Here is a 56,756-nt window from a genome sequence, read left to right on the forward strand (position 1 = left end):
TACCGAGATGGTGTGGATCGAGTCGGGCAAGAACCTCTCGCAGGCGTTGGCGCTGTTCCTGCGGTCCGGCTTCTCCCGGATCCCGGTGATCGGCGAGAGCGTCGACGACGTGCTCGGCGTCCTCTACCTCAAGGATCTGATCCGGCGTACCCAGGGCGGGGCCGCCGAGGACCGCCAGATCCCGGTGGCCGAGCTGATGCGGCCGGCGACGTTCGTGCCCGAGTCCAAGCCCGTCGACGACCTGCTGTCGGAGATGCAGGCCGCCCGCAACCACCTGGTCATCGTGGTGGACGAGTACGGCGGCACCGGCGGCCTGGTTACCATCGAGGACATCCTCGAGGAGATCGTCGGGGAGATCACCGACGAGTACGACGTCGAGCGTCCACCGGTCGAGCAGCTGCCCGACGGTGCGGTGCGGGTGACCGCCCGACTGCCGGTCGAGGATCTCGGTGAACTGTTCGACACCGAGCTGCCGCACGACGAGGTGGAGACGGTGGGCGGTCTGCTCGCGCAGTGCCTGGGGCGGGTGCCGATTCCGGGCGCGCAGGTCGAGCTGGCCGGGCTGCGACTGATCGCCGAGGGCACCACCGGCCGCCGCAACCGGATCGACACGGTGCTGGTGCGCCGGATCGAGCCGACAGACACGCAGGACGACCCGGGAGGCCCGCCGACCGCCTCCCGTTCCGACAACGACCGATCCGAGGAGAGGCAGCCCGCTGATGCCTGAGTCACCCGCCGTACCGGCCGCCCGGTCCACCGGCTCCGATCTGAGCGCCGAGGACAGCAAGCTGGTCATCCTCGCCCGGGGTGCCCGGGGACGGGTGGGCGCCGTGGAAGGTGCCGCGGTCCGGGACCAGGACGGCCGGACCTACGCGGCGGCGAGCGTGTCGTTGCCGTCGCTGACCATCACCGCGTTGCAACTGGCGGTCGCCTCGGCGGCTGCGGCGGGAGCCACCCGGCTGGAGGCCGCGGTGGTGGTGACCGAGGCGTCCACCCTGGACGGTGCCGGGTACGCGGCGGTCCGCGATCTGGCCGCCGACGCGCCGGTGCACGTGGCCGGGCCGGACGGCACCGTGCTCGGCACGGTGACCGAATGAGCGGGCTCGGTGTGCGGTGGCCCCGTGCCGGTGAGCGCGGTGGGATGCCGGCATGAGTGAGCACAGCTACCGGGCGGGTTTCGCGTGTTTCGTCGGGCGTCCGAACGCCGGCAAGTCCACGCTGACCAACGCCATCGTCGGGCAGAAGATCGCGATCACGTCGAACAAGCCGCAGACCACCCGGCATGTGATCCGGGCGGTGCTGCACCGGCCGGAGTCGCAGCTCGTGCTGGTCGACACCCCGGGGCTGCACCGTCCCCGCACCCTGCTGGGTGAGCGGCTCAACGACCTGGTGCGGCAGACCTGGAGCGAGGTCGACGTGATCGGCCTCTGTATCCCGGCCGACGAGCAGATCGGTCGTGGTGACCGGTTCATCACCGGTGAGCTGGCCGAGCTGAAGGCAACCGTGTTGGCGGTGGTCACCAAGACCGACCTGGTCGATCGCAAGCGACTGGCCGAGCAGTTGCTCGCCGTCAGCGAGCTGGGGGATTTCGCCGAGGTCGTCCCGGTCAGCGCGGTCTCCGGGCACCAGGTGGACACCCTGGTCGAGGTGATGACGCGGTATCTCCCCGAGTCGCCGCAGTTGTACCCGGACGACATGCTGACCGACGACCCGGAACAGGTGCTGGTGGCGGAGCTGATCCGCGAGGCCGCGCTGGAGGGCGTCCGGGACGAGTTGCCGCACTCCATCGCCGTGGTGGTGGAGGAGATGATCCCGGAGGGTCGGCTGACCAAGATCTACGCCGACGTGTACGTGGAGCGGCCCAGCCAGAAGGCGATCGTCATCGGGCACCGGGGTTCTCGGCTCAAGGCGGTGGGCACCGCCGCACGGCAGCAGATCGAGGAGTTGCTGGGCACGAAGGTCTACCTGGACCTGCACGTACGGGTGGCCAAGGACTGGCAGCGCGACCCGAAGCAGTTGCGCAAACTCGGGTTCTGAGGGGACCGGCGGTTCGGTCGAATCGGACTACCGCCCTCGGATCGAATGATCGGCACCGGTCAGGCATATGGGAAGTTTCACTGTCGCGGTGGGTGCCTGAGTGTTTCCTCGGCGGGCGTCGGAGGGTAGGAAGGTTAGAGCCTCCGCGCCCCCGACATAGATTCAGGCCGATGCGAAACAGATACCTGGACCTGCTGCGCGCCCTGGCCATCGTGCGGGTCGTCGTCTACCACGTCACCGGTTGGGCTTCGCTGACGCTGCTGTTCCCGGCGATGTCGGTGATGTTCGCGCTCGCCGGATCGCTGATGGCCACGTCCCTGCTGCGGTCCGGGCCGACGGCGGTCGGCCGTCGACTACGGCGGTTGCTGCCGTCGCTGTGGGTGGTCGCGGCGATCTTCGTGCCGGCGATGCTGCTCACCGGGCTGCCGTTCACCCCGGCGGTGCTGCTCTGGCTCTTCCCGGTGGCCGACCCTCCGGCCAACTACTGGGGAGCGCTGGCGCTGAGCCCCATCTGGTACCTGCGGGACTACCTCTGGTTCGTGCTCGCCTCCCCGGTCGCCCTGTGGCTGTTCCGCCGGTTCCCGCTGCCGACCCTGCTGGCTCCGTACTGCCTGCTGCTGGTCATCGAGGTGGGCATCTACGAGGATCCGCCGCTCGTGCTGCGCGAGTTCGCGCTCTACTTCGGTGCGTGGCTGTTGGGGTTCGCCCACCAGAGTGGAATGCTGCGCCGCCTCAATGGCTGGGTGCTGGGATCGACCGCGTTCGCGCTCGCGGCGGTGGGCGGTGCCTGGATCCTGACCCACCAGGGCCCACGTGGCTACGACATCAACGACATCCCGCTCGGCAACGCGCTCTGGTCGGCCGCGTTCATCCTGGTGGTGCTGGGTCGGGCCCCGGCGACCACCGCCTGGGTGGACCGTAGCGCGCTGGTCGAACGGGTGGTCACCGTGCTGAACCGGCGGGCGTTGACGGTCTACCTGTGGCACATGGCGTTCGTGGTGGCGCTCACCCCGCTGGTCGACGTGGTCGGCTGGTCACACCAGGATCTGCTGGGCCTGGCGATCCGGGTGGTCCTGGTCTTCCTGCTGGTGGGCCTGGTCACGGCGATGGTGGGTTGGGTCGAGGACGTGGCGGCGCGGCGTCCACCCGAGCTGGTCCCGGGCGGCCGGTCGAGGTCACGGGCCACCCGCCGGCCGGTGAAGTCCCAGGTCGGCGACGACCACGACCCGCCTGGTGATCCGGTCCCCGGAGCATCGGGCGACGAGGCGGGTCAGCGTACGGCGGAGGACGGCGAGCTGCCGTCCTCCCCGGCGACGCGGGCGGAACCGGTTCCGGAGCAGCGGAGCCGGGGCAGGGGCGTCATCGCGAGGTGACGGTGATGTCGCCGCTGCCGGTGTTCAGGTCCAGCACCGAGGCGGCGGACGGGTCGTGCTTCACGCCCAGGTTGATCTGGCCGGAGCCGGCCTTCGAACGGACCTGGTATGCCCCCTCGGGCACGCTCACCATGACGTCGCCACTGGACGCGTGCGCCCGTGCGGAGGTGGGCTTGCTCAGGTCGAGGGTGATGCTGCCGGACTTCGTCTCCGCGTCCACCTCGCCGCCGAGACGGCTGCCGGTCACGTCACCGGAGGAGGCCCGGATCACGACGGGCCCGGTGAGGTCGTACACCCTTATGTCGCCCGAGCCGGTCTCCACCCGCACCCGGTCGGTCGCCCCGGCGACCCGGACGTCACCGGAACCGACCTTGAGGTCCACCGTGCCGACGCGGCTGAGGTCGACGTCCCCGGAGCCGGTCTCGCCCCGTACGCCCACCCCCTCACCGGCCGTCACCTCGTAGGAGACGCTGCACCGGGAGCCGCAGGAGGTGTCCAGCACCAGCTCCGCGCCCTTGATCTGGTACGTCGTGTCCGGCTGGTCGCCCTGGTAGCGGACGACACGCTTGACGCGTACCCCGTCGACCCCGCCGTCGGCCCGGACCACCACGTCGCCGGAGCCGGGCAGCACCTGGATCGCGGTGATCCGGGCGGACTCGGTGGTGTCGAAGTCCAACTGCCGGTACGACAGGTTGTCACAGGCGGCCAGGACGATGAGGGTGGCGGTCGCGGCGATCGCCACGCCGGTCCGGCGTAGGACTGTCGCTCGCGGCGCGGCGGTGGGCCGATCTGTGACGGTGGTCCGGGTACCGGCGTTGGTCGGGTTCGAAGCCATGCCGAGCACGCTACGACCGGCGTCACCGGATGCGCATCCGGGTTCGTCGGCACGGCGACCCCGAGCGGACCCTGAATTCCGACCCGGGGTCGGACCTGATGTCCGGGCGGAGGGGAGAATGGCGCGATGGCCGGGTACCGCCGACAGCTCTACCGCGACGACGCGGTGGTGCTGCGTGTGCAGAAACTCGGCGAGTCTGATCGCATCATCACCCTGCTCACCCGACGTCACGGCCGACTCCGTGCGGTCGCCCGGGGAGTACGCCGGACCACCTCGAAGTTCGGGGCCAGACTGGAACCGTTCGGCCACGTCGACCTGCAACTGGCCGGCGACCCCAAGGGGGAGTTGGGCAGCTCGCTGCACACCGTGAGCCAGGTCGAGGGGATCGACCTCTACGGCAAACGGTTCCTCGGCGACTACCCCCGCTACACCGCCGCCAGTGCGATCGCCGAGACCGCCGAGCGCCTCACCCCGGTCGAGCGGGAGCCGTCGCTGCGGCTGTTCCAACTGACCCTGGGTGCGCTGCGTGCCCTCGCCGACGGCGAGCACGCCACCACGCTGGTGCTCGACGCGTACCTGCTGCGCGGGATGGCGCTGGCGGGCTGGGCACCGGCGTTGACGGCCTGCGCGGTCTGCGGCACCCCGGGGCGGCACCGGGCCTTCTCGGTCCCGGCCGGCGGCGCGGTCTGCCCGGACTGCCGACCACCGGGGGCCGCACACCCGGCCCCGGCCACCATCGACCTGATGTCGGCGCTGACCGTCGGTGACTGGCGGATCGCCGACGCCACCGAGCACGGGGTACGCCGGGAGTGCAGTGGCCTGGTCGCGGCGCACCTGCAATGGCACCTGGAACGCGCGCTACGCTCGCTGCCGCTGGTCGACCGGGGTGTGCCGTCGGCCTCCGGCGCGGGGCGACCGGCCGGCGACACCGGCACCGTGGCCCCGGCCGGTGCAGCGCTGCCGCCCGACCGGGCGTCACAGGACGTGAGCAGGGAGAGTAACGAGTGATCCGATCGTCGCGGGCTGGCCGGCGCGAGCCGGTGCCGCCGACACCACACCCGTCGGGAGCCCGACCACCGGAGCTGCCGCCGGAGGCGGTACCCCGTCACGTCGCCGTGGTGATGGACGGCAACGGTCGGTGGGCCAAGGAACGCGGGCTGCCCCGCACCAAGGGGCACGAGGCGGGGGAGTTCTCCCTCTTCGACACCGTCGAGGGCGCCATCGAGATGGGCATCCCGTACCTGTCGGCGTACGCCTTCTCGACGGAGAACTGGCGGCGCTCGCCGGACGAGGTGCGGTTCCTGATGGGCTTCAACCGGGACGTCATCCGCCGCCGCCGGGATCAGCTGGTCGATCTCGGGGTGCGGGTGGTCTGGTCGGGGCGGGCCGGGCGGCTGTGGAAGAGCGTCATCAGCGAGTTGCAGACCGCCGAGGAGATGTCCCGTGGCAACTCGACGTTGACCCTGCAGTTCTGCGTGAACTACGGCGGACAGGCGGAGATCGCCGACGCGGCCGCCGCCATCGCCCGGGACGTGGCCGCCGGCCGGCTCGACCCGGGCAAGGTCACCGAGAAGACGGTCGGTCGGTACCTCTACCACCCCGAGGTGCCCGAGGTGGACCTGTTCCTGCGGCCCTCCGGCGAGCAGCGGACGTCGAACTTCCTCCTCTGGCAGAGCGCCTACGCCGAGCTGGTCTTCCTGGACACGCTCTGGCCCGACTTCGACCGTCGCCACCTGTGGTACGCCTGCGAGTTGTACGCCCAGCGTGACCGTCGCTTCGGTGGCGCGCTGCCCAATCCGGTGGCTCCGACCACCTGAGCGCTTAGCCGGTGGCAGCACGGGGTATCACCGCTGACAGCAGCCACTGACGGAGGTGAACCCATATGCTTCGCAAGCGCATCGGGCAGTGGGCGGTGATGGCGATCGCGGTGCCGGTCGCCGCCGCCGGGGCCCGGAAACTGAGCCACACGCTGGAGGCCCGCCGTGGCCCCAACCGGGCCACCCGTCTGCTCAACAAGGGCGCCGACCTGATCCGCCCACGGCAGGCCAAGCGCCGCCGCTTCTTCTGACCCGACTGACGGGTCACCGGGCATCTCGCGGTATCCGATCCACCGGATACCGCGAGATGCCCGGTCGGCGTGAACTCAGGCCTCAACCTCGGCGCGGTCCGGCGTGGCCCACAGGGTGTGGAAGGAACCGTCCCGGTCGACCCGACGGTAGGTGTGCGCGCCGAAGTTGTCCCGCAGACCCTGGATCAGCGCGGCCGGCAGCCGCTCCGCGCGCAGCGCGTCGAAGTACGCCAGTGACGAGGCGAACGCCGGGGCCGGCACACCCGCCCGGGCCGCGTCGGCCACCACCCGTCGCCAGCTCGGCACGCCGTCGCGCACAGTGTCGGCGAACCACGGTGCCACCAGCAGGGAGGGCAGCTCCGGCTGCTCGTCGTACGCCTGCTTGATGCGGTCGAGGAAGCGGGCCCGGATGATGCAGCCGCCGCGCCAGATGGTCGCGGTGCCACCCAGGTCGATGCCCCAGTCGTACTCGGCGCTGCCGGCACGGATCTGGTCGAAGCCCTGGGCGTACGCGACGATCTTCGAGGCGAGCAGCGCCCGGCGTACGTCCTCGATGAAGGACTCGCGGTCACTGACCTGCCACTTCTCGCCGGCCTCCGGGAAGGCCCGCTGGGCGGCCTCGCGCTGACCGACGTGCCCCGACAGCGATCGGGCGAAGGTGGCCTCGGCGATACCGGTGATCGGGATGCCCAGGTCCAGTGCGATCTGGACGGTCCACCGGCCGGTGCCCTTCTGCTCGGCCCGGTCCTGCACCACGTCCACGAAGGGCCGCCCGCTGGCGGCATCGGTGTGCCCCAGCACGTCCGCGGTGATCTCGATCAGGAAGGACTCCAGCTCGCCGGAGTTCCACTCCCGGAAGATCTGCGCGATCTCCGCCGGCTCCGCGCCGAGCCCGGCCCGCAGCAGGTCGTACGCCTCGGCGATGAGCTGCATGTCGGCGTACTCGATGCCGTTGTGGACCATCTTGACGAAGTGCCCGGCACCGTCCGGCCCGACGTGCTGGCAGCAGGGTACGCCGTCGACCTGCGCGGCGATCTTCTCGAAGATCGGCCCGAGCTTGCGGTACGACTCGGGTGAGCCGCCCGGCATGATGCTCGGCCCCCACAACGCGCCCTCCTCGCCACCGGAGACGCCGGTGCCGACGAAGTGCAGGCCGTGGGCGCGCAGCGTCTCCTCCCGACGACGGGTGTCGGCGAAGTGCGCGTTGCCGCAGTCGATGATGATGTCGCCCGCCTCCAGTAGCGGCACCAACTCGTCGATCACCGCGTCGGTGGGACCGCCCGCCTTGACCATGATGATCACCGCGCGGGGGCGCTCCAGCGCGGCGACGAAGTCCGCCAGGGACTCCGTCGGGACGAAGGTGCCCTCGTCGCCGTGCTCCGCCACCAGCGACCGGGTCCGCTCCGGCGAGCGGTTGTGCAACGCCACGGTGAACCCGTTGCGGGCCAGGTTGCGGGCCAGGTTGCGGCCCATCACCGCCAGCCCCGTCACACCGATCTGCGCCGTAGCCCGATCCGCCATCCTCGTCGCCACCTTCCGCCGTCTGCCTGTAGTGCTGCGACGGTATCGCGGCCCCCTCCCGTCGTGCGTCGTCCCCCCACCGCTGGTCATCAGGTGGTCGCGTAGCGATGAGAACCCGGACGAGAACCGCTGCCGTTAATTCGCATGCGCCCGCTGCGAGCGGGCTGGTAGCGTGCGGGCATGCGCTACTGACGCCCCTTTATCCGAGCCGGGTCCGCCGCCGTCGAGCCGCGACCTGTGCGCTCCCGGGCGTCCGCGTGTGTCCACCCGCCATCGGCGGTGGTGGTGTCTTCCGTGGCCGGTCCCGGGCAGCAGTCCGAATCCGTTCGACCACCCAGGGGGTGGTCCGCACGAAACGGTCGACCGGCCACCGGTCGCCGACCGAGCGAGGAGGCACAGATGCCAGCCAAGCGCAGCCTGCGAAAGTCCCGTCCCGACCGCCACTCGGCCGAGCTCGCCGCCGTCACGCCGGCGAACCTGGACGATGTCGCGATCACGCCGAAGCCCACCCTGCCGGTTGTCCGGCCGAACAGGCCGAAGGCCGGGCCGCCGGTCACCGGCGCGGCCGGCGTCGGACGCGGGCAACGGCACGGGCACGTGCGCCAGTACGCCTTCCGGCGTAGCTGACGGTCCATCCGGGGCCGGGTGTGGAATGGGTACGCCCACCGCACCCGGCCTCGTGGCGTTCCTGGGCGTGGCCCGCCCGCGACCGGCGGTCAGCCGATCAGGGGACGGAAGGTGCCGAGCGCCACGCTGACGGCCAGCGCGGCCCCGGCGATCGCCGTCGCGCCGACGATCAGCAGCCAGTCGGCCACACCGAAGTGCTGCCGACGGGCGAAGGTGCGCGGCAGCCCGCTGTCGAAGCCCCGGGCGTCCATCGCCACGGCGAGCCGGGTACCTCGCCGGATCGCGCCGACCAGCAGCGTGAACGCCGTCGAGACGAACAGCCGCATCCGGGCCACCGGACTGCGCCCGGCCTCGACCCCACGGGCCCGGCGCGCCATCGTGATCATCTGCCACTCCTGGCCGAGCAGGGGCACCAACCGGAACGCCGCCAGCGCGCCGATGGCGAACCGGGCAGGGGCCTTGGCGTTCTGCACCAGTGCGTCGGCCAGGTCGGTCGGGTCGGTGGTGGCGAAGACGATCACCCCGGGCAGGGCCACCGCGAACAACCGCAACACCAGGCCGAGCGCGGTGATCAGCACGCCCGAGGTCACCACGACCGGGCCCGCGTCGAACAGCACCCGGCCCGACCGGTCGGCCGCGAAGAGCACCAGCGTGACCAGGATGCCGACGGCGGCGGCCAGCAGCGGCCAGGCCCGGCGGACCAGCAGAGCGGGACGTACTCCGAACAGCGGCAGCACCGCCAACTCCACGGCGATCGCGATAGCCGGTGCGACCGGGTCCAGGGTGGCCATCAGCGGAAACGCGAACAGCATCGCGGCGGCCAGCTTGGCCACCGGGTTACGCCGGGCCAACGGCGCGTCCGACCTGGCGAACGGCTCCACACTGATCATCGCTGCGCCACCGCGGGCGGGGCGAGGGCCAGCGTGCGGTCGGCCAACGCGGCCACGAACTCGGCGTCGTGGGTGACCGCGACCAGGCCGTTGCCGGCGTCGCGGAGGTCGGCGAGCAGGTCGACCAGTTCCCGCCAGGTGCGCCGGTCCTGACCGAAGGTGGGCTCGTCGCAGATCAGCAGGCGGGGCGCGGTGGCCAGGGCGGTCGCCACGCTCAGCCGCCGTGCCTCGCCACCGGAGAGGGTGTACGGGTTGGCGGCGGCGAGCCGGTCCAGTCGCAGCCGGCTCAACAGGTCCGTCACCCGGTCGCGGACCGCCGCCTCGGACGCCCCGGTCCGCCTCGGCCCCAGCGCCAGTTCGTCGAAGACCGTGCCGGTGACGAACTGGTGTTCGGGATTCTGGAACACCGACCCGATCCGGCGGGTCAGCGCCGGTGCCCGCCAGCGGTGCGGCGCGGTGCGGGAGTCGACCCCGGCCAACTCCGGGGAGGCCGTCAACCGTCCGGTGCCCGGCCGGAGCAGCCCGCCGAGCGCCAGCGCCAGGGTGGACTTCCCGGCACCGTTCGGGCCGAGCACGGCGAGCGCCTCACCGGCGCGTACGGTCAGGTCGATGGGGGCCAGCCGGGACGGTTGGCCGAGCTTTTCGGCGGTGAGCAGCACCTCGCCGGCCGGGCCGGTGGCCCGGCGTGGCGGGATCTCCCGACCGGGCACCCAGACCCCCTCGGCGGCGAGGGTGTCGCCGTGTGCGGCGAAGACCGCCTCCGGTGGGCCGTCGGCGCGGACGCCGCCGCCGGGTTCGAGGACCACCACCCGGTCGACCAGGGGCAGCGCCTCGGCGACCCGGTGCTCGACCAGGATCAGCGTGGTGTCGGCGTCCACCGCTCGGGTGAGCGCCGCGCGGATCAGGGCGGCGCCCGCCGGGTCGAGGTTGGCGGTGGGTTCGTCCAGCAGCAGCAGGTCGGGGCGCAGCACCAGCACACCGGCCAGGGCGAGACGCTGCTGCTCACCGCCGGAGAGCGCCGCGGTGGGCCGGTCCCGGTGGTACGGGAAGCCGACGCGGTGCAGCGCCTCGTCCACCCGGGGCCAGATCTGGTCGGCCGCCACACCCCGGTTCTCCAGGCCGAACGCCACGTCGTCGCCGCTGCGGGCCATGACGAGTTGGGACTGCGGGTCCTGGAAGACGATGCCGACCCGCTCCCGCGCCTCGGCGGCGCTACGACCGTCGATCTCGATGGTGCCCTCGTGTTCGCCGGAGTCCTCGGGCAGCAGCCCGGCCAGGGCGGCCAGCAGGGTGCTCTTGCCGGCCCCGGACGGCCCGAGCAGCAGCACCCGCTCGCCGCGCTCCACCCGCAGGTCCACTCCGCGTAGCGCCCAGGCACGTCGTCCGGCGTGCCGCCAGCCGAAACCGCGCAACGTCACCCCGCCGCCCATCCCGCCCGCCCTCCCTCGACGCTCGCTGGTACCCCGACCCCCGGGGTCGGCGGTTGGTGCCCGCCGACCCCGGGGCGTGCTGCGCGTGTGTGAGGAGGGCATGGCCTCCTCACACACGCGCTCAGATGAGGGTGCGTTCGCGACCGGCGGGGAAGCGGTCGAGGACGCCGGTGCGGGCCAGGGCACGGGTGAGCTGGTGACCGCCCGCACCGGCGATCACCGTGGCGCTGACGATGGTGAGCAGGGCGTAGGGGAGCCGGTAGGTGGCGATGTCGCGTCCGGCGTTCCAGTAGACGAAGTCGAAGATCGCCGCGCTCAGACCGGTCAGCGCACCGGCCAGCAGGGCCGTCGGCAACCGGTAGGAGCGGTAGCGGAAGGCGGCGAAGGCCAACTCGGCACCGACACCCTGCATCAGGCCCTGGAGCAGCACGATGCCGCCCCACTGGCTGCCGAGCAGGGCCGAGATGATCGACGCCAACAGTTCGCAGTACAGCGAGGCACCCGGCTTACGGATGATCAGGCCGCCGAGGACGGCCGGCACCAGCCAGACCCCGTAGATGAGGGTCTGTGCCGGCGGGAAGAAGCTGAAGGCGCTGTCGGTGGCGCTCCACACCAGGCCCCAGGCCCAGAAGATGACGCCGAAGGCGACGGCGATGACCGAGGCCACCACGATGTCGATGGTGCGCCAGCGGTTGCTGTCGGTGGTCTGCATGATGATCGCTCCCAGTCCAGATACGAACCAGGCAAGACGCACGCCCCGGACGGCGGCGCCGAACGGTGGCGGGCTGGAGGTGGACCGAACTCCCTGCGCTGGCATTACCCAGATCAGGTACGGAGGGTCTGCGGGCGGACCCGCACTCTCAGCGCTGTGCGCTCCCCTGTCGGAGGTGTTGTCTGTCCCGCCGACGCTAACACCACCGAAGATCCACCGGCAACGTGATCTTCGCAGGTCACCCGGGGTGTTCATCGCCGGGATCCTGGCCTGATCGCGGGGTTCGGGCGTGCCACGCCCGTACGGCTAGGCTGTCGGGTATGCGCATCGATGCCCGAGGTCTGCGGTTCGAGGTCACCAGCGGCGGCCCGGAGCAGGGTGAGCCGGTGCTGTTGTTGCACGGGTTCCCGCAGCACTCGGGCCAGTGGGCGGGCATCCGGCCGGCCCTGCACGCGGCGGGTCTGCGCAGCTACGCGCTCGACCAGCGGGGCTACTCGCCACAGGCCCGGCCCAGCCAGGTCGAGGCGTACCGGCTGGGTGAGCTGGTCGCCGACGCGGTGGCGGTGCTGGACGCTCTCGATGTCCCCGCCGCGCACGTGGTCGGGCACGACTGGGGTGCGGTGGTGGGGTGGGCGTTGGCCGCCGCCCACCCGGACCGGGTGCGCACGCTGACCGCGATCTCCGTGCCGCATCCGGCTGCCATGGCACACGCGCTCAGGCACGACCCGCAGCAGAAGGCACGCTCGGCGTACATGCTGCTGTTCCGGCAGCCGGGGGTGGCGGAGAAGACGCTGCTGGCGTTGGGCGCTGCCGGGCTGCGTCGGCTGCTGCGTGGCGTCGGTGACGGCGACCGGGTGGCCGGGTACGTCGATCCGATGCGTCAGCCGGGTGCGCTGACCGCCGCGTTGAACTGGTACCGGGCGATGTCGAAGGCGGACCTGGCGGCGACCGGACCGGTGACGGTGCCGACCACGTACGTCTGGAGCGACGGTGACGTCGCCATCGGCCGGGTCGCCGCGCAGGCGTGCGCCGCGCACGTGACCGGGGATTTCCGCTTCGTCGAACTGCCCGGGGTCACCCACTGGATTCCGGACGAGGCACCGACTCCGTTGGCCGAGGCGATCCTGGCCCGGGTCCGCCCATCGGCCTGAGCGGGTTCGCCGTCGTCCGCCGAGTGGGTTTCGGGTGGAACCCGTTGGGGCATCAGCGTTGCCGTCGGCAGCAACGGTCGGCGCAGCCCCCGGAGGTTTGCGGTGTCGAAGGAAACCGAGAGGCAACGCTGGCAGCGCAACTTCGCCGACCTGCTCCAGGAACTGCGGGTCGCGCAGACCGGCGTGCAGATTCTCTTCGCCTTCCTGCTGACCCTGCCGTTCAGTGCCGGCTTCGGCGAGACGACTCCGTTCCAGCGGGACGTCTACATCGTCGCGTTGCTCGCCGCGGCCGCTGCCACCGCGATGATCATTTCGCCGGTGGCCTTCCACCGGGCGCTGTTCCGGCAGGGGCGTAAGCCGGAGCTGGTGCGTTTCGCGCACAAGATGGCCAGCGGTGGCCTCGGCTTCATGCTGATCGCGATGATGAGTTCGGTGCTGCTGATCACCGACTTCGTGCTGCCCCGACCGATCTCCTTCCTGCTCACCGGGATCACCGGCCTGTGGTTCCTGACGTTCTGGACGGTCCTGCCGTTCGCCCGGCGCAGCTGGGGAGAGGACGTCGACGACGAGGAGGACCCGAGCGGCCTGGCCGAGGAGTGAGGCGACGCCGCTGCGGATATCCGTGGCTACCTTTGGGTAACGAACCCGGGTAGCCTGCTGAACAGGCGGAACAGTTCGACTGTCCGGATCGAGCCCGGGGGTTTGCCGTGGCCATCGCCGAGAACAACCGTCCGTCAGCCACCGACGACCGCACCGCCGGGTCGGGCCGGCAACCCGAGCCGGACGCACCGGCACAGGTGTCCACAGCGGACACCGTGGGTCAGGTTTCCGAGAAGGAGGCGCGCCAGGTCGCCGAGGCGGCCCGGCAGGCCGACTGGGACCGGCCCAGCTTCGGCAAGGAACTCTTCCTGGGTCGGCTGCGGCTCGACCTGATCGACCCGTGGCCCCGCCCGCAGCCGCAGGAGCAGGCTCGGGCCGAGGAGTTCCTCGGCCGGTTACGCGACTACCTGATTTCCGAAGTGGACGGAGCGGCGATCGAACGCGACGCGCGCATCCCCGACGAGGTGTTCCAGGGGTTGGCTCGGCTGGGCGCCTTCGGCATGAAGATCGGGCCGGAGTACGGCGGGTTGGGCCTGAGCAACCTGCACTACTGTCGGGCGTTGATGCTGGCCGGCTCGGTGAGTCCGGCGATCGGTGCGCTGTTGTCGGCACACCAGTCGATCGGTGTGCCACAGCCCTTGAAGATGTTCGGCAGCGAGGAGCAGAAGCGGCGTTTCCTGCCTCGGCTGGCCGCCGGGGAGGTGTCGGCGTTCCTGCTCACCGAGCCGGACGTGGGTTCCGACCCGGCCCGCCTGGCCACCACCGCGGAGCCGACGCCCGACGGCACCGGCTACCGGATCAACGGCGTCAAGTTGTGGGCCACCAACGGCACCGTGGCGACCCAACTCGTGGTGATGGCGCGGGTCCCGAAGGCCGAGGGGCGTCGTGGCGGCATCACCGCCTTCGTGGTCGACGGCGACGCCGAGGGCATCACCGTCGAACGTCGCAACGCCTTCGTCGGCCTGCGTGGCCTGGAGAACAGCCTCACCCGCTTCCACGATGTCTTCGTACCCAAGGAGAACGTCATCGGTGGCGAGGGCAAGGGGCTGCGGATCGCCCTGAGCACGCTGACCACCGGTCGGTTGTCGCTACCGGCGATGTGCGTCGGTGCGGGCAAGTGGGCGCTGCACGTGGCCCGGGAGTGGTCGGCGGAGCGGGTCCAGTGGGGCCGGCGGGTGGGTGAGCACGAGGCGGTGGCCCAGAAGCTCGCCTTCATCGCCGCGACCACGTACGGCATGGAGACCATGCTCGACCTCTGCTGCCTGCTCGCCGACGACGATCGCAACGACATCCGGATCGAGGCGGCGCTGGTGAAGCTCTACGCCAGCGAGATGGCGTGGCGGATCGCCGACGAGCTGGTGCAGATCCGTGGTGGACGCGGGTACGAGACGGCGGACTCGCTCGCCGCCCGGGGTGAACGACCGGCCGCGGTCGAGCAGATGCTGCGCGACCTGCGGATCAACCGGATCTTCGAGGGCTCCACGGAGATCATGCATCTGCTCATCGCCCGCGAGGCGGTGGACGCGCATCTCTCCGTGGCGGGCGACATCATCGATCCGGAGGCCGGGCTGGCCCGCAAGGCGAGGGCCGGGGCGAAGGCGGGCGCGTTCTACGCGCGGTGGCTGCCGACGCTCGCGGTCGGCAAGGGCCAGCAGCCCACCGGGTACGGCGAGTTCGGCCCGCTCGCCGGGCACCTGCGACAGGTGGAACGCGCCAGCCGGAAGCTGGCCCGGTCGACCTTCTACGCGATGTCGCGCTGGCAGGGCCGGATGGAACGCAAGCAGGCATTCCTCGGCCGGGTGGTGGACATCGGCGCGGAGTTGTTCGCGATGAGCGCGGTCTGCGTACGCGCGCACGCCGAGCGCGACACCCGTCCGGAGAACGTCGAGCTGGCCGACCTGTTCTGCCGGCAGGCCCGGGTCCGGGTCGAGGCGTTGTTCACCGCCCTGTGGGAGAACACCGACTCGATCGACGTGACCGCCGCCAAGCGCCTCCTCGACGGCCGTTACGCCGCGCTGGAGCAGGGCGTCATCACCCCGCCCGCCGAGCTGCCCTGGGTGGCGACCTGGACTCCGGGCCCCTCCACCGTCACCGCCGACGCCCGCCGCCGTGTCCCCCCGCCCACCCCCGACGTGTCCGGTTGACCACCACGTCCGGGCGTGCGCTTCTCGATCAGCTCGGCGGGTTGGGGCTGCGCAGGCCCAGGCGACGCAGTTCGAGGGCGGCGAGGGCATCGACGGTGGCCTCGTCGCCTTGGCGCCACGCCTCGGCGACGTCGGGTGAGATCCGGGTGAGTTCGCGCAGCGGTTGACCGGCCAGGGCACGCAGGGCCAGCAGGTCCCGACCGGCGGGCGCGGTGGCCAGTGCCGCCGCCGACCCCGCCCGCCGTATCCAGCGGATCCGCAGCGGCAGCCAGCCGAACACCACGAGTGCGAGCGGCACGATCAGCAGTCCGACGGCCAGCGCCAGCGCCAACTGGTCGACCAGCTCCTGCTGGTCGCGGCCCGCCTCGGCGAGCGAACGGGCAGCGCTCGCCGCCCGTTCGAAGGGCGCGGTCAACTCGTCGCCGACCAACGGCACCCGGCCGACCTTGCCACCGGCCTCGGCCAGGTTGTCGGCCAGGCCGCCGCCCGCGCCCTCCAGCTTCTGCCCGGGTACGGCGAGCTTCTGCACCAGGTCGTGCAGCCAGAGCGCACCCCGGATCGCCGCGTACACCCAGACGACGACGAGTAGATCGGTGAGTAGCTGACGTAGCGCGGTCGGAAAACGATCAGCGTAGATCTTCACGCCGGACAGCCTGCCACGGACTCCGCCACCCGGCACTCGGGCCGAAGCCCGTCAGATCGCGCCGGTCGGACCATGCTGGCCGAGGTGCTCTCGCCGTCGACAGCCAGGCGAGGCGGGGTCGGTGGCGGTGGCGGTGGCGGTGGCGGGTCAGGGGGCGCAGGTCGGGCAGGTGCCGAAGATCTCCAGGGTGTGGCTGACGTCGGTGTAGCCGTGCTGGGCGGCGACCCGGTCGGCCCAGTTCTCCACCGTGGGACCGGCGACCTCGACCGTACGCCCGCAGCCCCGGCAGACCAGGTGATGGTGATGCCCCTCGCTGCACCGGCGATACAGGTGTTCGCCGCCCGGCGGGCGCATCACGTCGATCTCGCCCGCGTCGGCCAGGCCCTGCAACGTCCGGTAGACCGTGGTCAGGCCGACCCGCTCGCCCCGCTCGCGCAGCATCGCGTGCAGTTCCTGGGCGCTGTGGAAGCCCTCCACCTGGGCGAGCAGCGCACTCACCGCCGTACGCTGACGGGTGTTGCGCAGCGCCGCACCACGCTCGCTCATGACACCTCCCCTGCGTGGCTGACCGCGTCGGCCACGATGTGCGCGACGTGCTCGTCGACCAGGGTGTACGCGATCTCCCGCCCCCGCCGGGAGCCCCGGACCACGCCCGCCCCACGGAGCACCCGCAGATGCTGGGAGACCAGCGGCTGGGCCACGCCGAGCTTGTCCACCAGCTCGTGCACGCAGCGGTCGCCGTCGGCCAGCTCGCTGACGATGGCCAAGCGGATCGGTGCCGAGAGGGCGCGCAGCAACTCGCTGGCACCCTCGTACGCGTCATAGCCGGATCCGCTGGTCACCTTGCAACGGTAACCAATACCGATGCCCCACCCATGGTCAGGACCCGTTCAGGACGACCTCGTGGGGCTCCGGCGTCGGCGCGGGGTGGGGCCGGACCCGGCGGATCCGACGCCAGCCGACGGCCAGCACGGTGACCACCACGAACGAGGCGATCGCGACCACCACCACCGAGGCGCCGGGCGCGGTGTCGGCGAGCGCCGCCATCCAGATACCCGCCCCTCCGGCGAACAGGCCGAGGGCCATCGCCGCCGCCATCGTGCTGCGGAACCCTCGGGTGACCTGTTGCGCGGTGGCCACCGGGACGACCATCAGCGCGCTGATCAGCAGCACGCCCACCGCGCGCATCGCGATCGTCACCGTGATCGCCGTGGTGATCGCGAGCAGCAGGTTGAGCGCGCGTACCGGCAGGCCGGAGACCCGGGCGTACTCCTCGTCGTGGCAGATCGCGAACAGCGCGGGCCGCAGCCCGATCATCGTGAGCAACACGGCCGTGCCGAGCACCACGATGGTGACGACATCCCCCCGGGACGTCGTGCTCAACGCGCCGAACAGGTACGCGTTGAGGTGGGCGCTGGTGCTGTCGGAGAGCCCGACCAGCACCACCCCACCGGCGATGCCGCCGTAGAAGAGCAACGCGAGGGCCAGGTCGCCGGAGGTCCGGCCGCGTTCCCGGATCAACTCGATGAGGATCGCGCCGATGGTGGCCGCGATCACCGCCATGATCACGGGGGAGGTCTGGAAGAGCAGCCCGGCACCGACCCCGGTCAACGCCACGTGCCCGATGCCGTCGCCGATCAGCGCCAGCCGCCGCTGCACCAGGTAGATGCCGAGTGCGGGCGCGGTCAGCCCGATGACCAGCGCGCTGAGCAGCGCGAGCTGCATGTACTCGTACTGGAAGAGGCTCACTGTGCGCTCCACAGCCCGGCGGGCTCCTCGGGACCGTGCGGGTGCACATGGTCGTGGTCCGGCGCGGCGTGGTGTCCGGCCGGCTCCGGCACGGCGCCGTCGTGCACCACGAGTCCCTGGTGCACGACGATCGCTCGGCTGATCAGCGGGCGCAGTGGACCAAGTTCGTGGGCGACGAGCAGGACGGTGCCCCCGCTGTCGGTGAACTCACGCAACGCGTCGGCGAACGCCTCCTGGCTGACCGCGTCCACGCCCGCCGTCGGCTCGTCGAGGATGAGCACCTCGGGTCGCCCGGCCAGGGCTCGGGCGATCAGGGTGCGCTGCTGCTGCCCGCCGGAGAGGGTGGTGACCGGGTCCTTCGCCCGGTCGGCCAGGCCGACGGCGCGCAACGCCTCGGCGACGGCCGCCCGGTCGACGCGACCGGGCGGGCGCAGGATCCCCCGGCGGGACAGCCGCCCGGCGGCGACCACCTCGGCGACGGTCGCCGGTACGCCGCTGCCGGCACCGAGACGCTGCGGGACATACCCGACGCGGTGCCACTGCCGGAACTGGCGTATCGGCCGGCCGAAGAGGGTCACCTGGCCGGCGCTCAGCGGGACCAGGCCGAGAATGGCGCGGATCAGGGTGGACTTGCCGGAGCCGTTGGCACCGAGCACCGCGACCACCTCACCGGTGGTCACGTTCAGCGATACGTCACGGAGCACGGGACGGCCGTCGTAGCCGACCACCCCGTGCGTGACGGTGATGACGTCAGGTGTCACGAGCAGCTCAACGCCGTCCTCAAGGTCCGCAGGTTGGTACGCATCACCGAAAAGTAGTCGCCGTCGCCCTCGGCAGACATGCCTTCGAGGGGATCCAGCACCGCAGTCCGGGCACCGACCTCCCGGGCGATGGTCTCGGCCACCTTCGGGCTGACCAACGTCTCGAAGAAGATGGTGGTGGCCTGGTGCTCCCGGGCCTCCTCGGCGACCGCCGCCAGCCGCCGAGGGGACGGCTCGTCCTCCGGGGTGAGCCCGCTGATACCGATCTGCTCCAGATCGTACTTGCTGGTCAGATAGCCGAACGCGGTGTGGCTGACCACGATCTCCCGACGTTGGCAGGTCTTCAGCCCTTCGGTGAACTCGTTGTCGAGCTGCTCCAGCTCGGTACGCAGGGCGGTGGCCCGCTGGGTGTACTCGGCGGCGCGGTCCGGGTCGATCGTGCCGAGCCGCTCGGCGAGCTTGTCGCCGATGGCGGCCAGCCGGGTCGGGTCGAGCCAGACGTGTGGGTCCTTGGCGCCGTCGGACACCTGCTCGGCCTCGTGGCCGTGGTCGTCGCCGTCGTGGTCGTGACCACCGGCGGTGACGTCCAGCAGGGGTGCCACGGTCGCCACGTCAAAGACGCGGTCACCGGCGCCGCGTTCGACCGCCTCGTCCACGGCGGGCTGGAACCCGCGCAGCACGAGGACCAGCTCCGCCTCGCTGATCTGGCCGACCTGGCGTGGGTTCAGCTCCAGGTCGTGCGGCTCGGCTCCCGGGCGGGCCAGGTTCGTCACCACCACGGCGTCGCCGCCGACCCGCTCGGCGAGGAACTGCAACGGGTAGAAACCGGCCACCACGTCGACCCGCTGGGGGTCGGCGCCGACGCTGCCGTCGTTCGAACAGGCGGTGACGCCGGTCAGGGCGAGCAGGGCTGCCGCAGCGGTGACCAGGGCGCGCGGAGTCGAGCGGAACGTCATGCCCTCGACTGTCCGTGACAACGACAATGATTGTCAAAAACGCATGCTTGCATGTTCAGAGCAGCTTCACCAGGCCCGCGGTGACCAGCAGGGTCAGCACGATCAGCCGGATCGCCCGGTTCTGCGGGGTCTGCACCGCCCAGGTGGTCACCAGCAGGGCCGCCAACGCTCCGGCCAGCAACAGGGTGAACAGGCCGCCGACCACGCCCGGGGTGAAGAACGCGACCAACGCGAGGAGGAGGGTGACCAGGAACACCGTCGTCGGGTTGGTCCGGGCCAGTCGGTCGGCGATGCCAGGCTGCGTACGCTGCATTCCACAGACTCTACGAGGAGGAGGGGCCGGTGCTGGTCACCAACCGGTTCGTGGTCGACGAAGACGTCGCGGAGGCATTCACCGCCCGGGCCCACGCGGCCCTCGCCGCGCTCGCTGCCCGGCCCGGCTACCAGCGCGGCCAGTTGGTCCGGGCGCTGGACGACCCCCGGCACTGGTGCCTGGTCACCGAATGGGAGTCGGTGGGCACCTACCGCCGAGCGCTCGGCGGGTTCGACGTGAAGATCACCGCCGTGCCGTTGCTCGCCGAGAGCCTCGACGAGCCGTCCGCCTACGAGCCGTTGGCGACCGCGGCGCCGGACGGGGACGTGGTCACGGTCGCCAGCGACCGGGCTGCGGGTCCTTACCGCTGAGTCTCCTGGCACTACGCTGGCTCCTATGACCGCCCACGGACCGGCAGCCCCACCACCAGATCCCTCGCTGCCCGGCCAGCAGGCACCGCAGAGCCCCGGCGACAGCGGCGTGCCGCCGGCCGCCTCCGGCCCGCCAGCCAACGCCGGCACCGGACCGCCGCCCGCCTTCGGTGCCCCCGGACCTCCACCCCCCGGACCCCCACCTGTCGGTCCGCCGCCCGCCGGTCCGCCATCGGCCGGTCCGCCATCGGCTGGGTCGCCATCGGCTGGGTCGCCGCCCGCCGGACCCCCACCCGCCGGTCCGCCGCCCGCCGGTCCGACCGCGTCGGCCGGTAGCGACGGGCCGCCGCCCGGGCCCGGGGTCGCGCCGCCGTTCGCGGCACCGCCGACCGAGGGCGGGCGGTCACGGCTCTGGCTCGGTCTCGGGGCGGGGGCGCTGGCCCTGCTGCTCTGCTGCGGCGGTGGCGGCACCGCGGTGGTCGGCCTGCTGGTCAGCGGCGTGCAGGCGATCGAGGAGCAGGGGCGTACGGTCTCCTCCGAGTACTACCGGGCCCTCTCCGACGGCGACTACGGCCGTGCCTACGACCAGCTCTGTGACGACGCCCAGCGGCGCGAATCCCGGCAGGAGTTCGAACGCCGCTCCGCCGCCGAGCCGCAGATCTCCTCGTACCGGGTCGGCGAGGTGGACATCGAGACGTTGACCGTGCCGGTAGAGGTGACCTACCGCGGTGGCGGTCAGGAACATCAGCAAATCGTGCTCGCGCAGGATCCGCAGACCGGCGGCATGGAGGTCTGCGGAGTCAACTGACCGGCCGCGGGTAATGTGCTGGGTTCGGGACCCGACGGGTCGTACCGTGGTCCCGAGTCATCCCCGCCGACCATCACGTCCCCGCCGACCGCCAGTCGGCGTAGGAGGAAAAATGCCAGCCGACCGTATCGACGCCGTCGTCAGCCTCGCCAAGCGCCGGGGCTTCGTCTTCCCCTCCAGCGAGATCTACGGGGGTACCCGGTCGGCGTGGGACTACGGTCCGCTCGGCGTGGAACTGAAGGAGAACGTCCGCCGGCAGTGGTGGAAGACCATGGTCCAGCAGCGCGACGACGTGGTGGGCCTGGACTCCGCGGTGATCCTCTCCCGGGAGGTGTGGGCCGCCTCCGGGCACCTGGAGGCGTTCGTCGACCCGCTGACCGAGTGCCAGTCCTGCCACAAGCGGTTCCGCGCCGACCATCTCGAGGAGGCATACGAGGCCAAGCACGGCCGCCCGCCGACCTCGTTGGCCGAGCTGAACTGCCCCAACTGCGGCAACAAGGGCACCTTCACCGAGCCACGGATGTTCAACGGCCTGATGAAGACCTACCTCGGCCCGGTGGAGAGCGAGGAGGGTCTGCACTACCTGCGGCCGGAGACCGCCCAGGGCATCTTCGTCAACTACCGCAACGTGGAGACGGTCGCCCGCAAGAAGCCGCCGTTCGGCATCGCGCAGACCGGCAAGTCGTTCCGCAACGAGATCACCCCCGGCAACTTCATCTTCCGTACCCGTGAGTTCGAGCAGATGGAGATGGAGTTCTTCGTCGAGCCCGGCACCGACGAGCAGTGGCACGAGTACTGGCTCGCCGAGCGCTGGAACTGGTATCTCGACCTCGGTCTCTCCGAGAACAACCTGCGCTTCTACGAGCACCCCAAGGAGAAGCTCTCCCACTACTCGAAGCGCACCGTCGACATCGAGTACCGGTTCCAGTTCGGCGGCACCGAGTTCGCCGAGTTGGAGGGCATCGCCAACCGCACCGACTTCGACCTGTCCACGCACAGCAAGCACTCCGGCGTCGACCTGTCGTACTTCGACCAGAGCAAGGGCGAGCGGTGGATCCCGTACGTGATCGAGCCGGCCGCCGGTCTCACCCGCGCGGTGCTGGCCTTCCTGCTCGAGGCGTACGACGAGGACGAGGCGCCGAACACCAAGGGCGGGGTCGACAAGCGCACCGTGATGCGCTTCGACCCACGCTTGGCCCCGATCAAGGCGGCGGTGCTGCCGTTGTCGCGTAACGAGGCGCTCTCGCCGAAGGCGAAGCAGCTCGCCGCCGATCTGCGCAAGCGCTGGGTGGTCGAGTTCGACGACTCGCAGGCGATCGGTCGCCGCTACCGCCGGCAGGACGAGATCGGCACCCCGTTCTGCGTCACCGTCGACTTCGACACGCTGGACGACAACGCCGTGACGGTGCGGAACCGGGACACCATGGCCCAGGAGCGGATCGGTCTGGACCAGGTCGAGCGCTACCTGATCGACCACCTCCCCGGCTGCTGAGGTGTAAGGAAGGGCCCCTTCTTAACGCCTGGCGTAGAGAAGGGGCCCCTTCTTAACTCGCACGCACGCCAAGCTGCGGCTGCACCCGGATCCGGCTGGTGGCGCCGTAGCCGCGCCGAGACTCGTACGCATCGGTCACTGTGCGGCGCACTCGGTGCGGATCGCGCCGGATCTGGGCCGGCGTGAAGTGCAACACCAGGATGCCGTGCCGGCTCAGCTCGTTGTGCCGGTCGAGCGTGCGCGCCCAGTCAGCAGGACTGAAGTGGTACTCCTGCGAATCGACCTCCAGCGCCACCGCCGCGTCGGGCAGATAGCCGTCCGGCGACGGCAGGGAACTGCCGTCCGCACCGATCAGGCGCGGATTCCAGTGGATCTCCGCCAGCACCGCACTCTCCGCCAGGCACTCTCTCAGCTCGGCTTCGGGTGCCGACCGCGTGCCCTGCATCACCTCCGAGAACGCCTTTCTGACCAGCGCCGTCCGACTGCGCCGGGCCCGTCGAATCTCCTCGTCGAGGGACGCGAGGTCCGCGTACCCCCGCTGGATGGCCTCGGCGACGAGCGCCCGCACCGGGCGCAGCTGGCGCAGGTCGCGGGCCGCGTCGACCACCGCGCGGGCGGGTGAACACACCGGGTACAGCGGCGTGGCGCGGGCCCGGCTGTCCAGGGCGAGGGCCCGCGAGATCACCGCGTAGCCGGCGGACCTGCGTCGTGCGTGATGTGGCACGACGAGGTGTACGGCGTCGGTACGCGGGCTTTGCCGGAAGCCGTACCAGGCCAGCGCGGCCAGGCCGGTGAGCTGCGCCTCGGCGCCGGCGTAGAGGACTGCTGCGATTCGCCGCTGCTCGTCGGTCAAGGTGCCGGTGACCAGGGCGTACGTCGCGGGTAGCGTCCGCTGCCACAGGCCGCGCCGGGTCTGTCGGTACAGGTACATGTCGTCGAAGCCGGCGGCCAGGAGTTGACCACGGCTGACGATCTGGTGCTGTCGTTCGGCCAGGTCGGAGAAGTCGGGTGGGGGCGTACGCATGAGGCGCAGCATCGGTGACGCGGTGCTGTCGTGTCCGGCCCGGAGCGGCTGCCTGTGGAGGGCCGCGCACGCTGTGGACAACGCTCTGCTCGACGCTCGGATGTGGTATGCGTCGCGTTAGCAGGGGGCCCTTCCTATGCACAAGGCGATAAGAAGGGGCCCTTCCTTACACTTGGGCGGTGCCGATGACGACTGCCGCTGCGGGCCCGCTGAGCATCGGAGCGCACCAGGTGTGGCCGCCGGTGGTGCTCGCCCCGATGGCCGGCATCACCAACGTCGGCTTCCGGCAGCTCTGTCGGGAGCAGGGCGGCGGGATCTACGTCTGCGAGATGATCACGACGGTCGCTCTGGTCGAGCGGAACCCGAAGACGCTCCGGATGATCGCGTTCGGGGCGGACGAGCACCCGCGTAGCCTCCAGCTCTACGGCACCGACCCGGAGACCACCGCCGCCGCCGTCCGGATCGTGGTCGAGCGGGATCTCGCCGATCACATCGACCTCAACTTCGGCTGCCCGGTGCCGAAGGTGACCCGTCGCGGTGGCGGTGCGGCGCTGCCCTGGCGGCGGCGCCTCTTCGCCCGCCTGGTGAGGGCCGCGGTGGAGGCCGCCGCACCCGCCGGGGTGCCGGTCACGGTCAAGATGCGCAAGGGCATCGACGACGACCACCTGACGTACGTCGAGGCGGGGCTCGCCGCCCAGGAGGCCGGGGTCGCCGCGGTCGCCCTGCACGGGCGTACGGCCGCGCAGCGGTATTCGGGCCTGGCGGACTGGGACGCCATCGCCACCCTCAAGCAGGCGCTCGACGTGCCGGTGCTCGGCAACGGCGACATCTGGGAGGCCGACGACGCGCTGCGGATGGTGGCGCACACCGGGGCCGACGGGGTGGTCATCGGCCGGGGCTGTCTGGGGCGGCCCTGGCTCTTCGCCGACCTGGAGGCGGCGTTCGACGGCTCGCCGCAGCGTCGGCTGCCCACCCTCGGCGAGGTGGCGGTGACCATGCGCCGGCACGCCGAGCTGCTGGTCGAGCAGTTCACCGCCGGTGCCCGCAATCCGGCTCGTGGTGAACGCGACGGCTGCACCGACTTCCGTAAGCACGTCGCCTGGTATCTGAAGGGCTTCCCGGTCGGCAGTGAACTGCGCCGCTCGCTGGCGATGATCGACAGTCTGGCCCAGTTGGACGACCTGCTCGGCAAGCTCGACCCGGCGGTGCCGTTCCCGGTGGAGACGTTGGGTCAGCCGCGTGGTCGTACCAACTCACCGGGCAAGGTCTTCCTGCCCGACGGCTGGCTGGCCAGCCGCGACGACGACACCGTTCCCGAGGGCGCCGAGTTGGCCGACTCCGGCGGCTGACCACGGCACCATCCCTCGGGTCGCCGAGGGGAAGACGACGAAGGGCCGGCCCCCGTGGGGGCCGGCCCTTCGCGGTACGGGTGTCAGCTGGTGGCGGTGTAGCCACGGGTGGCGATCCAGTCGGCGAGCGTGTCGATGCTCATCCGGTAGGAGGCCTGGGCGGGGTCGGCGGAGTCGGCGATGGTGACGACGTTGCCGTTGTCGCGGTAGCCCACGACGCTGATGTAGTGGCCGCCCTCGAAGCTGTGCGCGATGCCGTCGGTGTCCGTGGCGGTGCCGGCGATGTTGGCGACCACGGCACGGCCGTCGTCGACGGTGCGGACCACGTCGGCGCGCAGCTTGTCGGTCTGCTTGTCGTCGGCCTTGGCGCCGGAGATCTCGACCGACTTGTAGACGTCCTTACCGGTCTCCTTGTTCAGTACCGGGGTGATGTCGTTGATCGAGTTGGTGCCGGCCTCGGTGGTACGCATCTCCTTGGCCATGGCGTCCACGTCGATGTTCTTGCCCTGCACGCTCAGGGCGTTGCGGGCGGCGGCGGGGCCACAGTAGTAGAAGTTCGGCTGCGCCTCGTAACGCACGTCGAGTTCACGCTCGCCGCCGGGCTTGCGGTCGGCCACCATGGCGGCCTGCACGCCCGGGGTGGCCTGGGCGGCGATGGCGGGGCCGGCGATGCCACCGGCGGTGGCGGCGGCAGCGGCGATGGTCAGAGCGGTCTTGCGCAGGATGGTGTTAGCCATGATGATCCACACCTTTCGTTCGGGGGTGCGCGCGACTGCCCGCGAGAAGGAGAAACGCGGGTGGGTCGTGCGTGAAGGGGGATGTGCTAACGAATCGTCCGGGCGCTCGGTGCCGGGGGAGGCGGCGTCCGGGAGGGTGTAACGCCGGAGGGGTCGCCGGTCATTCCGGGGTGCCTCGCGGGGGAGGCGGATGACCCGTGTCCGGGGGATGTAACGCCCGGCGGTGGGGGGTCATTCCCGCCGGGGGGCGGCGCTCGGAGGCGCTCGTGGTTACGTCATGTACAACGACGGGGCCCGTCCCGTCATTCCGCCGGTGGGGTGGCCCCGGTCACCGGATATCGGACATAACGCCTAAACGATCAAATATCAAATATCCCGGCAAAAAGGATGAAGCGGTCATCCGGGTAGGTTCGCGGGCGGCGCGTGCCCGGTCGACGGGTCGCGCGGCGCGGGGACCGGCCCCGCCGACGTCGGCCAGGGCAGCTCGGGAGCGCGGTGGTACGCGATGCCCGCGGTGGCCCAACGCGGGCCGTGCCCCGCCAACCGTACGCGGAACGCCTCCCAGTCGTGCGTCGACCGGGGTGACCAGCCCAGCTCGGCGATGGCGGGCAGCCGGGGGAACATCATGAACTCGACCTCGGCGAGGGTGGTCACGTACTCGGTCCAGAGCGGCGCCTCGACGCCGAGCACCGCCTCGGCCGGTACGCCGACCAGGTGGTTGGCGGGATCCCAGTCGTACGCCCGGCGTACGTCGATCAAACCGGCCCAGTCGTGCCCGATCGGGGTGTCCGGGGCGTATTTCATGTCGAGGTACGCGTGGTTGGCCGGGGAGAGGACCAGCCGGTCCTCCCGACGCACCGCCTCGGCGGTCACCGGATCGTCGCCGGTGGTGCCCCACCACTGGAGGATCCTCGGGTGGGTATGGGCGGCGGGGGCGATCTGGTGCCAGCCGACCACCTCCCGGCCCAGCCCGGTGACGATGTGCTGCACCCGTTCGACGAAGGTGGCGTACACCTCGGCGGGCACCTTGAACGCCTCGTCGCCGCCGATGTGCAGCCAGCGCCCCGGGGTGAGCGCGGCGATCTCGCCGAGCACGTCGGCGACGAAGTCGTACGTGCGCTGGCTGGTCGGGTCGACGTAGCTGAAGCCGACGTCGGTGCCGGTGTACGGCGGTGGTGCGACGCGGTCGGGGGACAGCTCGCCGTACGCGGTCAGCGCGGCGTGGGTGTGGCCGGGCAGGTCGATCTCGGGGATCACGGTGACGTGCCGGTCGGCGGCGTACGCCACGATCCGCTGGTAGTCGGCCCGGGAGTAGTAGCCGCCGGGGGCGTCGCCGACCGCGCCGGCCCCGCCGACGGTGGCCAGTCGGGGCCACGAGTCGATCGCGATGCGCCAGCCCTGGTCGTCGGTGAGGTGCAGGTGCAGTCGATTGAGCTTGTAACGGGCCAGGTGGTCGATCACGCGCAGCACGTCGGTGACCCCGAAGAAGTGCCGGGCCACGTCGAGCATCGCCCCTCGGTGCGGGTAGCGGGGGCGGTCGAGGATCGACCCGCCCGGCAGCACCCAGCGTTCGTCGACCGCAGTGGTGTTCTCGACGGCGGCCGGTAGTAGCTGGCGCAGCGTCTGCACGCCGTACCAGAGTCCGGCGGCGGTGCCGGCGGTGACGCGTACCCCGTCGGTGGTGATGTCGAGCCGGTAGCCCTCCGCGCCCAGGGCGGCCTCGCCGGTCAGGGCGAGGGCGATGCCGCCCGCCGGGGCGGGTGTGGCGGCATCGGTGACCGGCAGCGGGTAGCCGGTGGCCGGGCGCAGCAGCGCGGCGAGTTCGTCGGCGACCGCCAGGGCGGCCGGATCGGCGCTGGCCCGGATCACCGTGTCGGCGGTGAGCAGGTAGTCGGCCGTGGCGTCCGGTTCGACCCGCTCCGGAGCGGGCACCACATCACCCAGCCGGATCGGTGCCGGCGGTGCGAGCAGCGCCGCCGCCGCTTGCTCCGCCGCCCTGGCCAACTCCCCGGCGGTACGCCCGACGATCAGGGCCGCGTCGTCGGCCGGCGCGGCGGCGGTGGCGCGGGACGGGTCGAGTGGCTCCGGTGTGCTGCTGGGCGGGGCGGACAAGGGGACTCCCGAGGGGTGTATTCGCGGCGGTTGTGGCAATGGTGCGAGGTGGTCACACAACGTGCCGTCAAGCGTACGGGGAGGCTGGCGATTGCGTGAATGTGCGCGTGGAATCGTTCCCAAAAACTGTCATGAACGCGGACAGTCGTGATTGCTGTGCCTATTGTCACCGGATGCTCCCAGGTCACGCGTTGTTCGCTTAGCCTTCGCCCACCGATCGGCACGACTTCCGGATTACCAGGTGATGGGTCCGGGGTACCTGAGAACTGAACCTTCGTTAAGTGTCAATCCGGGCGCGTGGGAGGCTCTGGTGACAGCGCAAGAGACGGTTGAGCACAAGTACGTCTACGACTTCGCCGAGGGCAACAAGGACCTCAAGGACCTGCTCGGCGGCAAGGGAGCGAACCTGGCCGAGATGACCAATCTCGGCCTGCCGGTGCCGCCCGGCTTCACCATCACCACCGAGGCGTGCAAGGCATACCTCGCCACCGGTGCGGAACCGGCCGGACTGGCCGAGCAGATCGCCAACCACCTCGCGTCGCTGGAGCGGGCGATGGGCCGCCGCCTCGGTGACCCGGACGACCCGCTGCTGGTCTCCGTACGCTCCGGGGCGAAGTTCTCGATGCCCGGAATGATGGAGACCGTGCTCAACGTCGGGCTCAACGACCGCTCGGTGGTGGGCCTGGCGGCGCAGGCGGGAGGCAACGAACGGTTCGCCTGGGACTCCTACCGGCGGCTGATCCAGATGTTCGGCAAGACGGTCTGCGACGTGCCGGGTGAGGAGTTCGAGCACGCGCTCGACGAGGCCAAGCACGCCCGGGGCACCACCGACGACCTCGACCTCGACGCGGGTGACCTGCGCGAGCTGGTCGACGCGTACAAGAAGATCTTCAGCAAGCACACCGGGCGGGACTTCCCGCAGGAGCCGCGCGAGCAGCTGGACCTGGCGGTACGCGCGGTGTTCGACTCGTGGAACGCGGAGCGGGCGGTGGTCTACCGCCGTCAGGAGCGCATCCCGGCCGACCTCGGCACCGCGGTGAACGTGGTGGCGATGGTCTTCGGCAATCTCGGGGCCGACTCCGGCACCGGCGTCGCCTTCACCCGCGACCCGGCCAGCGGCGCCCAGGGCATCTACGGCGACTACCTGGCCAACGCGCAGGGCGAGGACGTCGTCGCCGGTATCCGCAACACCGTGCCGTTGCAGGAGCTGGAGCGGATTGACAAGAAGTCCTACGACGAACTGCTCGACTACATGGCCCGGCTGGAACGGCACTACCGGGACCTGTGTGACATCGAGTTCACCATCGAGCGCGGCAAGCTGTGGATGCTCCAGACCCGGGTCGGCAAGCGCACCGCCGCCGCCGCGTTCGTCATCGCCGGTCAGCTGGTCGACGAGGGCCTGATCGACCTCGACGAGGCGCTGCACCGGGTCAACGGCGCCCAACTCGCCCAGCTGATGTTCCCGCGCTTCCAGCTCGACCACGAGTTCCAGCCGGTCGCCACCGGCATCGGTGCCTCGCCGGGCGCGGCCGTCGGCAAGGTGGTGTTCACCTCGGCCCGCGCGGTCGAGCTGGCCGCCGAGGGCGAGGCCGTGATCCTGGTCCGCCGGGAGACCAACCCGGACGACCTCAACGGCATGATCGCCGCCAGGGGCATCCTCACCTCACGAGGCGGCAAGACCAGCCACGCCGCCGTGGTGGCCCGGGGGATGGGCAAGACCTGCGTCTCCGGCGCGGACGAGTTGACCATCGACGTGCCGAAGCGGCGCTTCATGGTGGCCGGGCAGACGGTCGGCGAGGGCGACGTCGTCTCCATCGACGGCACCACCGGCAAGGTGTACCTGGGCGAGGTGCCGGTCAGCCCGTCGGAGGTGGTGCGCTACTTCGAGGGCGAGGTCGACCCGGAGGCCACCGACGACGCCCTGGTCAAGGCGGTGCACCGGATCATGTCGTACGCCGACGCCAGCCGACGCCTGGCGGTGCGCACCAACGCCGACACGGCCGCCGACGCGGCCCGCGCCCGGCGGTTCGGCGCCGAGGGCATCGGCCTGTGCCGCACCGAGCACATGTTCCTCGGTGACCGCCGCGAACTGGTGGAACGGCTGATCCTGGCCCGCGATCCGGCGGAACGCGACGAGGCGCTGGCCGCACTGCTGCCGTTGCAGCGGGCGGACTTCGTGGAGATCTTCCGGGAGATGGACGGGCTGCCGGTCACCGTACGGTTGATCGACCCGCCGCTGCACGAGTTCCTGCCGCCGTTGGAGCAGCTCGCGGTCAACGTGGCGGTCGCCCAGGAACGCGGCGAGGACGTCGCCAAGGAGGAGGCGCTGCTCGCGGCGGTACGCCGGATGCACGAGGAGAACCCGATGCTCGGGCTGCGCGGCGTACGCCTGGGGCTGGTCATCCCCGGTCTCTTCGCGATGCAGGTCCGGGCGATCACCGAGGCCGCCGTGGAGTGCGCCCGCCAGGGGATCCGGTCCTGCCCGGAGATCATGGTCCCGCTGGTCGGCGCGGTCCAGGAGTTGGAGACGGTACGCGCCGAGGCCGAACGGATCATCGCCGAGGTGGTCGGCGGCAGCGAGGTGGACGTGCTGATCGGCACGATGATCGAGGTGCCCCGGGCCGCGCTGACCGCCGGGCAGATCGCCGAGGCCGCCGAGTTCTTCTCCTTCGGCACCAACGACCTGACCCAGATGGGCTGGGGTTTCTCCCGCGACGACGTGGAAGGGGCCTTCTTCTGGCGCTACCTGGAACTGGGCATCTTCGGCATCTCGCCGTTCGAGTCCATCGACGCCGACGGCATCGGCAGGCTGGTACGCATCGCCGCCGAGGAGGGCCGGGCGGCCCGTCCGGGGCTCAAGATCGGTGTGTGCGGCGAGCACGGCGGTGACCCGGACTCGGTGCACTTCTTCCACTCCGTCGGGCTGGACTACGTCTCCTGCTCACCGTTCCGGGTGCCGGTCGCACGGCTGGAGGCCGGCCGGGCCACGGTGGTCACCACCGGCTCCGACAGCCGCTGACCACACGCCCCGCCCCCTGGGGTTCCCCAGGCGGCGAACGTCGGGGATGGTGCTGTGTCGAGCCGCCGTGCGGCAGCACCTCCCCGACGTTGGGTGGTCAGATCGGAGGGCGACGCCACGAGGTGGACGGTTCGCGGCGGGGACGTTGGTTCGGCATCGTGGCCATGGGCGTACGCACCGCCAGCGGGGCGTGCGGATCCGGCTGCTGGGGCAGCAGCGTCGGACGCCGACAGGAGGCGAGGGCCGGGCCGGCGCGGCGGACCACACCACGGGCCTCCTCGCGCAGAGCCGCCAGATCGGCTCCGGGGTTGGCGACCAGGGTCAGCAGCGCGTCCCGCCCGGCCGGATAGGTCACCACGCAACCGGCTGCGGTGTGCACCACGGACTCGTGGAACTCACCCTGCCGTACGGTCGCCGCCATCCGGTGCCCGAGGCCGAAGCTGGCTGCGGCCAGCGCCGCCAGGTGGGTGGCGTCGGTCGCGGGCAGGTCGCTGGAGATGAGCAGGCCGTCGGTGCCGGCGAGGACCATGCCGGCGACCTCGGGACGGCGTCGGCGCAGCCCGCGTAGTTCGGTACCCATCATCGTTTCCGCGTTCACGAGCGTGTCTCTCCCACCGGTCGTGTCTCCGCCGCAACAGTGACGTTCCGCGATGGCGACGCTACCCGTGGATGTCGACAAGTGCGATCCTCTCACCGTCGGCAATCGGGCGACAACTCTCGTCTGATCGGAGGATGTGGACCCGCCGGGCCCACGTCGTCGGCGCGCCGAACCCGCGCTGCGGGCGTAACCTGACTTCGCCCATGGACCGTCTTTCGCGAAGGGGTGGCCGGATGGAATCGCGTGCCGAGTTGTCGAAGGCTGTCGGTGCCACGGCGGTGTCCGCATGACCAGCGTGTGGGAGAGCCTGACCGTCGACGCCCGCGATCCGGGCCGGCTGGCCCGCTGGTGGGCCGAGGCGCTCGGGTACCAGGTGGTCCAGGAACGACCGGACGAGGTGGAGATCCGGCAGAGCGTCGACCGGTTGCCCGGCATCGTCTTCGTGCCGGTGACCGGCGTCAAGGAGGGCAAGAACCGGCTGCACCTCGACCTGCGTCCGACCAACCGGGAGGCCGAGGTGGAACGGCTGGTCGACATGGGTGCCCGGCACGTCGACATCGGCCAGGACGGTGATGACTGGACGGTGCTGGCCGACCCGGAGGGCAACGAGTTCTGCGTCCTACGGCAGCGTGGAGATTGACCGCTGCCTCCGGTGAGCCGGACGCGGCGCGTCGGGTGGCGGAGCCGGTCAAGGACTCGGAGCACGGTCGGTCGCCGTACGAGCGGGACCGGGCGCGGGTGCTGCACTCGGCGGCGTTCCGGCGGCTGGCCGCTAAGACCCAGGTGCACACGGCCGGCACCGACGACTTCCTGCGTACCCGGCTGACCCACTCGCTGGAGGTGGCCCAGATCGCCCGGGAGATGGGTGCCCGGCTGGGCTGCGATCCGGACGTGGTGGACACCGCCGGCCTGGCCCACGACCTCGGTCACCCGCCGTTCGGGCACAACGGGGAGAGTGCGCTCGACGAGTTGGCCGCCGACTGCGGCGGGTTCGAGGGCAACGCGCAGACGCTGCGCGTGCTGACCCGACTGGAGGCCAAGGTGTACGCCCCGGACGGGACGTCCGTCGGGCTGAACCTGACCCGCGCCTCGCTCGACGCGGTCGGCAAGTACCCGTGGACCCGGCAACCCGGTCGGCGCAAGTTCGGGGTGTACGCCGACGACCTGCCCGCCTTCGCCTGGGTCCGGCAGGGTGCCCCGGCCGGGGAGCGGCGGTGCCTGGAGGCGCAGGTCATGGACTGGGCGGACGACGTGGCGTACTCGGTGCACGACGTCGAGGACGGCATCCACGGCGGATACCTGACGCTGGAGCCGCTGCTCGCCGACGCCGACGAGCGGCGGGCGCTCTGCGCCGACGTCGCCGCCGTCTACTCGACCGAGCCGCCCGACTACCTGGGGCAGGCGCTGGCCGAACTGCTCGCCGACCCGCTGCTCGCCCCGCTGGTCGGCTACGACGGCAGCCACCGGGCCCAGGCCGCGCTCAAGGCGACCACCAGCGCGCTGACCGGTCGGTTCGTGGCGACCGCCGTCGCCGCCACCACCGAGCGGTTCGGCCCGGGACCACATCGACGGTACGCGGCCGACCTGGTCGTGCCCCGGCCGTTGCGTGCCCGGTGTGCCCTGCTCAAGGGGATCGCCCTGCGGTACGTGATGCGCCGACCCGGCGCACAGGGCCGTTACCGGCGACAGCGGGAGATCGTCGCCGGGCTGGTGGCGACCCTGGCCGCGCGGGCACCGGAAGCGCTCGACCCGGTGTTCGCCCCGCTGTGGCGGGACGCACCCGACGACGCCGCGCGGCTGCGGGTGGTGATCGACCAGGTGGCCTCGCTGACCGACCCGGCCGCCGTGGCCTGGCACGATCGCCTGATCGGGAACTGACCCGGACGGGGTCGACAGGCGAGGCGCTACTGAGGTTAGCCTAACCGAATGACGGATCGCCCGAAGAAGGTCACCTCCGCCCGCGTCCTGCGCACCTGGCGGCCCACGCCGCACGTGGTCCGGTTGGTGCTCGGCGGTGAGGAGCTGACCGGTCTGCCGATCGGCGAGTTCACCGACCACTACATAAAGATCGTCTTTCCGGTCGCCGGAGTCGACCACCCGCGCCCCCTCGACCTCGCCGCCATCCGCCGGGAGCTGCCCCGCGACCAGTGGCCCCGGCTGCGCGCCTACACGGTGCGTGCCTTCGACGCGGCGGCCGGGGAACTGACCGTCGACGTGGTGCACCACGGTGACGAGGGGCTGGCCGGCCCGTGGGCGGCGGCGCTGCGGCCCGGCGACGAGGTGCTGTTCGTCGGCCCGGGCGGGGCGTACGCGCCGAGCCCGGAGGCCGACTGGCACCTGCTGGCCGGTGACGAGAGCGCGCTGCCGGCGATCGCCGCGTCCCTGGCCCGTCTCCCGGTCGGTGCGCCCGCGTACGTCTTCGTCGAGGTCGACGGCCCGGCCGACGAGCAACCACTGCCCAGCCCCGGCGCGGTGCGACTGACCTGGCTGCACCGGGGCGCCCGCCCGGTGGGCGAGGCGTTGGTGGCCGCGGTGCGCGAGTTGGACTTCCCGTCCGGCACCGTGCACGCCTTCGTGCACGGCGAGGCGTCCTTCGTCCGCCAGTTGCGCCGGCTGCTGCGGGTGGACCGGTCGGTGCCCCGCGAGTGGCTGTCCATCTCCGGCTATTGGCGCAAGGGTTTCGACGACGAGGGCTGGCGGGCCACCAAGCCTGACTGGAATCGCCAGGTCGAGGCCGACGAACAGGCACGCGTCCCCGTGCCGCTCGCGTGACCGTCGCAGCGACAACCACCTCTTCGCCCCGCGCCTTGGATGTTAGGAAGGGCCCCTTCCTATACCGGAGGCGTTAACAAGGGGCCCTTCCTTGCGCTGGGGGCGGGCAGGGCAGGATGTAGGTCGAGGAGGTGGCGGTATGGCGGGGCGGATCCGGGACGAGGACATCGCGCTGGTCCGTGAGCGTACGTCCATCGCCGAGATCATCTCCGAGATGGTGACGCTCCGGTCGGCGGGTGGCGGCAACCTCAAGGGGCTCTGCCCCTTCCACGACGAGAAGAGTCCCTCGTTCAACGTCTCGCCCGCCCGTAACGTCTGGTACTGCTTCGGCTGCGGTGCCGGTGGCGATGCCATCAAGTTCCTGATGGATGCCGAGCACCTCAGCTTCGTCGAGGCGGTGGAGCGGCTCGCCGCCCGCGCCGGTCTGCAACTGCGGTACGTGGCGGACGACCGGTCCACGCCCCGGCCGAACCGCCCGCAGCAGGGGCAGCGGCAGCGGCTGGTCGCCGCGCACACCGCCGCCGTCGAGTTCTACACCGCGCAACTGGCCACCGCCGGTGCGCGTCCGGCCCGGGAGTTCCTGGCCGAGCGCGGTTTCGACCGGGCCGCCGCGCAGCGGTACGGCTGCGGGTTCGCCCCCGACGGGTGGGACCTGCTCACCAAGCACCTGCGGCAGCGCGGCTTCAGCCACGACGAGCTGGTCACCGCGGGGCTGTCCCGTCCGGCCCGCTCGGGCAGCCTGATCGACCGGTTCCGTCGTCGGCTGCTCTGGCCGATCCGGGACCTGACCGGCGACGTGGTCGGCTTCGGCGCGCGCAAGCTCTTCGCCGACGACGACGGCCCGAAGTACCTGAACACCCCCGAGACGCCGATCTACAAGAAGTCCCACGTGCTCTACGGCATCGACCAGGCCAAACGGGAGATCGCCAAGCAGGGGCGGGTGGTGGTGGTCGAGGGCTACACCGACGTGATGGCGTGCCACCTGGCCGGCGTACCGACCGCAGTGGCGACCTGCGGCACCGCGTTCGGCGCCGACCACATCGGCGTACTGCGGCGGCTGCTCCTGGACACCGACGCGGTCGCCGGTGAGATCATCTTTACCTTCGACGGGGACGCGGCCGGGCAGAAGGCCGCGCTGCGCGCCTTCGACGACGACCAGCGCTTCGTCGGGCGTACCTTCATCGCGGTCAGCCCCGACAACATGGACCCGTGCGAGCTGCGCCTGGCCAAGGGCGACCTGGCCGTGCGTGACCTGGTCGCCCGCCGTGAGCCGCTCGTCGACTTCGCGCTACGTCACGTGATCAGCCGGTACGACCTGGACACCGTGGACGGTCGGGTCGAGGCGATGCGGCGCGCCGCACCCCTGGTGGCGAAGCTCAAGGACCGGGAGAAGCGCCCGGAGTACGTCCGCAAGCTCGCCGGTGACCTCGGCATGGAGATCGAACCGGTGCAGCGGGCGGTGCAGGCCGCCGCCTCGGGTCGACCCGCCGACGGCCCGGCGGCCCGCCCCGCGCAGCGGACCGAGCCGAGTGTGGACAGCCCGCAGTCGATGGTCGAACGCGAGGCGTTGAAACTCGCCCTCCAGGAGCCGGTGCTGGCCGGTCCGATGTTCGACGCGGTCGAGGCCGGCGACTACCGGCACCCGGTGCACGTGGCCGTCCGGGCGGCGATCGCCGCAGCCGGTGGGGCCGCGGCGGCGGCCGGTGGCGCGGTGTGGATCGAATCGGTACGCGACGCCTGCGAGGATCTCGCCGCCCAGGCGTTGGTCGGCGAACTGGCCGTGGAGCCGCTGCGGATCGACGGCGAGCCGGATCCGCGCTACGTCTCGGTCACCATGGCCCGGTTGCAGTGGGGGTCGGTCACCGCGCGGATCCGGGAACTGAAGTCACGGATCCAGCGGATCAATCCGGTCAACAACAAGGACGAGTACTTCGCCGCCTTCGGTGAGCTGCTCTCGTTGGAGCAGCATGCCCGTGCCCTGCGCGAGCAGGCGGCGGGAGGGTTGTAGGGATGCCACTGTTCCGCCGCCGGCCGAAGCTGCCGCCAGCCGACCGGCCGCCGCTGGAGCGCGACGAACGGGTGCTGGCCTGGGCCGCCGCCGGCAACGGCGAGGGTGACGGGGTGGTCGTCGCCACCAACCTCGGGCTCTGGCTGCCGGGCCGGGGTCACCGGATCGGCTGGCACGACGTGGTCAAGGCCGTCTGGTCGGGCCGGGAACTGACCGTCACCGCGGGCGAGCAGGTCGCCGAACGGGACGGCTACCTGGTGGTCGCCGACCTGCCCGCCGAGCGGTACCTGCTGCTCGACCCGGGTGACCTGCCGCACCAGGTACGCGCCCGGGTCACCCGCTCCGTCGCGTACACCCAGCACCACGCCCTACCCGGGGGGTCGGGTCGGATCGTCGGTCGCCGGGTCTCCGGCCGCGACGGGCTGACCTGGATGGTGCACTACGACCCGGGTACCCCCATCGACGACCCCGACGTCCTCGCCGAGACCGACCGCCTCGTCGCCGCCGCCCGCACCGCCACCACCCCCGCCGACCTCTGAGAGCGTCGATCCGCGAGGACCGCCACGCGTGAGTAGGCCGATCGTGGACGGCCCCGTCACCGGAACCGTCCACGATCGTGGGACCGGTCAGCCGCCCTGGTAGTAGCGGGCGGCGCCCGGATGCAGGGGGATGGGGTCGGTGGTGGCGGCGGACTCCCGGTCGAAGTTGCGCGCCTCGGGGTGCGCCAGCGCCAGGTCGGCCTGGTAGGTGAAGAGCAGGCGGGTCAGGTCGTACGCCAGGTCGTCGGGCATCTCCGCGCTGACCAGGATCACGTTGGCGACGGTCACGGTCGGGGTGCCCGACGGTGTGTCGTAGGCGTCGCGGGGCAGTTCGCCGGTGGTGTAGACCGCGCCGTGCGTGGCGCTCAACGGCTCGATCAGGTCGGCCACCGGCAGCAGCCGGAACCGGCCCGGCGCGTTGGTGAGCAGGTCGGCGATGCCCGGCGTGGGTAGCCCGCCGGAGAAGAACATCGCGTCGAGGGTGCCGTTGCGCATCCGGGCCACCGTTTCCGGCAGGGACAGCCGGGCCCGGCGTACGTCCCGTTCCGGATCGAGACCGGCGGCGGCGAGCATCCGGGCGGCGATGACGTCGGTGCCGGACTTCGGCGATCCGGTGGAGACCCGTTTGCCGCGCAGCCCGGCGAGGTCGGTGATCTGCGCGTTGGCCCGGACGATCACGTGGGTGTAGTTGCTGTAGACCCGGGCCAGCGCGCGGACCGGTTGCGGACGGCCGTTGAACGCGCCGCGTCCGGCGACGGCGTCCGCCGCGGTGTCGGCCAGGCTGAAGGCGATCTCCATGTCCCCGTCGGCCAGCCGGGTGATGTTCTCACCGGAGGCCCCGGTCGGCTCGGCACGAGCCTCGTAGCCGGGCAGGTGACGGCTGATCACGTCGGCGTAGCCGCCACCGAGTTGGTAGTAGACCCCGGTGGTGTTGCCGGTGGCGAGGAAGATGCGCCCGTCGTGCCATGGACGCGACTCCGAGTCGCCCTCGGCGCCGCAGGCGGTGAGAAGCGCGACCGCCAGCAGCCCCGCCACCAACCGCCGACCCCGACTCATGCCGGTACCTGACCGGGTTGCTGATCCGCCCAGGAGCGGGCGGACGGTTCGAGAGCCTCGGCGACCCGCTGCACCAGCGTCGCCGTCTCGTACCCGATCTGGCCCAGGTCGCATCCGGCGGACGCCAGCACGCCGATCAGGGCACGGTCACCGACCGCCATCACCAGCAGCACACCGCCGTCCATGTCGACGATCTGCTGACGGACCCGACCGGCGGACATCAACCGGGCCGCGCCGATGGTCAGGCTGGCCAGGCCGCTGATCACGGCGGCGAGCTGGTCCGCCTGGTCGGTGGAGAGGTGCGGTGAAGCGGCCAGCCGCAGCCCGTCCCCGGATACGGCGAGGGCATGCGACACGTCCGGCACCTGCTCGGCGAAGTTCGCCAGGAGCCAGTCGAGGCCGGGGCTGCCGTTGGACGTCATCTAAGGTCTCCCGTTCGTCTGCTGGTTTCGTCGCATCGCGTGGGCCACTCCGGCGGAGAGCGCGGACAGCCGCGCGCGTACCACCTCGGGGTCGAGCAGGTCCGGCGCGGACTGCGGGGGCGGCACGTCGTGCAGTTCGGAGGCGAGGCCGCCGCCGCGTACCCGCCGGGGCAGGCCGACCGAGGTGGCCTCTGCGGGGCGGGCGGCACCGGGCCGCCAGTCCGACGCGGGCGCGGTGTGCGGCGCGACGTTCACCGGCGGCACAGGCGTCCAGGCGGTCGCGCCGTTGCCCACCACCGGCAACGTCATCGTCGGCGCCCGGTGCACGTCGAAGTGATCCACGGCGGCTGCCGCCGGAGCGGCCTGCCCGCCCCGGAACCAGGATTGCGCGGTCGGCGCGGTCGGGCGGCCGGTGACCTGCTCCACCCGGGTCAGCAACGCCTCGGGCACGTCGACCTGGGCCACCGTCCCGGCCCCGGCGCTGTGCAACCGCACCTGGATCCCGTGCCGGGCCGCCAGGTGCGCCACCACGTGCAGGCCCATGCTGCCGGCCGCCGCGCTGGAGAGCGCGGCCGGGGCGCGCAGCCGCTCGTTGATCTCGACCAGCCGGCTCTCGCCGATGCCGATGCCCTGGTCGTGTACGCGCAGGGTCAGCCCGTCGACGGTGCGTCGACCGTCCACATGCACCGGGGTGCGCGGCGGGGAGTACGAGGTGGCGTTCTCCAGCAACTCGGCCAGCAGGTGCACCAGGTTGCCGACCGCCGATCCCTGCACACCCGCGGTGGGCACGTCGATCTCGACGCGGGCGTACTCCTCGATCTCGGAGGCGGCACCACGGACGACGTCGGCCACCAGATGCGGCCCGTCCTGCGACCGGCCGGGCTCGCCGCCGGCGAGGACCAGCAGGTTCTCCCCGTTTCGTCGCATCCGGGCGGCGAGGTGGTCGAGGGCGAAGAGTCGGGCCAGCGCGTCCGGATCCGTCTCCTCCTGCTCGAACTCGTCGAGCAGCCGCAACTGCCGGGTGATCAGCGTTCGGATCCGGCGGGCCAGGGCCTCGACCATCCGGGTCACGTCCATCCGCAGTTCGGCCTGCTCACCGGCGAGCCGCAGCGCCGCCCGGTTGACGGTGTCGAACGCCTCGGCCACCTGGGCGATCTCGTCGCGTCCACGGCTGATCCCGGCGGTGAGCTGCGAAGCCGAACTCTCGGGCGGCCTGCTGTCGCCGGTGGAGATGGCGGTGATCCGCTCGGGTAGTTCCCGATGTGCCATCGCCAGCGCCGCCACCCGCAGTCGGCGTAGCCGACGGCTGGTGCGTACCGCCAGCAGCGCGGCGGTGACCAGCGAGACCAGGGCCAGCGCGGCGGTGGAACCACCGGTGACCAGCGCTCGTTGACGTGCGTCGGCGGCCAGTTCGGCGGCGCGCCTGTCGAGTTCGTCGGAGAGGTCCCGGCCGAGCAGGTTGAACCGGCGGATGGCACCGCTCTGGGCGACGTACCAGGCATCGCCGTCGGCGGCGAGCGCGGCCGGTTCGCTGTCGGCGTTCAACGCGCTGTCGCGCATCCGCCGCGCGGTGGAGACGTCACCACCGGCGATCAGCCGCGTGTACGCGTCGGTGGCGCGTTCCCCGGCGATCCGCGAGAACTCGGCCTGGCGCTGCTCCTGCGCCCCGCGTAGCCGACCCAACCGGGCCAGCTCGCCCTGGACCAGCTCACCTCGAACGAAGATGGCCCGCAGCAGGTCACGTTCCAGCGACGCCAGGTGCTCCTGGGCCGTGATCGCGGCCACCTCACGGGCCCGGTTGGCCAGCTCGGGATCGCGTAGCTGGGCGGGGAGCGCGTCGGCGACGGCGAGCAGCGACTCCACGAGTGCCACATACGTACCGTCGGCGTTGTCGGTGGTGAGCGCCACCGACCGGGCCTCGTCGAGCTGGTCGAGGTGCTCGGTGACCTCGTCGAGGGCGCGGCCGAGGTCCGGCGCGGTGCGGCGGGCCTCGGAACTGGCGTTCTGGTAGCGCACGCTGGCCTCGTCGACCCGCCGCCGCTGGGCGTCGACCAACTGGCGACCGGAGGTACCACCGCGCTGACGGAGGGCGGCCGTCTCGCCGAGTTCCCGTTCCAGCTCGTGCACCAACGAGACGGTGGTGGTGGCGGTGCCCGCCAGCACCCGGGCCCGTTCGGCGTCGGTGGAGGCGGCCAGCGCGTCACCGGTCTGGATGGCACCCAGCACGAGCAGACCGGCGGTGGCGATCAGGATGGGTGCGAGCAGTTGGGTACGCACAGACCACAACCGGTCCGTGTGACCGGACGGACGGTTGTGGCGGCGTACGCGAGCCAGCGAGGGCAGCGGCACGGGGGGCTCCCGAGGTCTGGGCGGCCGGGCCGGGTGCTGACCCGACCCGGCCGCTGGTGGTTCAGCTCGCGCCGAGGTCCTGCAACGCCTTGGCCGCGCCCCGGTGCAGACCGACCGGGTCGGTCTTGCGGGCGGTGTCCAGGGCGATGCCCTTGGCCGCGGGGTTGGCCTGGGCCAGTGCCTCGCGCTTCTCGAACACGGTCCGAGTGATGGCGCAGGCCACGTTGGCGTCGAGGTCCTTGCGGACGAGCAGAACGTTCGGGACCACGATGGTCGGGGTGTCCGCCTCGGTGGAGTACACGTCCTTGCCGATCGTGCCGGCCTGGTACGCGGGGTTCAGCTCACTCATCTTGGGCAGCAGCGGGGTGACGTCGATGAACTTCACCTTGTCACCGGCGGTGGTGAACAGGTCGGTGACGCCGCCGGTGGGCAGGCCGCCGGACCAGAAGAAGCCGTCCACGACGCCGTCCTTGACGCCTTCCACGGTCTTGACGAGGTCGAGTCGCTGGGCCTGGACGTCGGTGGCCGGGTCCAACCCGGCGGCCTCCAGCAGCCGGTGCGCGATGACCTCGGTGCCGGACTTGGGGGAGCCCGTCGAGATCTTCTTGCCGCGCATGTCGGCCACCGAGTTGATCCCCGAGTCGGCCCGGACGACCACCTGGGTGTAGTTGTCGTAGATCCGGGCCAACGCCTCCACCGGCTGCGGGGCGGAGAAGCTGCCCTTGCCCTGCACCGCGTTGACGGCGGTGTCGAACAGCGAGAACGCCACGTCGTACTGGCCGCCGACGAGCTGTTCGATGTTCTGGACCGACGCTCCGGTCTCGGCCGCCGTGCCGGTCAACCGACCGCCGGTGCTGTCCGAGAGCTGGCTGGCCAGGGCGTTGCCGACCACGTAGTAGACGCCGGTGGCGTTACCGGTGGCGATGCCCACCCGGGTGTTCTCGGCCACCTCACAGGTGACGGCACTCGCGGTGTCGTCCGTGGCGGCGGCACCCTGCCGGCCTCCGCATCCGGCGGTGCCGACGGCGACGAGGGCGAGGACTCCCACCCCGGCCACGAGCCGCACGTTGATCCGTCCCACGCTGTCTCCTTCCTGGTTCATGCCGGTGATCCGGCTCGCGTCCCGCCGGAGGAGCCGGCGAATCCGCGTCGTACGTAGACACCCACCGCCATGACGCCGGCCAGCACGGCGCCGATCGCGACGGGGACGGGTTGCAGCCAGAGCAGCGTCAAGCCGGCGACCGCACCGACCACGCGTTCCGGCACACCGGCCGGGCCGACGCCGGGCAGCCATCCGCCGGCCGCGACGGCGAGCACCGCGACGCTGAGGGCGGTGACCCCGGCGGCGACGAGGATGCGCCGTGGACCACCGATGCCGAGCAGGCCGAGCCCGGTCGGGGTGACCACGAACGCCAGCGGGATCAGGTACGCCGGCAGCGCGTACCGCAGGGTGTGCCACATGGTCGGCACCAGTCGCCCGCCGGTGACCGCGGCGGCGGCGACGGCGGCGAGCGCGGTCGGTGGCGACACCTCGGACAGCACCGCGAAGTAGAAGACGAACATGGCGGCGGCGGGAGCGGTGACCCCGAGGTCGAGCAGCGCCGGTCCGATGATCACCCAGCCGATCACGAACGACGCGGTTACCGGGATGGCCAGCCCGAGCAGGCTGAGCGCGACGGCGGCGAGCAGGGCGGTCAGGGCGAGCACCACGGCCGGCTCGGAGCTGGCCGCGCTCGCGGCACTGACCAGGAGCGCCGCGGCCTGCGGCCCGAGGCCGGTCTTGGTGGTGGTGGCGGTGATGATGCCGGCCGCCGCGCAGACGACGGTGACCGCGAGGACTCCGCGTACGCCGTTGGAGAGCGCGGCGACCAGCCGGGCCGGGGTGAGTCGGTGGGACCGGTCCAGGAAGGACAGGACGACCGCGAGCAGGGTGGCCAGCACCACCGCGCGGGTGGCCGACAGCCCGATGGCGAGCAGCCCGACGATGGCGAACAGGCTGGCGAAGTGATAGCCGGAACGGGCCAGCAGCCGCCAGACGGAGCTGGCCTCAAGGGCCGCCGGCCGCACCCCGGAGCGGCGCGCATCGATCTCCACCGAGAGCACGATGCCGAGGTAGTAGAGGATCGTCGGCACCGTCGCCCAGCCGAGCACCTCCAGGTAGGACACGCCGAGGTACTCGGCGATGATGAAGGCTGCCGCGCCGAGCGTCGGCGGGGACAGGATGGCGCCCACGCCGGCCGCGGCGAGCATCCCCCCGGCCCGTTCCGCCGGATACCCGGCCCGGCGCAGGATCGGCCAGGTGACCGCGCCGATGCTCACGGTGGTGGCCGCGCCGGAGCCGGACACGGTACCGAGCAGGAAGCCGGAGGCCACGGCGGTGCGACCGGCGGCGGTACGCGAGCGCCGGAACGCCGCTGCGGACAGGTTCACGAAGAAGCGCCCGGCACCGGAGAGGTCGAGCACCGCCCCGTAGATGGTGAACAGCACGATGTACGTGGCGGCCACGTCCAGTGGGGTGCCGTAGAAGCCGCTGTCGGAGTTGTAGAAGGCGTCGACCAGCTGCCCGAAGTCCAGCCCGGCGTGGGCCACCGCCCAGCTCTGCGGCAGCAGCCCGCCGTAGTAGCCGTAGCCGAGGAAGACCACGCAGACGGCGGGCAGGATCCATCCGGTGGTGCGCCGGCAGCCCTCCAACAGCAGGAGCAGCAGCACGGTGCCCATCGCCACGTCCATCCCGACCAGCAGTCCCTGCCGGTCGAGGAAGGCGTCGTAGCCGCCGCCACCGCCGGCCAGGGCGACCGGCAGCACCGGGTACAGGCAGGCGGCCAGCGCCGCGACGGCCAACAGCCAGTCGATCCGGCTGGGGCCGCTGCCGGACCCGGTGGTGTCGAGGTCAGGCGTCGCCGGAGCCCGACCGGTGACCAGCGCCCGCAGGCGGCGCGGCAGCCGCAGGTCGGCCGGGTAGGCGAGGAAGACCAACGGGAGTACGCCGGCCAGGAAGAAGATCAGGTAGTACTTGCTGCCCTGCGCCAGCGGACGGAACACCTGCCAGAGCGCGAGCAGGCCGATCACCAGCGTGGCAGCGGTCAGGACGACGGCGACCGGCCCGGTCAGCACCCGGCCGGGCTTCTCGTCCTCGAACCGGCTGGCGAGTTCGCGCGGGTCGATGGAAGCTGGAGCGGGCCGGTCGGCGGGTAGGTCCGCCTCCGCCACTCGGCCGTGTCCGCCGCGCTCAGGTCCGGAATCATCGGTGAATCGGATAGGCGACACGAGGGGGGACGATACGCGAATCGACTCCGCGTTGGGGGGCATTGTCAGGCATCGCTTCGTTGAGTGACTTCGCATTCCCTGGGAACTACTCGCGTCAATGATTAAGGGCGACCCCCGTGATCGGCCTGAATGCGCCGATAGGGGCGGTGCGGGGGCGCGGATGGAACCCGCAGAGTGATGTCTGCTATGCCGAGATAAATACTGCTTTGGTCCGAATTAGGTCGGGGACGAAAATCCCCCGCCATGACTACGCTCCGTATGCGAAAACACGGTGGGTGGTTCGACGAATCGCCAGGGTCGCGGTGGTGCCGACGACGCTCGCCCGATCGTCAGGCCGCTTCCGGGTGCGCCGTTGGCCGTTCCGTGACCTTGTCGGGCGTGCGCGGACCATTCCCGTGGTGTACGTATTCGGCCCGCAATCGTTGGTCTGACGGAAAGGCTGAAGGTGCATTTCCCACAATCGGGGAATGAACCTTGAATCAGTGCGGGGTGGCGGCGATCTGCTCGGCGGCAGCGGGCGACGGCGGAGACACCGCGACGGTGACGGTTCGAGCGACCGACGGGGGGTTACTCGATGTCCCTGGCTGGGCATGTGTCCTGGACCAGCACCGCGAGCGGAACCGAGGGGAGGGGGCGATGGCCTCCGAGGAGTCTTCCCGTCCTGACCGGCGTGACCCGGCGCGGGAGTCCGCGTCCATCGGGCGGCGGGACGCCTCGGGCGCGGACGGCGCGTCACCGGGGACGGTCGACGACGACGCGCCGTCGCATCCGGGTCGGCTCTCCCGCCGCGAGTGGGCGGCGGCGATGCGCCGGACGGTGCGCGAGTTCGGCGACGACAGCCTGACCGACTGGGCCGCCGCGCTCACCTACTACGGGGTGCTCTCCATCTTCCCGGGCCTGCTGGTGCTGGTCTCGCTGGTCGGGCTGCTCGGCCCGACGGCCACCCGGACGGTACGGGACACCGTCGCGGAGTCGGTTCCGGAGCAGAACATCCGGCAGATCCTCGACGCCGCCATCGAGCAGGCCCAGCAGAGTGGGGGACTGGCCGGCGTCGCCGCGATCATCGGTCTGCTCGCCGCCTTCTGGTCGGCCTCCGGTTACATCGCCGCCTTCATGCGCGCCTCGAACGCGATCTACGACGTGCCGGAGGGTCGGCCGATCTGGAAGACCCTGCCGATCCGGGTGGGCGTCACCGCGGTGATCGGCGTGCTGCTGCTGGCCAGCGCGGTGATCGTGGTCTTCACCGGGCGCCTCGCCGAGCAGGTCGGTGGCGCGCTCGGGGTGGGGCGTACGGCGGTGACGGTGTGGGACATCGCCAAGTGGCCGGTGCTGCTGGTCCTGGTCGGCCTGATGTTCGCCATCCTCTACTGGGCGTCGCCGAACGCGCGGCAGGGCGGCTTCCGCTGGGTGAGCCCCGGTGGGATCCTGGCGGTGCTGATCTGGCTGCTGGTCTCCGGCCTGTTCGCGTTCTACGTCGGCAACTTCGGCTCGTACAACAAGACCTACGGGGCGCTGGCCGGGGTGATCATCTTCCTGGTCTGGCTCTGGTTGAGCAACATCGCGATTCTGTTCGGCGCGGAGTTCGACGCCGAGTTGGCACGGGCGCGGGCGATCAGCGGTGGGCTCCGGCCGATCGACCGGGAGCCCTACGTCGAGTTGCGCGACGACCGCAAGCTGCGCACGAAGGGTGGTGAATCGCCTTCTCAGTGACCTTCCGGGAGCATCTCCATCTAACTAGCTGCTGAGTGCCGTCGAAACTTTTGCTAAACCAAGCGAAAGTTGTCGCGAAGGCGGCCTAAGCTCTGGACAGCGCGGCTTGAAGCCTCCTACTGTGTCGGGCACCACGCATCGACAGTTCGTCAATGCGTACATCCCCGGTGGGAGAGGTGAGCCGTGCCCAACGCCGACCCCCTGCACGTCCGGCTGCTGCGGTTGTTACGCGACGAGGGAGCGCTGTCGCGGGCCGAACTCGCCGACCGGTTGGAGATGCCCCGGCCCCGGCTCCTCGCCGAGCTGGAACGACTGGTCGCCCTGGGCTACGTGGCGGAGGCGGGCAAGGCGGCCTCCCGGGGCGGACGACGGTCGACGCTTGTCGAGTTGAGTCCACAGTTGCGCTTCGCGGCCGTCGACCTCGGCGCCAGCTCGATCGACGTCGAGGTGGTCAACGGCAGGCTGGAGCCGGTGGCGGCGTACGCGGAGGCGGCCGACATCCGGTCCGGCCCGAAGGCGATCCTCCAGCGGGTCAACGAGCTGCTGCACAAGGCCCGGGTCGACGGGGTCTACGAACGACTCGACGCGGTCGGCATCGGGGTGCCCGGTCCGGTCAGCTTCCGCGACGGGGTGCCGGTCTCGCCACCGATCATGCCCGGCTGGGACCGCTTCCCCGTCCGTGAGCTGCTGACCCGAGAGCACGGCTGCCCCTCGGTGGTCGACAACGACGTGAACATCATGGCCATCGGCGAGCGGCACGGCGGGGTGGCCCACTCGGTCGACGACTTCCTCTTCGTCAAGATCGGCACCGGCATCGGCTGCGGGATCTACCTCAGCGGCGACGTCTACCGGGGCATCGACGGCTGTGCCGGCGACATCGGCCACATCCAGGTCGATCCACACGGGCCGGTCTGCTCCTGCGGCAACGCCGGATGCCTGGAGGCGATCTTCAGTGGCGCGGCACTGGCCAAGGACGCCACCTCCGCCGCGCGGGCCGGCACCTCTCCCGCCCTGGCCGAACGGCTGGAGGTCAACGGCGAGGTCACCGCCGTCGACGTCGCCGCCGGTGCCCTCGAAGGGGACCTGACCTGCATCCAGCTGATCCGGGAGGGGGGCCGACGGCTCGGCGGCGTGCTCGCCGGACTGGTCAGCTTCACCAACCCCTCGATGATCGTGATCGGCGGTGGGCTCGCCCAACTGGGGCACGTCCTGCTCGCCGAGATCCGCAGTGTCGTGTACCGCCGATCGCTGCCGCTGGCCACCGGCAACCTGCCGGTGGTCCTCTCCGAACTCGGTCCACGGGCCGGTGTGGCCGGCGCGGCCGTGCTCGCCAGCGACCTGGCCTTCGGGGAGGCGGCGTGAGCGGGCACGACGCGACGAACGAGGCGACCATCGGCGAGGTGGTGCTGCGCCTGACCGACGTGGTCAAGACCTTCCCGGGCGTACGCGCCCTGGACGGGGTGCAGCTGGAGGTGCGGGCGGGCGAGGTGCACTGCCTGCTCGGGCAGAACGGTGCCGGCAAGTCCACGCTGATCAAGGTGCTCGCCGGGGTGCACCGGCCGGACTCGGGGCGCGTGGAATGGCGTGGTGAGCCGGTCAGCTTCGCCAACCCGCAGGCCGCGATGCGCAGCGGGATCGCCACCATCTACCAGGAACTCGACCTGGTCGAGGACCTCTCCGTGGCGGAGAACGCCTTCCTGGGGCACGAGCCGCGTCGGTTCGGGTTCATCCGCCGGGGCCACATGGCCCGCCGGACCCGTGAGATCCTCGGCCGGCTCGGCCACGCCGAGATCCCACCGGGACGGATGGTGCGGGCGCTGCCGGCGGCCGGCAAACAGGTGGTCAGCATGGCGCGGGCGCTGTCCCACGAGGCCCGGCTGATCATCATGGACGAGCCGAGCGCGGTGCTCGCCCATGACGAGGTGGGAAACCTCTTCCGGATCGTGCGGGAACTGACCGCCCAGGGCATCGCGGTCATCTACATCTCGCACCGGTTGGAGGAGATCCGCGAGATCGGCGACCGGGTGACCGTACTCAAGGACGGCCGGACCACCGCGGCGAACCTGCCGGCCCGCGAGACCCCGACCAGCGACCTGGTCTCCCGGATGACCGGCCGGACCATCGAGTACGTCTTCCCGGACCGTCCCGCCGGGACCGAGGTCGGCGGCGAGCTGCTCCAGGTCGAGGGGTTGACCCGCGCCGGTGAGTTCGCCGACGTGTCGCTGACCGTCCGAGCCGGAGAGATCGTCGGCATCGCGGGCCTGGTGGGCTCCGGCCGCTCCGAGGTGCTGGAGACGATCTACGGCGCGCGGACGGCCGAGGCCGGTTCGGTGCGGATGGCGGGCCGGGAACTGCGGCCGGGCAGCGTGGGCGCGGCGGTGCGGGCCGGCATGGGCATGGCCCCCGAGGAGCGCAAGAGCCAGGCGTTGCTGCTCGGTGAGCCGATCTACCGCAACGTCACCCTCGCCACCTTCGGGCGCTACGCCCGCTTCGGCTTCACCAACGCGTCCCGGGAACGGGCGGAGGCCGACCGGATCGCCGAGGACCTGGAGATGCGCCCGCGTGACGTCCGGCGGGCGGTGGGCACCCTCTCCGGCGGTAACCAGCAGAAGGTGGTGGTCGGTCGCTGGCTGCTCGGCGACACGAAGCTGCTGCTGCTCGACGAACCCACCCGAGGGGTGGACGTCGGGGCCCGGGCCGAGCTGTACCAGGTGATCCGGCAGCTCGCGGCCCAGGGGGTCGGGGTGCTCCTGGTCTCCAGCGAGGTACCCGAGGTGCTCGGCCTGGCCGACCGGGTGCTGGTGATGCGGGAGGGACGGGTCGTCCGTACGGCCCCGGCCGGCGAACTCGACGAGAACACCGTGCTCGACCTCGTCATGGCGGGGTCTCTGATGGAAGGCGCACCGGCATGAGCCAGGGTACGCAACCTACTGCCACGCAGCCGCCACCGGTTGACCCGGCCGAGACCGCGACGGTCGGCCACCGGACGCCGACCGCCACCGGCCGGCTCTCCTGGTGGCACGGTGACGGTGGCGAGGGTGCCAAGCGGAACCTCGCCCTGATCGGGGTGCTGTTGGCCCTCTTCGTGATCGGCGCGGCCACCCGCTCCGACCTGTACTCCAACCCGGACTGGGTCTGGGCGAACATGCTCAGCATCCTCAAGCTCGCCTCGGTGGTCGGCGTGGTCACCGTCGGGATGACCTTCGTGATCATCGGGGGTGGTATCGACCTGTCGGTCGGCGCGATCGTGGCGCTGGCCGGGGTCTGGTGCACCACGGTGGCGACCCAGAACTTCGGCGCCGGTGGGATGATCTTCACCGCGATCGTCGTCGGGGTGGCGGTCGGCCTGGTCAACGGGACACTCATCGCGTACGGGCGGCTGGTGCCGTTCATCGCGACGCTGGCCATGCTGGTCGCCGCTCGGGGCTTGGCCGCCGAGATCTCCGACAAGCAGACCCAGATCTCGCACAACGGCACCATCAACGGCATCGCCAGCACCAACCTGCTCGGCATCCCGCTGCTGGTCTACATCCTGGCCGCCGTGGTCGCCGCGGGTTGGGTGCTGCTCAACCGCACGACCTTCGGTCGGCGCACCGTCGCCGTCGGCGGCAACCCGGAGGCCGCCCGGTTGGCGGGCATCAACGTCAAGCTGCACACCCTGCTGCTGTACGCGCTGTCCGGGCTGTGCTGCGGCATCGCCGCCATCATGCTCACCGCCCAGGCCACCTCGGCCCAGGCGGCGATGGCGAACCTCTACGAGCTGGACGCGATCGCCGCCGTGATCATCGGAGGCACGCTGCTCAGCGGCGGGCGGGGCACCATCGTCGGCTCCCTGCTCGGTGTGATCATCTTCGCCACCATCACCAACCTCTTCGCCATCAACGGCCTCTCCACCGAGGCGCAGAACATGGTCAAGGGCGGCATCATCGTCGCCGCCGTCCTGATCCAGCAGGTCCAGTTCGGCAGCATCACCCAGTTCTTCCGCCGTAACCGACTCACCACGAGCTGAACACACGCACCGCAGGCCACCCGGGCAACCGAGGGTGGCTGGGCTTCGCACACCCAAAATCCCCACCACGTGAATAACCAGGAGGTCGTCATGACCCAGCACAGTCGCGACATGTCGCGGCGCCGGCTGCTCTTCGGCGGGGCGGCCGTCGGAGCCGGCGTCCTGCTCGCGGGTTGCACCAGCAACGAGCAGACACCGACCGATGCGCAGACCAAGGCGGCCGACGGCAACGCCAACGCCGAACCGGGCAAGCAGGTGACCATCGGCTTCTCCGCTCCGGCCGCCGACCACGGCTGGATCGCCGCCATCACCAACAACGCCAAGGCGCAGGCCGCCGCGTACTCCGATGTGGAGTTCAAGACGGTCGAGGCGGGCGCGGACGCGGCGGCCCAGCGGGCGGCGCTGTCGACCCTGATCTCCCAGAAGCCGGACGTGATCGTGCTGCTGCCGCACGACGGCAAGGAGCTGAACTCCTTCGGCCTGGAGGCGATGCAGGCCGGTATCCCGGTGGTCAACCTGGACCGGGCCTTCCCGGACGCCAAGGCGTACCGGTTGCAGATCAAGGGCGACAACTACGGCATGGGCGTCTCGGCGGCCACCTTCATCGCCGAGCAGCTGAAGGCCAAGGGCGTCAGCAACCCGGTGATCGCCGAGATCGCCGGAATCGACTCGCTGGAGCTGACCCAGGAGCGGACCCAGGGCTTCAACGACACCCTCGCCCAGCACGGCTTCAAGGTGACCAACCGGCGCGCCGCCGAGTTCACCGCGGACACCGGGCAGCGGGAGGCGGCCCAGCTGCTCCAGGCGCTGCCGAAGATCGACGCGATCTGGAACCACGACGACGACCAGGGCATCGGTGTGCTGGCCGCGATCAGCCAGGCCAACCGCAGCGAGTTCTTCATGGTCGGTGGCGCGGGATCGAAGAAGGCCATGGAGGACATCCAGGCCGACAACACGGTGTTGAAGGCCACGGTGACCTACAGCCCGTCGATGGCCTCCTCGGCGATTTCGCTGGCCCGCCTCATCGGCCAGGGCAGGGGCATGTCCGATCTGGTGGAACTCCAGGTTCCCAAGGAGATCGTCCTCGCCTCGGAAACGATCACCAAGGAGAACGCGGGCGACTACCTCAAGCTCGGGTTCTGACACAACGGGGGGAGACCCACTTTGTCCACGACAAACAACGAACTGCGGGTCGGGATGGTCGGCTACGCGTTCATGGGCGCCGCGCACTCGCAGGCATGGCGGACCGTGAACCGGGTGTACGACCTGCCGGCGCGGGCCCGGATGGCGCTCGTCTGCGGCCGGGACGCCGGGAAGGTGGCCGAGGCCGCCGACCGGCTCGGCTGGGAGGGCCACACGACGGACTGGCGGGAACTGGTGAACCGGCCGGACATCGACGTGGTCGACATCTGCACGCCGGGTGACAGCCACGCCGAGATCGCACTGGCCGCGCTCGCCGCGGGCAAGCACGTGTTGTGCGAGAAGCCGTTGGCCAACACCGTCGCCGAGGCCCGGGAGATGGCTGCCGCGGCGGCCACCGCCCAGGCCGGCGGGGCGCGGTCGATGTGTGGTTTCAACTACCGGCGGGTGCCCGCAGTGGCGCTGATGCGTCAGCTGGTCGCCGACGGGCGGCTCGGCGAGATCCGGCACGTCCGGGCCACCTACCTGCAGGACTGGATCGTGGACCCGCAGTTCCCCCTGGTCTGGCGGCTCCGTAAGGAGGTGTCGGGCTCCGGTGCGCTGGGTGACATCGGTGCGCACATCATCGACCTGACCCAGTACGTCACCGGGCAGCGGATCAGTGGTGTCAGCGCGGTCACCGAGACCTTCGTCAAGCAGCGGCCACTGCCGACCGAGTCGAGCGGACTCGCGGCGCAGGCGGACGGTGCCGGTGCCGCCACCGGCGAGGTCACCGTCGACGATGCGGCGATCTTCGTGGCTCGGCTCGACGGCGGGGCGCTGGCCACGTACGAGGCGACTCGGTTCGCCACCGGCCGCAAGAACGCCCTCCGCGTGGAGATCAACGGATCGTTGGGCAGTGTCGCCTTCGACCTGGAACGTCTCAACGAGCTGGAGTTCCTCGACGCCACCCGCCCCGCCGCCGAGCAGGGCTTCAACCGGATCCTGGTGACCGAGGCAGACCACCCGTACCTGTCGGCCTGGTGGCCGCCGGGACACATCATCGGGTACGAGCACTCCTTCACCCACCAGATGCGCGACTTCATCGAGGCGGTGGCGACCGGGGTCGACCCGTCACCCTCCTTCGCCGAGGCGTTGCAGGTGCAACTGGTGCTGGACGCGGTTATCCGCTCGGCCGAGCAGGGCTCCTCCTGGGCCGAGGTGGAGCCGTCGCTGGCGACGGCCACCGCCTGAACCACCTCCGGAGCCGACCGGCGAGGGACGGCCACGGTTGCGCCCCGTGGCCGGTACGGGTCGGATCCGGAGGTCGTGTCCACGGGCCACCCGGTCCGGCGGCACGAGCAATGCGGTTCCTCCGGTGCCGCCGGACCGGGATTCCCCGGCAGCACCGGAGGGCCGCCGCCCACTGACCAGTTCATCGACCAACGGTCCACCAGGGACTCCCGCCGTCAGGCGGACCGCGTCCGACGAGTCGTCCGGTCGGGACACTGTCGTCCCGATCGGGCCGGATGCGGGGGAGGTAGGGGCGAGACGCCGACTGCCCCTGCCTACCAGCCCCGTCCGTCCGACCCATCCGGTACGCCGGGCCGACGTCGTCGCCGCCGACCTCGGCATCGGCCGGGCGAGTTCCACCGGAATAGGCGGCGGGCGGGGCGCATCGGCTTAACACGTATCTTTTTCAGGTTTAACCTGATATCAAGATTGAATCGATGTACGTCGGTTTCTGGACACCGGAGGGAGCGCTATGCGTACAGGTGTCTGGCTGGTGGGAGCGCGTGGCTCGGTCGCCACCACCAGCATCGTCGGAGCGCTCGCGCTGCGTGCCGGGCTCACCGGGCCGACCGGCTGCGTCACCGAACTGCCCGGGGTCGCCGGCCCCGCCCTACCGAGCTTCGCCGACCTGGTATTCGGCGGCCACGACGTGGTCGCCACGCCCATCGCCAAGCGTGCCGAGGCGCTCGCCGACGCCGGTGTGGTGCCGGCCCGCCTGGTGTCCGCGCTGACCGAGGAACTGGCCGCCGTGGAACGGGAGCTGCGCCCCGCGCCCACCAACGGCACCCAGGCCGACCGGGCCGCCGCGATCGTCCGCGACCTCACCGCCTTCCGGCAGCGACACGGACTGTCCCAGGTGGTGGTGGTCAACGTCGCCGCGACCGAACCGGTGCCCCGCCCGCACCCCGGGCACGCCGACCCGGACGCGCTGCGGGCCGCCCTCACCGGCCCCGACGAGGTGCTGCCGCCCAGCGCGTTGTACGCGTACGCGGCTGTGGTGGCGGGCTGCGCCCACGTCGACTTCACCCCGTCGACGGGCCTGCGGCTGCCGGCGTTGACCGCGCTGGCCGACCGCCACGGGGTGCCGTACGCCGGCCACGACGGCAAGACCGGGGAGACCCTGCTCAAGTCGGTGCTCGCCCCGATGTTCGCGATGCGTCACCTCACCGTGCGGTCCTGGTCCGGGCTCAACCTGCTCGGCGGCGGCGACGGCGCCACCCTGGCCGACCCCGACGCCAACGCCGCCAAGGTGCGCAGCAAGCAGCGGGTGCTCGGCGAGACCCTCGGCTACCTGCCGCAGGGCGACACCCGGATCGACTACGTGGAGGAACTCGGCGACTTCAAGACCGCCTGGGATCTGATCACCTTCGCCGGGTTCCTGGGCACCGGGATGCGGCTGGAGTTCACCTGGCACGGCTGCGACTCGGCGTTGGCCGCCCCACTCGTGCTCGACCTGGCCCGGCTCACCGCCGCCGCGCACGCCGCCGGTCACACCGGACCGCTCACCGAACTGGCCTTCTTCTTCAAGGATCCGCTCGGCACCGCGACGCACTCGCTGGCCGACCAGTGGACCCGGCTGTGCGCGTTCGCCCGTGGTCTGGACCCCGGAGGCACCGATGCCGCGCGTGGCTGACCTGGCCGAACTGGTCCGCGCCCCGGCCGCGCTCTCGGTGCCCGGGGACGTGGTCGCCGGTGCCGCCGCAGCGGGTGCGCTCGGTCCGCGTACCCCCGCCATCGCCGCCGCCTCGGTGCTGCTGTACTGGGCCGGCATGGCCGCCAACGACTGGGCCGACCGCGAGCTGGACGCCGTGGAACGCCCGGAGCGCCCGATCCCGAGTGGCCGGGTCGGCCCCGGCCTCGCGGTCGGCCTCGCCGCCGGTCTCACCGCCGCCGGTGTCGGTCTCGCCGCCGCCGCCGGAGGTCGGCGGGCCGCCGCCGTCGCGGTGCCGCTGGCCGCCGCCGTCTGGGGGTACGACCTCGCGGCCAAGAACACCGCCGCCGGTCCGGTGGTGATGGCCACCTGCCGGGGGCTGGACGTGCTGCTCGGCGCCGCCGGAGGGCGGCCGATGCGGGCGTTGCCGGCGGCGGTCACCGTCGCCGCGCACACCTGGACGGTCACCGCGCTGTCCCGCCGGGAGGTCAGCGGCACCGACCGGGCCCTGCCGCTGCGTACCCTCGCCGGCACCGCCCTGGTCGCGGCGAGCGCCGCGCTCCCGCCCGCACGGCGACCGCGACCCGCGACGCAGGTCGTCCCGACGCACCCGGCGCGGTCGACTCGCTCCAGCACCCGAGCCGGTCGGCGCGTACTCGGCACCGCCGCGACGGCCCTGCCCGGCGTCCTCGCCGCCTGGTACGCCGCCCGATACGGCACCGCGCAGGCGCGGGTGGTGGCCGAACCCACCGCCGGGCGGGTCCGCACGGCGGTCGGCACCGGGATCACCGGACTGCCCGCGTTGCAGGGGGCGCTGACCGCCCGATCCGGGGCCGGTCTGCTCGGACTGGCGGTGGCGGCGGCGGCCCCGCTGGGCCGTCGGCTGGCCCGGAAGGTCTCACCGACATGACCGCCGCCGACACCGCCCCACCACCCCTCCGGTTCGGTTACGGGACCAACGGCTTCGCCAACCACCGCCTCGACGACGCGCTGGCGGTCATCGCCGACCTCGGCTACGCCGGTGTCGCGCTCACCCTGGACCACGACCACCTCGACCCGTTCGCCCCCGGGCTGGCCGGGCGGGTCGACGCCGTCGCCCGTCGGCTGGCCGCACTCGGACTCGGCCTGGTGATCGAGACCGGCGCGAGATTCCTGCTGGACCCGTGGCACAAGCACGCCCCGACACTGCTGCACGACGACCCCACGCTCCGGATCGAGTTCCTGTGCCGTGCGGTGACGATCGGCGCGGACCTCGGCGCTGAGGCGGTCTCGTTCTGGTCCGGTGTCCGGCCGGATTCGGTCACCCCGGCGGTGGCCTGGGAGCGCCTGGTCGCCGGCTGCGCCACGGTGGTCGAGGCGGCCGAGGCCGCCGGGGTGACGCTCGGGTTCGAACCGGAGCCGGGAATGCTGGTCGAGGACATCGCCGGCTGGCGGCGGCTGCACCACGCCCTCGGCACACCGGCTCAACTGGGCATCACCCTCGACATCGGACACTGCCGGTGCCTGGAGCCGTCGCCGGTGCCCGAGTGTGTCCGGGACGTCGCCGCGCACCTGGTCAACGTGCAGATCGACGACATGCGGCGGGGCGTGCACGAGCACCTGGAGTTCGGCACGGGCGAGATCGACTTCCCGCCGGTGCTGGCCGCGTTGCGCGAGATCGACTACCGCGGCCTGGTGGCGGTCGAGCTGCCCCGGCACTCGCACGCCGCGCCCACCATCGCCGCCCGTTCGCTGGACTTCCTGCGCGCCGCCGCAGCGGCCGGCACGCAGGCGCGGAGCAACGGACACAGGTGGCACCACCGCCACGGACATTGACGGCGGCGGAGGAGGAAGGAGACGCGATGACAGTGGAGAAGCTGCGGGCCGCCCTGCGGGGCGTACCCGATCCGGACTGGTTGGCGACGGCGCTCGACCGCATCGCGGCCGAACCCACCGCCATCGCGCGCTACTTCCCGGCCGCCCGGCGCCGCTGCAGCCGACACGATCTGCCCGACCTGCCCGGTTGGAGCGCCGACGAGGCGGCCCGAGCGCTGATGCTGGCCAGCCTCCGCACCGACCACGTCGGGCAGGTCGAGACGCTCTACCGCACCGGGGACGCCGCCGAGAAACGGGCCGTGCTCAAGGCGCTGCCGTTGCTGCCGATCGGCGCGGCCGGGGTGCCGCTGCTGCTCGACGCGATCCGCACCAACGACACCCGGCTGGTCGCCGCGGCTCTCGGCCCGTACGCCCGGCACCTCGACCCGTCGGCCTGGCGGCAGGCGGTGCTCAAGTGTGTCTTCGTCGGCGTGCCGCTGGCCGCGGTGGCCGACCTCGACGACCGCGCGGACGCGGAACTGGGCACGATGCTCGCCGCGCTGGCCGACGAACGCCGCGCCGCAGGCCGGGCCATGCCCGCAGACGCCACCGAACTGCTGGACCGGCTCACCGCCGCCGGCCAGCTCCAGCCCAGGGAGGTGTGATGCGGATCTTCGACCCGCACATCCACATGACGTCGCGCACCACCGACGACTACGAGCGGATGGCCGCCGCCGGCGTCCGGGCGGTGGTGGAACCGGCGTTCTGGCTGGGCCAGCCGCGCACGAACGTGGGCTCGTTCACCGACTACTTCGACTCGCTGGTCGGGTGGGAACCCTTCCGCGCCGGGCAGTTCGGGATCCGCCATCACGCCACGATCGCGTTGAACCCGAAGGAGGCCAACGACCCCCGGTGCCGACCGGTCCTCGACGAGCTGCCCCGTTACCTGGAGAAGGACGGCGTGGTGGCGGTCGGCGAGATCGGGTACGACTCGATGACACCGGAGGAGGACGACGTCTTCGCGGCTCAACTCGCCCTGGCGGTGGCGCACGACCTGCCGGCGATGGTGCACACCCCGCACCGGGACAAGGCCCGGGGCGTCCAGCGCAGCCTGGCCGTGGTCGCCGAGTCCGGCATCGATCCGGGTCGGGTGGTGCTCGACCACCTCAACGAGATGACCGTGGAACTGGTCCGCGACACCGGCTGCTGGCTCGGTTTCTCCATCTACCCGGACACCAAGATGTCGCCACCGCGGATGGTCGAGCTGCTCAAGGCGTACGGAACCGAACGGGTGCTGGTCAACTCGGCCGCCGACTGGGGACGCTCCGATCCGCTGCTGACCCGGGCCACCGGCGAGGCGATGCTGCTCGCCGGCTTCACCGACGACGACGTCGACCGGGTGCTCTGGCGTAACCCGGTCGAGTTCTACGGGCAGTCCGGCCGGCTC

At 71.5% G+C, this 56,756-nt stretch carries 52 protein-coding genes, 1 pseudogene and 1 riboswitch (2 of these 54 cut by a window edge); of the genes and pseudogenes, 32 read left to right on the top strand and 21 right to left on the bottom strand.

Annotation, left to right across the window (positions count from 1 at the left end; all coding sequences use genetic code 11):
* From ACLQ2S_RS15010 to ACLQ2S_RS15025, 4 genes are all read left to right on the top strand, one after another.
* A protein-coding gene (locus ACLQ2S_RS15010; protein WP_155220756.1) for a hemolysin family protein crosses the window boundary here: on the top strand, positions 1–727 show its 3' portion. The gene continues 656 nt to the left of window position 1, outside the view; the window shows 727 of its 1,383 coding nt (coding positions 657–1,383); its start codon lies off the left edge, out of view; the stop codon is at positions 725–727.
* The gene (locus ACLQ2S_RS15015) at positions 720–1,097 is read left to right on the top strand and encodes a cytidine deaminase (RefSeq protein ID WP_155220754.1); all 378 of its coding nucleotides are present in this window, start codon (positions 720–722) and stop codon (positions 1,095–1,097) included. Before ACLQ2S_RS15010 ends, ACLQ2S_RS15015 begins: the two co-directional genes overlap by 8 nt.
* A 52-nt stretch (positions 1,098–1,149) precedes the next feature.
* Positions 1,150–2,037 (top strand): GTPase Era, encoded by an 888-nt coding sequence (gene era / locus ACLQ2S_RS15020; protein WP_155220752.1) that lies wholly within the window; start codon positions 1,150–1,152, stop codon positions 2,035–2,037.
* Between the two features lie 170 nt (positions 2,038–2,207).
* Entirely contained in the window at positions 2,208–3,410 is a 1,203-nt protein-coding gene (locus ACLQ2S_RS15025; protein WP_155220750.1) for an acyltransferase family protein, read from the top strand.
* Here ACLQ2S_RS15025 and ACLQ2S_RS15030 read toward each other — a convergent pair.
* Entirely contained in the window at positions 3,397–4,245 is an 849-nt protein-coding gene (locus ACLQ2S_RS15030) for a DUF4097 family beta strand repeat-containing protein (protein ID WP_155220748.1), read from the bottom strand. The genes ACLQ2S_RS15025 and ACLQ2S_RS15030 overlap by 14 nt on opposite strands.
* Before the next feature lie 126 nt (positions 4,246–4,371).
* Between ACLQ2S_RS15030 and recO the strand changes: the two genes are divergently transcribed.
* The 3 genes from recO (at position 4,372) to ACLQ2S_RS15045 (ending at position 6,313) form a co-directional block, all read left to right on the top strand.
* Positions 4,372–5,253, top strand: a complete 882-nt coding sequence (gene recO, locus ACLQ2S_RS15035; protein ID WP_425701876.1) for a DNA repair protein RecO — start codon at positions 4,372–4,374, stop codon at positions 5,251–5,253.
* 32 nt (positions 5,254–5,285) lie between these two features.
* The gene (locus ACLQ2S_RS15040) at positions 5,286–6,062 is read left to right on the top strand and encodes an isoprenyl transferase (RefSeq protein ID WP_425701957.1); all 777 of its coding nucleotides are present in this window, start codon (positions 5,286–5,288) and stop codon (positions 6,060–6,062) included.
* A 65-nt stretch (positions 6,063–6,127) separates the two neighbouring features.
* Positions 6,128–6,313: a hypothetical protein gene (locus ACLQ2S_RS15045; protein WP_425701877.1), complete on the top strand. Its 186-nt coding sequence runs from the start codon at positions 6,128–6,130 to the stop codon at positions 6,311–6,313.
* 75 nt (positions 6,314–6,388) lie between these two features.
* On the opposite strand, the gene gndA is transcribed toward ACLQ2S_RS15045, so the two are convergent.
* Positions 6,389–7,834 (bottom strand): NADP-dependent phosphogluconate dehydrogenase, encoded by a 1,446-nt coding sequence (gene gndA, locus ACLQ2S_RS15050; RefSeq protein WP_155220742.1) that lies wholly within the window; start codon positions 7,832–7,834, stop codon positions 6,389–6,391.
* 399 nt (positions 7,835–8,233) lie between these two features.
* On the opposite strand from gndA, the gene ACLQ2S_RS15055 reads away from it, so the two are divergent.
* Positions 8,234–8,461 carry a hypothetical protein gene (locus ACLQ2S_RS15055; RefSeq protein ID WP_155220740.1) on the top strand — a complete coding sequence of 76 codons (228 nt, stop codon included), beginning with the start codon at positions 8,234–8,236 and terminating at the stop codon, positions 8,459–8,461.
* An 89-nt stretch (positions 8,462–8,550) separates the two neighbouring features.
* Here the strand turns inward: ACLQ2S_RS15055 and ACLQ2S_RS15060 are convergent, their stop codons facing one another.
* From ACLQ2S_RS15060 to ACLQ2S_RS15070, 3 genes are all read right to left on the bottom strand, one after another.
* Positions 8,551–9,351: an energy-coupling factor transporter transmembrane component T family protein gene (locus ACLQ2S_RS15060; RefSeq protein ID WP_155220738.1), complete on the bottom strand. Its 801-nt coding sequence runs from the start codon at positions 9,349–9,351 to the stop codon at positions 8,551–8,553.
* On the bottom strand, positions 9,348–10,781 hold the full coding sequence (locus tag ACLQ2S_RS15065; RefSeq protein WP_155220736.1) for an ABC transporter ATP-binding protein: 1,434 nt from the start codon (positions 10,779–10,781) through the stop codon (positions 9,348–9,350). The genes ACLQ2S_RS15060 and ACLQ2S_RS15065 overlap by 4 nt, the downstream gene beginning before the upstream one ends.
* Before the next feature lie 121 nt (positions 10,782–10,902).
* Positions 10,903–11,493 (bottom strand): ECF transporter S component, encoded by a 591-nt coding sequence (locus tag ACLQ2S_RS15070; RefSeq protein WP_425701878.1) that lies wholly within the window; start codon positions 11,491–11,493, stop codon positions 10,903–10,905.
* A 72-nt stretch (positions 11,494–11,565) separates the two neighbouring features.
* Positions 11,566–11,671, bottom strand: a riboswitch (TPP riboswitch).
* 142 nt (positions 11,672–11,813) lie between these two features.
* Here ACLQ2S_RS15070 and ACLQ2S_RS15075 point away from each other — a divergent pair.
* The 3 genes from ACLQ2S_RS15075 to ACLQ2S_RS15085 all read left to right on the top strand — a co-directional run bounded on the left by ACLQ2S_RS15075 (position 11,814) and on the right by ACLQ2S_RS15085 (position 15,388).
* Positions 11,814–12,644: an alpha/beta fold hydrolase gene (locus ACLQ2S_RS15075; protein ID WP_155220732.1), complete on the top strand. Its 831-nt coding sequence runs from the start codon at positions 11,814–11,816 to the stop codon at positions 12,642–12,644.
* A gap of 102 nt (positions 12,645–12,746) precedes the next feature.
* Positions 12,747–13,244 (top strand): DUF6328 family protein, encoded by a 498-nt coding sequence (locus ACLQ2S_RS15080; RefSeq protein WP_309223629.1) that lies wholly within the window; start codon positions 12,747–12,749, stop codon positions 13,242–13,244.
* A gap of 197 nt (positions 13,245–13,441) precedes the next feature.
* Complete coding sequence (locus ACLQ2S_RS15085; RefSeq protein ID WP_425701958.1) at positions 13,442–15,388, top strand: acyl-CoA dehydrogenase family protein; 1,947 nt, start codon at positions 13,442–13,444, stop codon at positions 15,386–15,388.
* A 28-nt stretch (positions 15,389–15,416) separates the two neighbouring features.
* Here the strand turns inward: ACLQ2S_RS15085 and ACLQ2S_RS15090 are convergent, their stop codons facing one another.
* The 7 genes from ACLQ2S_RS15090 to ACLQ2S_RS15120 form a co-directional block, all read right to left on the bottom strand.
* Positions 15,417–16,031, bottom strand: a complete 615-nt coding sequence (locus tag ACLQ2S_RS15090) for a hypothetical protein (RefSeq protein WP_425701879.1) — start codon at positions 16,029–16,031, stop codon at positions 15,417–15,419.
* A gap of 147 nt (positions 16,032–16,178) precedes the next feature.
* Positions 16,179–16,577, bottom strand: coding sequence for a Fur family transcriptional regulator (locus tag ACLQ2S_RS15095; protein ID WP_155220730.1), 399 nt, complete (start codon positions 16,575–16,577; stop codon positions 16,179–16,181).
* Entirely contained in the window at positions 16,574–16,873 is a 300-nt protein-coding gene (locus ACLQ2S_RS15100; RefSeq protein ID WP_309223628.1) for an ArsR/SmtB family transcription factor, read from the bottom strand. The genes ACLQ2S_RS15095 and ACLQ2S_RS15100 overlap by 4 nt, the downstream gene beginning before the upstream one ends.
* A gap of 37 nt (positions 16,874–16,910) precedes the next feature.
* Positions 16,911–17,780, bottom strand: a complete 870-nt coding sequence (locus ACLQ2S_RS15105; RefSeq protein ID WP_309223649.1) for a metal ABC transporter permease — start codon at positions 17,778–17,780, stop codon at positions 16,911–16,913.
* A complete protein-coding gene (locus tag ACLQ2S_RS15110; RefSeq protein WP_309223627.1) occupies positions 17,777–18,541 on the bottom strand; it encodes a metal ABC transporter ATP-binding protein in 765 nt (254 codons plus the stop codon). The genes ACLQ2S_RS15105 and ACLQ2S_RS15110 overlap by 4 nt, the downstream gene beginning before the upstream one ends.
* Positions 18,538–19,497: a metal ABC transporter substrate-binding protein gene (locus ACLQ2S_RS15115; protein WP_155220726.1), complete on the bottom strand. Its 960-nt coding sequence runs from the start codon at positions 19,495–19,497 to the stop codon at positions 18,538–18,540. Before ACLQ2S_RS15115 ends, ACLQ2S_RS15110 begins: the two co-directional genes overlap by 4 nt.
* 55 nt (positions 19,498–19,552) lie before the next feature.
* Positions 19,553–19,810 (bottom strand): hypothetical protein, encoded by a 258-nt coding sequence (locus tag ACLQ2S_RS15120; protein WP_155220724.1) that lies wholly within the window; start codon positions 19,808–19,810, stop codon positions 19,553–19,555.
* A gap of 29 nt (positions 19,811–19,839) precedes the next feature.
* On the opposite strand from ACLQ2S_RS15120, the gene ACLQ2S_RS15125 reads away from it, so the two are divergent.
* The 3 genes and pseudogenes from ACLQ2S_RS15125 to ACLQ2S_RS15135 all read left to right on the top strand — a co-directional run bounded on the left by ACLQ2S_RS15125 (position 19,840) and on the right by ACLQ2S_RS15135 (position 22,481).
* Positions 19,840–20,181 carry an antibiotic biosynthesis monooxygenase family protein gene (locus tag ACLQ2S_RS15125; RefSeq protein WP_309223626.1) on the top strand — a complete coding sequence of 114 codons (342 nt, stop codon included), beginning with the start codon at positions 19,840–19,842 and terminating at the stop codon, positions 20,179–20,181.
* 343 nt (positions 20,182–20,524) lie between these two features.
* Positions 20,525–20,989 (top strand): annotated as a pseudogene (locus ACLQ2S_RS15130) (hypothetical protein); the annotation flags it as partial.
* 112 nt (positions 20,990–21,101) lie between these two features.
* On the top strand, positions 21,102–22,481 hold the full coding sequence (locus tag ACLQ2S_RS15135; protein WP_155220720.1) for a glycine--tRNA ligase: 1,380 nt from the start codon (positions 21,102–21,104) through the stop codon (positions 22,479–22,481).
* 52 nt (positions 22,482–22,533) lie between these two features.
* On the opposite strand, the gene ACLQ2S_RS15140 is transcribed toward ACLQ2S_RS15135, so the two are convergent.
* Positions 22,534–23,505, bottom strand: coding sequence for a type IV toxin-antitoxin system AbiEi family antitoxin domain-containing protein (locus ACLQ2S_RS15140; RefSeq protein ID WP_155220718.1), 972 nt, complete (start codon positions 23,503–23,505; stop codon positions 22,534–22,536).
* 179 nt (positions 23,506–23,684) lie between these two features.
* Here ACLQ2S_RS15140 and dusB point away from each other — a divergent pair, with 179 nt between their 5' ends.
* Entirely contained in the window at positions 23,685–24,854 is a 1,170-nt protein-coding gene (gene dusB, locus ACLQ2S_RS15145; protein ID WP_375335360.1) for a tRNA dihydrouridine synthase DusB, read from the top strand.
* Between the two features lie 83 nt (positions 24,855–24,937).
* Here the strand turns inward: dusB and ACLQ2S_RS15150 are convergent, their stop codons facing one another.
* Both ACLQ2S_RS15150 and ACLQ2S_RS15155 read right to left on the bottom strand, forming a co-directional pair.
* Entirely contained in the window at positions 24,938–25,591 is a 654-nt protein-coding gene (locus ACLQ2S_RS15150) for a C39 family peptidase (protein WP_155220716.1), read from the bottom strand.
* Positions 25,592–25,987: 396 nt separating this feature from the next.
* Positions 25,988–27,724 (bottom strand): beta-N-acetylhexosaminidase, encoded by a 1,737-nt coding sequence (locus ACLQ2S_RS15155; protein ID WP_425701959.1) that lies wholly within the window; start codon positions 27,722–27,724, stop codon positions 25,988–25,990.
* Positions 27,725–28,013: 289 nt separating this feature from the next.
* On the opposite strand from ACLQ2S_RS15155, the gene ppdK reads away from it, so the two are divergent.
* On the top strand, positions 28,014–30,722 hold the full coding sequence (gene ppdK, locus ACLQ2S_RS15160; protein WP_425701880.1) for a pyruvate, phosphate dikinase: 2,709 nt from the start codon (positions 28,014–28,016) through the stop codon (positions 30,720–30,722).
* Positions 30,723–30,819: 97 nt separating this feature from the next.
* Here ppdK and ACLQ2S_RS15165 read toward each other — a convergent pair whose 3' ends face one another.
* Positions 30,820–31,320, bottom strand: coding sequence for a roadblock/LC7 domain-containing protein (locus tag ACLQ2S_RS15165; protein ID WP_309223624.1), 501 nt, complete (start codon positions 31,318–31,320; stop codon positions 30,820–30,822).
* 286 nt (positions 31,321–31,606) lie between these two features.
* Here ACLQ2S_RS15165 and ACLQ2S_RS15170 point away from each other — a divergent pair, with 286 nt between their 5' ends.
* The 5 genes from ACLQ2S_RS15170 to ACLQ2S_RS15190 all read left to right on the top strand — a co-directional run bounded on the left by ACLQ2S_RS15170 (position 31,607) and on the right by ACLQ2S_RS15190 (position 36,639).
* Positions 31,607–31,960 carry a VOC family protein gene (locus ACLQ2S_RS15170; RefSeq protein WP_155220712.1) on the top strand — a complete coding sequence of 118 codons (354 nt, stop codon included), beginning with the start codon at positions 31,607–31,609 and terminating at the stop codon, positions 31,958–31,960.
* Positions 31,957–33,198 carry a deoxyguanosinetriphosphate triphosphohydrolase gene (locus tag ACLQ2S_RS15175; protein ID WP_425701881.1) on the top strand — a complete coding sequence of 414 codons (1,242 nt, stop codon included), beginning with the start codon at positions 31,957–31,959 and terminating at the stop codon, positions 33,196–33,198. Before ACLQ2S_RS15170 ends, ACLQ2S_RS15175 begins: the two co-directional genes overlap by 4 nt.
* Before the next feature lie 48 nt (positions 33,199–33,246).
* Complete coding sequence (locus tag ACLQ2S_RS15180; protein ID WP_155220708.1) at positions 33,247–34,092, top strand: siderophore-interacting protein; 846 nt, start codon at positions 33,247–33,249, stop codon at positions 34,090–34,092.
* Positions 34,093–34,231: 139 nt separating this feature from the next.
* The gene (gene dnaG, locus ACLQ2S_RS15185; RefSeq protein WP_425701882.1) at positions 34,232–36,100 is read left to right on the top strand and encodes a DNA primase; all 1,869 of its coding nucleotides are present in this window, start codon (positions 34,232–34,234) and stop codon (positions 36,098–36,100) included.
* A gap of 2 nt (positions 36,101–36,102) precedes the next feature.
* A complete protein-coding gene (locus tag ACLQ2S_RS15190; protein ID WP_155220704.1) occupies positions 36,103–36,639 on the top strand; it encodes a hypothetical protein in 537 nt (178 codons plus the stop codon).
* 87 nt (positions 36,640–36,726) lie between these two features.
* Here ACLQ2S_RS15190 and ACLQ2S_RS15195 read toward each other — a convergent pair whose 3' ends face one another.
* The 5 genes from ACLQ2S_RS15195 to ACLQ2S_RS15215 form a co-directional block, all read right to left on the bottom strand.
* Positions 36,727–37,695 (bottom strand): TAXI family TRAP transporter solute-binding subunit, encoded by a 969-nt coding sequence (locus tag ACLQ2S_RS15195; RefSeq protein ID WP_155220702.1) that lies wholly within the window; start codon positions 37,693–37,695, stop codon positions 36,727–36,729.
* Entirely contained in the window at positions 37,692–38,117 is a 426-nt protein-coding gene (locus ACLQ2S_RS15200) for a roadblock/LC7 domain-containing protein (protein WP_155220700.1), read from the bottom strand. The genes ACLQ2S_RS15195 and ACLQ2S_RS15200 overlap by 4 nt, the downstream gene beginning before the upstream one ends.
* Complete coding sequence (locus ACLQ2S_RS15205) at positions 38,118–40,466, bottom strand: nitrate- and nitrite sensing domain-containing protein (protein ID WP_425701883.1); 2,349 nt, start codon at positions 40,464–40,466, stop codon at positions 38,118–38,120.
* Between the two features lie 61 nt (positions 40,467–40,527).
* Positions 40,528–41,547 (bottom strand): TAXI family TRAP transporter solute-binding subunit, encoded by a 1,020-nt coding sequence (locus ACLQ2S_RS15210; RefSeq protein ID WP_425701884.1) that lies wholly within the window; start codon positions 41,545–41,547, stop codon positions 40,528–40,530.
* A gap of 17 nt (positions 41,548–41,564) precedes the next feature.
* Positions 41,565–43,676 (bottom strand): TRAP transporter permease, encoded by a 2,112-nt coding sequence (locus ACLQ2S_RS15215; RefSeq protein WP_425701885.1) that lies wholly within the window; start codon positions 43,674–43,676, stop codon positions 41,565–41,567.
* Between the two features lie 693 nt (positions 43,677–44,369).
* Between ACLQ2S_RS15215 and ACLQ2S_RS15220 the strand changes: the two genes are divergently transcribed.
* From ACLQ2S_RS15220 to ACLQ2S_RS15270, 11 genes are all read left to right on the top strand, one after another.
* Positions 44,370–45,443 carry a YihY/virulence factor BrkB family protein gene (locus tag ACLQ2S_RS15220; RefSeq protein ID WP_155220694.1) on the top strand — a complete coding sequence of 358 codons (1,074 nt, stop codon included), beginning with the start codon at positions 44,370–44,372 and terminating at the stop codon, positions 45,441–45,443.
* Between the two features lie 183 nt (positions 45,444–45,626).
* On the top strand, positions 45,627–46,805 hold the full coding sequence (locus ACLQ2S_RS15225) for an ROK family transcriptional regulator (RefSeq protein ID WP_309223620.1): 1,179 nt from the start codon (positions 45,627–45,629) through the stop codon (positions 46,803–46,805).
* The gene (locus ACLQ2S_RS15230) at positions 46,802–48,355 is read left to right on the top strand and encodes a sugar ABC transporter ATP-binding protein (RefSeq protein ID WP_425701886.1); all 1,554 of its coding nucleotides are present in this window, start codon (positions 46,802–46,804) and stop codon (positions 48,353–48,355) included. Before ACLQ2S_RS15225 ends, ACLQ2S_RS15230 begins: the two co-directional genes overlap by 4 nt.
* Positions 48,352–49,452, top strand: a complete 1,101-nt coding sequence (locus ACLQ2S_RS15235; RefSeq protein WP_155220692.1) for an ABC transporter permease — start codon at positions 48,352–48,354, stop codon at positions 49,450–49,452. Before ACLQ2S_RS15230 ends, ACLQ2S_RS15235 begins: the two co-directional genes overlap by 4 nt.
* Positions 49,453–49,542: 90 nt before the next feature.
* Positions 49,543–50,595 (top strand): substrate-binding domain-containing protein, encoded by a 1,053-nt coding sequence (locus tag ACLQ2S_RS15240; RefSeq protein ID WP_155220690.1) that lies wholly within the window; start codon positions 49,543–49,545, stop codon positions 50,593–50,595.
* 54 nt (positions 50,596–50,649) lie between these two features.
* Entirely contained in the window at positions 50,650–51,825 is a 1,176-nt protein-coding gene (locus ACLQ2S_RS15245) for a Gfo/Idh/MocA family protein (protein ID WP_375335361.1), read from the top strand.
* Between the two features lie 511 nt (positions 51,826–52,336).
* Entirely contained in the window at positions 52,337–53,497 is a 1,161-nt protein-coding gene (locus tag ACLQ2S_RS15250; RefSeq protein WP_155220686.1) for an inositol-3-phosphate synthase, read from the top strand.
* Positions 53,481–54,425 carry an SCO3242 family prenyltransferase gene (locus ACLQ2S_RS15255; RefSeq protein ID WP_155220684.1) on the top strand — a complete coding sequence of 315 codons (945 nt, stop codon included), beginning with the start codon at positions 53,481–53,483 and terminating at the stop codon, positions 54,423–54,425. Before ACLQ2S_RS15250 ends, ACLQ2S_RS15255 begins: the two co-directional genes overlap by 17 nt.
* On the top strand, positions 54,422–55,330 hold the full coding sequence (locus ACLQ2S_RS15260; protein WP_425701887.1) for a sugar phosphate isomerase/epimerase family protein: 909 nt from the start codon (positions 54,422–54,424) through the stop codon (positions 55,328–55,330). The genes ACLQ2S_RS15255 and ACLQ2S_RS15260 overlap by 4 nt, the downstream gene beginning before the upstream one ends.
* Positions 55,331–55,356: 26 nt before the next feature.
* Complete coding sequence (locus tag ACLQ2S_RS15265; protein WP_425701888.1) at positions 55,357–55,974, top strand: EboA domain-containing protein; 618 nt, start codon at positions 55,357–55,359, stop codon at positions 55,972–55,974.
* Positions 55,974–56,756: the 5' portion of a TatD family hydrolase gene (locus ACLQ2S_RS15270; protein WP_425701889.1), read on the top strand. Its footprint extends 69 nt past the window's final position; the window shows 783 of its 852 coding nt (coding positions 1–783); its start codon is at positions 55,974–55,976; its stop codon lies beyond the right edge, outside the window. The genes ACLQ2S_RS15265 and ACLQ2S_RS15270 overlap by 1 nt, the downstream gene beginning before the upstream one ends.

Source organism: Micromonospora sp. DT48 (assembly GCF_049844495.1).
Lineage (GTDB): Bacteria > Actinomycetota > Actinomycetes > Mycobacteriales > Micromonosporaceae > Micromonospora.

Coding starts and splice junctions, on each gene's coding strand:
- ACLQ2S_RS15170 (WP_155220712.1), top strand. CDS start 31,607: ATGACCAGCGTGTGGGAGAGCCTGACCGTCGACGCCCGCGATCCGGGC.
- gndA (WP_155220742.1), bottom strand. CDS start 7,834: ATGGCGGATCGGGCTACGGCGCAGATCGGTGTGACGGGGCTGGCGGTG.
- ACLQ2S_RS15030 (WP_155220748.1), bottom strand. CDS start 4,245: ATGGCTTCGAACCCGACCAACGCCGGTACCCGGACCACCGTCACAGAT.
- ACLQ2S_RS15070 (WP_425701878.1), bottom strand. CDS start 11,493: ATGCAGACCACCGACAGCAACCGCTGGCGCACCATCGACATCGTGGTG.
- ACLQ2S_RS15235 (WP_155220692.1), top strand. CDS start 48,352: ATGAGCCAGGGTACGCAACCTACTGCCACGCAGCCGCCACCGGTTGAC.
- ACLQ2S_RS15240 (WP_155220690.1), top strand. CDS start 49,543: ATGACCCAGCACAGTCGCGACATGTCGCGGCGCCGGCTGCTCTTCGGC.
- recO (WP_425701876.1), top strand. CDS start 4,372: ATGGCCGGGTACCGCCGACAGCTCTACCGCGACGACGCGGTGGTGCTG.
- era (WP_155220752.1), top strand. CDS start 1,150: ATGAGTGAGCACAGCTACCGGGCGGGTTTCGCGTGTTTCGTCGGGCGT.
- ACLQ2S_RS15065 (WP_155220736.1), bottom strand. CDS start 10,781: ATGGGCGGCGGGGTGACGTTGCGCGGTTTCGGCTGGCGGCACGCCGGA.
- ACLQ2S_RS15195 (WP_155220702.1), bottom strand. CDS start 37,695: ATGAGTCGGGGTCGGCGGTTGGTGGCGGGGCTGCTGGCGGTCGCGCTT.
- ACLQ2S_RS15025 (WP_155220750.1), top strand. CDS start 2,208: ATGCGAAACAGATACCTGGACCTGCTGCGCGCCCTGGCCATCGTGCGG.
- ACLQ2S_RS15055 (WP_155220740.1), top strand. CDS start 8,234: ATGCCAGCCAAGCGCAGCCTGCGAAAGTCCCGTCCCGACCGCCACTCG.
- ACLQ2S_RS15060 (WP_155220738.1), bottom strand. CDS start 9,351: ATGATCAGTGTGGAGCCGTTCGCCAGGTCGGACGCGCCGTTGGCCCGG.
- dnaG (WP_425701882.1), top strand. CDS start 34,232: ATGGCGGGGCGGATCCGGGACGAGGACATCGCGCTGGTCCGTGAGCGT.
- ACLQ2S_RS15120 (WP_155220724.1), bottom strand. CDS start 19,810: ATGCAGCGTACGCAGCCTGGCATCGCCGACCGACTGGCCCGGACCAAC.
- ACLQ2S_RS15200 (WP_155220700.1), bottom strand. CDS start 38,117: ATGACGTCCAACGGCAGCCCCGGCCTCGACTGGCTCCTGGCGAACTTC.
- ACLQ2S_RS15015 (WP_155220754.1), top strand. CDS start 720: ATGCCTGAGTCACCCGCCGTACCGGCCGCCCGGTCCACCGGCTCCGAT.
- ACLQ2S_RS15260 (WP_425701887.1), top strand. CDS start 54,422: ATGACCGCCGCCGACACCGCCCCACCACCCCTCCGGTTCGGTTACGGG.
- ACLQ2S_RS15220 (WP_155220694.1), top strand. CDS start 44,370: ATGGCCTCCGAGGAGTCTTCCCGTCCTGACCGGCGTGACCCGGCGCGG.
- ACLQ2S_RS15265 (WP_425701888.1), top strand. CDS start 55,357: ATGACAGTGGAGAAGCTGCGGGCCGCCCTGCGGGGCGTACCCGATCCG.
- ACLQ2S_RS15250 (WP_155220686.1), top strand. CDS start 52,337: ATGCGTACAGGTGTCTGGCTGGTGGGAGCGCGTGGCTCGGTCGCCACC.
- ACLQ2S_RS15255 (WP_155220684.1), top strand. CDS start 53,481: ATGCCGCGCGTGGCTGACCTGGCCGAACTGGTCCGCGCCCCGGCCGCG.
- ACLQ2S_RS15115 (WP_155220726.1), bottom strand. CDS start 19,497: ATGACGTTCCGCTCGACTCCGCGCGCCCTGGTCACCGCTGCGGCAGCC.
- ACLQ2S_RS15180 (WP_155220708.1), top strand. CDS start 33,247: ATGACGGATCGCCCGAAGAAGGTCACCTCCGCCCGCGTCCTGCGCACC.
- ACLQ2S_RS15075 (WP_155220732.1), top strand. CDS start 11,814: ATGCGCATCGATGCCCGAGGTCTGCGGTTCGAGGTCACCAGCGGCGGC.
- ACLQ2S_RS15245 (WP_375335361.1), top strand. CDS start 50,650: ATGGTCGGCTACGCGTTCATGGGCGCCGCGCACTCGCAGGCATGGCGG.
- ACLQ2S_RS15095 (WP_155220730.1), bottom strand. CDS start 16,577: ATGAGCGAGCGTGGTGCGGCGCTGCGCAACACCCGTCAGCGTACGGCG.
- ACLQ2S_RS15045 (WP_425701877.1), top strand. CDS start 6,128: ATGCTTCGCAAGCGCATCGGGCAGTGGGCGGTGATGGCGATCGCGGTG.
- ACLQ2S_RS15140 (WP_155220718.1), bottom strand. CDS start 23,505: ATGCGTACGCCCCCACCCGACTTCTCCGACCTGGCCGAACGACAGCAC.
- ACLQ2S_RS15150 (WP_155220716.1), bottom strand. CDS start 25,591: ATGGCTAACACCATCCTGCGCAAGACCGCTCTGACCATCGCCGCTGCC.
- ACLQ2S_RS15190 (WP_155220704.1), top strand. CDS start 36,103: ATGCCACTGTTCCGCCGCCGGCCGAAGCTGCCGCCAGCCGACCGGCCG.
- ACLQ2S_RS15135 (WP_155220720.1), top strand. CDS start 21,102: ATGCCAGCCGACCGTATCGACGCCGTCGTCAGCCTCGCCAAGCGCCGG.